45 protein-coding genes and 3 pseudogenes are annotated in these 55,098 nt (G+C 72.7%); 20 read left to right on the top strand and 28 right to left on the bottom strand.

The annotated features are described in order from the left end of the window. Positions 1-218: 218 nt before the first annotated feature. Genes ACZ4NT_RS17410 through ACZ4NT_RS17400 form a run of 3 tightly spaced genes read left to right on the top strand, consistent with a single transcriptional unit; the run spans position 219 to position 3,306 of the window. Positions 219-1,154 carry a carbohydrate ABC transporter permease gene (locus ACZ4NT_RS17410; protein ID WP_467726116.1) on the top strand — a complete coding sequence of 312 codons (936 nt, stop codon included), beginning with the start codon at positions 219-221 and terminating at the stop codon, positions 1,152-1,154. A gap of 32 nt (positions 1,155-1,186) precedes the next feature. Continuing rightward, a complete protein-coding gene (locus tag ACZ4NT_RS17405; RefSeq protein ID WP_121407539.1) occupies positions 1,187-2,020 on the top strand; it encodes a carbohydrate ABC transporter permease in 834 nt (277 codons plus the stop codon). Next, the gene (locus ACZ4NT_RS17400) at positions 2,020-3,306 is read left to right on the top strand and encodes an ABC transporter substrate-binding protein (RefSeq protein WP_121406708.1); all 1,287 of its coding nucleotides are present in this window, start codon (positions 2,020-2,022) and stop codon (positions 3,304-3,306) included. The genes ACZ4NT_RS17405 and ACZ4NT_RS17400 overlap by 1 nt, the downstream gene beginning before the upstream one ends. Before the next feature lie 2 nt (positions 3,307-3,308). On the opposite strand, the gene ACZ4NT_RS17395 is transcribed toward ACZ4NT_RS17400, so the two are convergent. Further along, on the bottom strand, positions 3,309-4,097 hold the full coding sequence (locus tag ACZ4NT_RS17395; protein ID WP_121406709.1) for an oxygen-binding di-iron domain-containing protein: 789 nt from the start codon (positions 4,095-4,097) through the stop codon (positions 3,309-3,311). 449 nt (positions 4,098-4,546) lie between these two features. On the opposite strand from ACZ4NT_RS17395, the gene ACZ4NT_RS17390 reads away from it, so the two are divergent. Beyond that, on the top strand, positions 4,547-5,590 hold the full coding sequence (locus tag ACZ4NT_RS17390; protein ID WP_121406710.1) for a CDP-alcohol phosphatidyltransferase family protein: 1,044 nt from the start codon (positions 4,547-4,549) through the stop codon (positions 5,588-5,590). A gap of 58 nt (positions 5,591-5,648) precedes the next feature. Here ACZ4NT_RS17390 and ACZ4NT_RS17385 read toward each other — a convergent pair whose 3' ends face one another. Then, entirely contained in the window at positions 5,649-7,931 is a 2,283-nt protein-coding gene (locus ACZ4NT_RS17385; RefSeq protein ID WP_121406711.1) for an MMPL family transporter, read from the bottom strand. 431 nt (positions 7,932-8,362) lie between these two features. Here ACZ4NT_RS17385 and ACZ4NT_RS17380 point away from each other — a divergent pair, with 431 nt between their 5' ends. Then, positions 8,363-9,571: a S8 family peptidase gene (locus ACZ4NT_RS17380; protein ID WP_467726113.1), complete on the top strand. Its 1,209-nt coding sequence runs from the start codon at positions 8,363-8,365 to the stop codon at positions 9,569-9,571. A gap of 72 nt (positions 9,572-9,643) precedes the next feature. Further along, positions 9,644-10,189, top strand: a complete 546-nt coding sequence (locus tag ACZ4NT_RS17375) for a DUF1697 domain-containing protein (protein WP_121406713.1) — start codon at positions 9,644-9,646, stop codon at positions 10,187-10,189. A 21-nt stretch (positions 10,190-10,210) separates the two neighbouring features. On the opposite strand, the gene ACZ4NT_RS17370 is transcribed toward ACZ4NT_RS17375, so the two are convergent. Then, positions 10,211-11,068: a transglutaminase-like domain-containing protein gene (locus ACZ4NT_RS17370; RefSeq protein WP_467726110.1), complete on the bottom strand. Its 858-nt coding sequence runs from the start codon at positions 11,066-11,068 to the stop codon at positions 10,211-10,213. 34 nt (positions 11,069-11,102) lie between these two features. Then, positions 11,103-11,942 (bottom strand): aldo/keto reductase, encoded by an 840-nt coding sequence (locus ACZ4NT_RS17365; RefSeq protein WP_467726108.1) that lies wholly within the window; start codon positions 11,940-11,942, stop codon positions 11,103-11,105. Positions 11,943-12,035: 93 nt separating this feature from the next. Between ACZ4NT_RS17365 and ACZ4NT_RS17360 the strand changes: the two genes are divergently transcribed. Beyond that, positions 12,036-12,644 carry a TIGR03086 family metal-binding protein gene (locus ACZ4NT_RS17360; RefSeq protein WP_121406716.1) on the top strand — a complete coding sequence of 203 codons (609 nt, stop codon included), beginning with the start codon at positions 12,036-12,038 and terminating at the stop codon, positions 12,642-12,644. Positions 12,645-12,892: 248 nt separating this feature from the next. Here ACZ4NT_RS17360 and ACZ4NT_RS17355 read toward each other — a convergent pair whose 3' ends face one another. From ACZ4NT_RS17355 to ACZ4NT_RS17295, 13 genes are all read right to left on the bottom strand, one after another. After that, entirely contained in the window at positions 12,893-13,642 is a 750-nt protein-coding gene (locus ACZ4NT_RS17355) for a sirohydrochlorin chelatase (protein WP_121406717.1), read from the bottom strand. A 19-nt stretch (positions 13,643-13,661) separates the two neighbouring features. Beyond that, entirely contained in the window at positions 13,662-14,570 is a 909-nt protein-coding gene (locus ACZ4NT_RS17350) for an ABC transporter permease (protein WP_121406718.1), read from the bottom strand. After that, complete coding sequence (locus ACZ4NT_RS17345) at positions 14,557-15,345, bottom strand: ABC transporter ATP-binding protein (protein WP_121406719.1); 789 nt, start codon at positions 15,343-15,345, stop codon at positions 14,557-14,559. The genes ACZ4NT_RS17350 and ACZ4NT_RS17345 overlap by 14 nt, the downstream gene beginning before the upstream one ends. Before the next feature lie 36 nt (positions 15,346-15,381). Continuing rightward, positions 15,382-16,497, bottom strand: coding sequence for an aliphatic sulfonate ABC transporter substrate-binding protein (locus ACZ4NT_RS17340; RefSeq protein ID WP_121406720.1), 1,116 nt, complete (start codon positions 16,495-16,497; stop codon positions 15,382-15,384). Positions 16,498-16,722: 225 nt separating this feature from the next. Then, a complete protein-coding gene (locus ACZ4NT_RS17335; RefSeq protein ID WP_121406722.1) occupies positions 16,723-18,078 on the bottom strand; it encodes a GTP-binding protein in 1,356 nt (451 codons plus the stop codon). Positions 18,079-18,080: 2 nt separating this feature from the next. Beyond that, complete coding sequence (gene cysD, locus ACZ4NT_RS17330; RefSeq protein WP_121406723.1) at positions 18,081-19,016, bottom strand: sulfate adenylyltransferase subunit CysD; 936 nt, start codon at positions 19,014-19,016, stop codon at positions 18,081-18,083. Beyond that, positions 19,013-19,594: an adenylyl-sulfate kinase gene (cysC, locus tag ACZ4NT_RS17325; protein WP_467726103.1), complete on the bottom strand. Its 582-nt coding sequence runs from the start codon at positions 19,592-19,594 to the stop codon at positions 19,013-19,015. Before cysC ends, cysD begins: the two co-directional genes overlap by 4 nt. Then, positions 19,591-20,301 (bottom strand): phosphoadenylyl-sulfate reductase, encoded by a 711-nt coding sequence (locus tag ACZ4NT_RS17320; RefSeq protein WP_121406725.1) that lies wholly within the window; start codon positions 20,299-20,301, stop codon positions 19,591-19,593. The genes cysC and ACZ4NT_RS17320 overlap by 4 nt, the downstream gene beginning before the upstream one ends. Then, a complete protein-coding gene (locus ACZ4NT_RS17315; RefSeq protein ID WP_121406726.1) occupies positions 20,298-20,477 on the bottom strand; it encodes a hypothetical protein in 180 nt (59 codons plus the stop codon). Before ACZ4NT_RS17315 ends, ACZ4NT_RS17320 begins: the two co-directional genes overlap by 4 nt. A 31-nt stretch (positions 20,478-20,508) precedes the next feature. Then, complete coding sequence (locus ACZ4NT_RS17310) at positions 20,509-22,200, bottom strand: nitrite/sulfite reductase (RefSeq protein WP_121406727.1); 1,692 nt, start codon at positions 22,198-22,200, stop codon at positions 20,509-20,511. A 134-nt stretch (positions 22,201-22,334) separates the two neighbouring features. Beyond that, positions 22,335-22,418 (bottom strand): putative leader peptide, encoded by an 84-nt coding sequence (locus ACZ4NT_RS17305; RefSeq protein ID WP_316944184.1) that lies wholly within the window; start codon positions 22,416-22,418, stop codon positions 22,335-22,337. Between the two features lie 152 nt (positions 22,419-22,570). Continuing rightward, complete coding sequence (locus ACZ4NT_RS17300) at positions 22,571-23,143, bottom strand: GNAT family N-acetyltransferase (RefSeq protein WP_121406728.1); 573 nt, start codon at positions 23,141-23,143, stop codon at positions 22,571-22,573. Between the two features lie 130 nt (positions 23,144-23,273). Beyond that, positions 23,274-24,677, bottom strand: coding sequence for a hypothetical protein (locus ACZ4NT_RS17295; RefSeq protein WP_467726100.1), 1,404 nt, complete (start codon positions 24,675-24,677; stop codon positions 23,274-23,276). A gap of 180 nt (positions 24,678-24,857) precedes the next feature. Here ACZ4NT_RS17295 and ACZ4NT_RS17290 point away from each other — a divergent pair, with 180 nt between their 5' ends. Then, complete coding sequence (locus tag ACZ4NT_RS17290; protein WP_121406730.1) at positions 24,858-25,910, top strand: M4 family metallopeptidase; 1,053 nt, start codon at positions 24,858-24,860, stop codon at positions 25,908-25,910. 146 nt (positions 25,911-26,056) lie between these two features. On the opposite strand, the gene ACZ4NT_RS17285 is transcribed toward ACZ4NT_RS17290, so the two are convergent. Continuing rightward, positions 26,057-27,370, bottom strand: a complete 1,314-nt coding sequence (locus tag ACZ4NT_RS17285) for a GAF domain-containing protein (RefSeq protein ID WP_121407540.1) — start codon at positions 27,368-27,370, stop codon at positions 26,057-26,059. 318 nt (positions 27,371-27,688) lie between these two features. Then, positions 27,689-29,323, bottom strand: coding sequence for an acyl-CoA dehydrogenase family protein (locus tag ACZ4NT_RS17280; RefSeq protein ID WP_121406731.1), 1,635 nt, complete (start codon positions 29,321-29,323; stop codon positions 27,689-27,691). A 17-nt stretch (positions 29,324-29,340) separates the two neighbouring features. Between ACZ4NT_RS17280 and ACZ4NT_RS17275 the strand changes: the two genes are divergently transcribed. Further along, positions 29,341-30,522 (top strand): YihY/virulence factor BrkB family protein, encoded by a 1,182-nt coding sequence (locus tag ACZ4NT_RS17275; protein ID WP_467726097.1) that lies wholly within the window; start codon positions 29,341-29,343, stop codon positions 30,520-30,522. A gap of 93 nt (positions 30,523-30,615) precedes the next feature. Here the strand turns inward: ACZ4NT_RS17275 and ACZ4NT_RS17270 are convergent. Beyond that, a pseudogene (locus ACZ4NT_RS17270) lies at positions 30,616-31,457 on the bottom strand (NmrA family NAD(P)-binding protein). A gap of 101 nt (positions 31,458-31,558) precedes the next feature. Between ACZ4NT_RS17270 and ACZ4NT_RS17265 the strand changes: the two are divergent. Together ACZ4NT_RS17265 and ACZ4NT_RS17260 are read left to right on the top strand one after the other, a co-directional pair. Next, the gene (locus tag ACZ4NT_RS17265; RefSeq protein WP_121406734.1) at positions 31,559-32,494 is read left to right on the top strand and encodes an AraC family transcriptional regulator; all 936 of its coding nucleotides are present in this window, start codon (positions 31,559-31,561) and stop codon (positions 32,492-32,494) included. 10 nt (positions 32,495-32,504) lie between these two features. Further along, positions 32,505-33,191 carry a helix-turn-helix domain-containing protein gene (locus tag ACZ4NT_RS17260; protein ID WP_121406735.1) on the top strand — a complete coding sequence of 229 codons (687 nt, stop codon included), beginning with the start codon at positions 32,505-32,507 and terminating at the stop codon, positions 33,189-33,191. Positions 33,192-33,215: 24 nt separating this feature from the next. Here ACZ4NT_RS17260 and ACZ4NT_RS17255 read toward each other — a convergent pair whose 3' ends face one another. After that, on the bottom strand, positions 33,216-33,617 hold the full coding sequence (locus tag ACZ4NT_RS17255; RefSeq protein WP_121406736.1) for a VOC family protein: 402 nt from the start codon (positions 33,615-33,617) through the stop codon (positions 33,216-33,218). 223 nt (positions 33,618-33,840) lie between these two features. Here ACZ4NT_RS17255 and ACZ4NT_RS17250 point away from each other — a divergent pair, with 223 nt between their 5' ends. After that, complete coding sequence (locus ACZ4NT_RS17250) at positions 33,841-34,500, top strand: ThuA domain-containing protein (protein WP_121406737.1); 660 nt, start codon at positions 33,841-33,843, stop codon at positions 34,498-34,500. Here ACZ4NT_RS17250 and ACZ4NT_RS17245 read toward each other — a convergent pair. After that, positions 34,492-36,099 carry an alkaline phosphatase family protein gene (locus tag ACZ4NT_RS17245; RefSeq protein ID WP_467726093.1) on the bottom strand — a complete coding sequence of 536 codons (1,608 nt, stop codon included), beginning with the start codon at positions 36,097-36,099 and terminating at the stop codon, positions 34,492-34,494. The two genes, ACZ4NT_RS17250 and ACZ4NT_RS17245, sit on opposite strands and share 9 nt — an antisense overlap. Positions 36,100-36,354: 255 nt before the next feature. Next, positions 36,355-37,491, bottom strand: a complete 1,137-nt coding sequence (locus ACZ4NT_RS17240) for a substrate-binding domain-containing protein (protein WP_121406738.1) — start codon at positions 37,489-37,491, stop codon at positions 36,355-36,357. Positions 37,492-37,851: 360 nt separating this feature from the next. Between ACZ4NT_RS17240 and ACZ4NT_RS17235 the strand changes: the two genes are divergently transcribed. After that, positions 37,852-39,441 (top strand): carboxylesterase family protein, encoded by a 1,590-nt coding sequence (locus tag ACZ4NT_RS17235; protein WP_121406739.1) that lies wholly within the window; start codon positions 37,852-37,854, stop codon positions 39,439-39,441. A gap of 195 nt (positions 39,442-39,636) precedes the next feature. Here ACZ4NT_RS17235 and mmuM read toward each other — a convergent pair whose 3' ends face one another. Further along, the gene (gene mmuM / locus ACZ4NT_RS17230; RefSeq protein ID WP_121406740.1) at positions 39,637-40,563 is read right to left on the bottom strand and encodes a homocysteine S-methyltransferase; all 927 of its coding nucleotides are present in this window, start codon (positions 40,561-40,563) and stop codon (positions 39,637-39,639) included. Between the two features lie 112 nt (positions 40,564-40,675). Here mmuM and ACZ4NT_RS17225 point away from each other — a divergent pair. From ACZ4NT_RS17225 to ACZ4NT_RS17215, 3 genes and pseudogenes are all read left to right on the top strand, one after another. Further along, a pseudogene (locus ACZ4NT_RS17225) lies at positions 40,676-40,876 on the top strand (carbohydrate esterase); the annotation flags it as partial. Between the two features lie 107 nt (positions 40,877-40,983). Beyond that, positions 40,984-41,496 (top strand): hypothetical protein, encoded by a 513-nt coding sequence (locus ACZ4NT_RS17220; RefSeq protein ID WP_467726090.1) that lies wholly within the window; start codon positions 40,984-40,986, stop codon positions 41,494-41,496. Next, a complete protein-coding gene (locus tag ACZ4NT_RS17215; RefSeq protein ID WP_121406741.1) occupies positions 41,493-42,278 on the top strand; it encodes an isocitrate lyase/PEP mutase family protein in 786 nt (261 codons plus the stop codon). The genes ACZ4NT_RS17220 and ACZ4NT_RS17215 overlap by 4 nt, the downstream gene beginning before the upstream one ends. A 5-nt stretch (positions 42,279-42,283) precedes the next feature. On the opposite strand, the gene ACZ4NT_RS17210 is transcribed toward ACZ4NT_RS17215, so the two are convergent. After that, positions 42,284-42,901 (bottom strand): TetR-like C-terminal domain-containing protein, encoded by a 618-nt coding sequence (locus ACZ4NT_RS17210; RefSeq protein ID WP_121406743.1) that lies wholly within the window; start codon positions 42,899-42,901, stop codon positions 42,284-42,286. 302 nt (positions 42,902-43,203) lie between these two features. Here ACZ4NT_RS17210 and ACZ4NT_RS17205 point away from each other — a divergent pair. Further along, positions 43,204-43,790 (top strand): annotated as a pseudogene (locus ACZ4NT_RS17205) (histidinol-phosphatase); the annotation flags it as partial. Positions 43,791-44,067: 277 nt separating this feature from the next. Here ACZ4NT_RS17205 and ACZ4NT_RS17200 read toward each other — a convergent pair. The 3 genes from ACZ4NT_RS17200 to ACZ4NT_RS17190 form a co-directional block, all read right to left on the bottom strand. Beyond that, positions 44,068-46,962: a glycoside hydrolase family 2 TIM barrel-domain containing protein gene (locus ACZ4NT_RS17200; protein WP_467726088.1), complete on the bottom strand. Its 2,895-nt coding sequence runs from the start codon at positions 46,960-46,962 to the stop codon at positions 44,068-44,070. 76 nt (positions 46,963-47,038) lie between these two features. After that, positions 47,039-48,385 (bottom strand): ROK family transcriptional regulator, encoded by a 1,347-nt coding sequence (locus ACZ4NT_RS17195; RefSeq protein WP_467726085.1) that lies wholly within the window; start codon positions 48,383-48,385, stop codon positions 47,039-47,041. A gap of 197 nt (positions 48,386-48,582) precedes the next feature. After that, a complete protein-coding gene (locus tag ACZ4NT_RS17190) occupies positions 48,583-49,827 on the bottom strand; it encodes an FAD-binding protein (protein WP_467726083.1) in 1,245 nt (414 codons plus the stop codon). Positions 49,828-50,083: 256 nt separating this feature from the next. Between ACZ4NT_RS17190 and ACZ4NT_RS17185 the strand changes: the two genes are divergently transcribed. The 3 genes from ACZ4NT_RS17185 to rsgA all read left to right on the top strand — a co-directional run bounded on the left by ACZ4NT_RS17185 (position 50,084) and on the right by rsgA (position 54,533). Next, a complete protein-coding gene (locus tag ACZ4NT_RS17185) occupies positions 50,084-51,415 on the top strand; it encodes a radical SAM protein (protein WP_121406750.1) in 1,332 nt (443 codons plus the stop codon). A gap of 268 nt (positions 51,416-51,683) precedes the next feature. Next, positions 51,684-53,159, top strand: a complete 1,476-nt coding sequence (locus ACZ4NT_RS17180) for a cellulose binding domain-containing protein (protein ID WP_467726081.1) — start codon at positions 51,684-51,686, stop codon at positions 53,157-53,159. A gap of 270 nt (positions 53,160-53,429) precedes the next feature. Beyond that, positions 53,430-54,533, top strand: a complete 1,104-nt coding sequence (rsgA, locus tag ACZ4NT_RS17175; RefSeq protein WP_467726079.1) for a ribosome small subunit-dependent GTPase A — start codon at positions 53,430-53,432, stop codon at positions 54,531-54,533. Positions 54,534-55,098 lie beyond the last annotated feature (565 nt).

Raw genomic sequence — 55,098 nt, 5'->3', positions numbered from 1 at the left:
AGAAGCCGTGTTTCCGGCGAATCACTTCGTTGAGTGATCGAGCCGGCTCCTGGATTTCATCAGGAACCACCCAATACCAGAATCAAACGCTCACTCAGAGGCTGTCTTGACCTCATGTCAGTTGGTCAGGAACATGACGGAGCCCTGTCCTTGGGCGGGGCGCTGCCGCCGCGACGACGAGACCGAGTCCCGTACGAGCCGCCAAAGGAGCCGAATCCGTGACTTCAGCGACCGCGACGAAGCGGTCCGGCAGATCGGTGGGCGGGGAGGCCGGTGCCTCCCGCGTCTCCGGCCACGGCGCCTGGTTCCTGGTGCTGCCCGCGCTGATTCCGATCCTGGTGCTCAGTGTGGGGCCGCTGCTCTACGGCGTCGCGCTCGCGTTCACCGACTCCCAGTCGGGCCGTACGGCGCCCACGCAGTGGATCGGTGCGCTCAACTTCCGTGATCTGCTGCACGACACGCTGTTCTGGGAATCGTTCCGGATCGGCCTGGTGTGGGCCGTCGGCGTGACCGTGCCGCAGTTCCTGCTCGCGCTCGGACTCGCGCTGCTGCTCGACCAGGACCTGCGGCTGCGCTGGCTCGCGCGTGCGCTGGCGATCGTCCCGTGGGCGATGCCCGAGGTGGTCGTCGGCATCATGTGGCGGCTCGTCTACAACCCGGACGCGGGCATCCTCAACGAGGCCCTGCGCGACCTGGGCCTCGGCGACGGCCGGGACTGGCTCTCCGGACTGGGCACGGCGCTGCCCGCGGTGATCGTCGTGGGGATCTGGGCGGGAATGCCGCAGACCACCGTCGCCCTGCTCGCCGGGCTGCAGAACACCCCGCGGGAATTGCACGAGGCGGCCGCCATGGACGGCGCGGGCGCCTGGCGCCGTTTCCTGACGGTCACCTGGCCCGCCCTGAGACCGGTGGCCCTCGCGATCACGGCCCTGAACTTCATCTGGAACTTCAACTCCTTCGCGCTGGTCTACGTCCTCACCAACGGCGGACCGGGCGGGCGGACCCGGCTGCCGATGCTGTTCGCGTACGAAGAGGCCTTCCGGTACGGGCAGTTCGGCTACGCGGCGGCGATGGGATGCGTGATGGTCGCGGTGATCTCGGTGATCCTCGCCTTCCATCTGGCGGGCCGGCTGCGGGGCGGTGAGGACCGGTGAGCGCCCGGCGTGCGCACCGGGGGGCGTCGGGCCTGCGGACCGGCGGGCGGGGCCGCGCCGGCCAGTACGTGGCGCTGCTCGCGTACCTCGTGTTCCTCGCGTTCCCGTTCCTCTGGCTGATCTCCACGGCCTTCAAACCGCCGCGTGAGCTGGCGAGTCTGCACCCCACGTGGATTCCGCGGAATCCGACCCTCGACAACTTCCGGCAGGCCTTCGACGAGCAGCCGCTGCTGCACGCCGCGCTCAACTCGCTGCTCGCGGCGCTCGCTGCGGCCGTCGTCGCGGTGGTGATCGCGACGCCGATGGCGTACGTGATGGCGCGGCACCGCACCCCGCTGGCGAAGGCGGCCACCGGCTGGGTGGTCGTCAGCCAGGCGTTCCCCTTCGTGCTGGTGATCATCCCGCTGTTCCTCGTCCTGAAGAACCTGCGGCTGATCAACTCCGTGCCGGGACTGGTGATGGTGTACGTGGTGTGGGCCCTGCCGTTCGCCCTGTGGATGCTGGTCGGGTACGTGCGTGCGGTGCCCGCCGAGCTGGAGGAGGCCGCGGCGGTGGACGGGGCCGGGCGGGCGCGCACGCTGGTCTCGATCACGGCCCCACTGCTGGCGCCGGGCATCGTGGCGACAGCCCTGTTCGCGTTCATCAGCGCGTGGAACGAGTTCTTCTTCGCGCTGGTGCTGCTCAAGACCCCGGAGAAGCAGACGCTGCCGGTCGTCCTCACGCACTTCATCGGGGCGGAGGGCGTCGCGGACCTCGGCCCCCTGGCGGCGGCGGCGTTCCTCGCGACGCTGCCCTCGCTCGTCGTCTTCGCGATCATTCAGAAGCGGATCACGGGCGGCATGCTCGCCGGGGCGGTGAAGAGCTGATGACACGCACGCGGTGTGCCCTGTTCCTCGCGGTGTTCGCGCTGCTCCTCACCGGCTGCACGGGCGAGGACGGGACGGACGGCGCGGGGCCGGTCGTCCTCCGCTTCCAGTCCCTGGCGTGGCAGGAGGAGTCCGTCGCCGCCAACAAGGAACTGGTGAAGGAGTGGAACGCGACGCATCCGGGCGTCCGGGTCGAGTACGTGCAGGGGAGTTGGGACAGCGTCCACGACCAGCTGCTCACCTCGTTCGAGGGCGGGGAGGCGCCGGACATCATCCACGACGCCTCGGACGACCTCGCGGACTTCGCATACGGGGGCTATCTCGCCGATCTGCGGAAGCTGCTGCCCGGGCGGCTCGCCTCCGACATCCCGCGGCGCAGCTGGGAGACCACCACCTTCGGCGACGGGATCTACGGGGTGCCGTTCCTGCAGGAGCCGCGCGTGCTCGTCGCCAACGCGACCTGGCTGCGGAAGTCCGGCGTGCGGATGCCGACGCCCGACGATCCGTGGAGCTGGGAGGAGTTCCGGTCCGTCGCGCGGCGGCTGAGCGGCAACGGCCGGTACGGCGTCGCCTGGCCGCTGAAGGAGCCGGTCTCCGCCACCCTGAACCTGTCCCTGTCGGCCGGTGGACGGCTGTTCCACCGGGACGGTGACGGCAGGGTTCGGGTCCGTTTCGAGGCGGCCGACGCGGTGGTGCCGCGGATCGTCCACGACGGGGTGAACACGGACCGCAGCGCGTCCGGCACCACGCTCGGCATGGGCGGCTCCGACACCCTGCCAGGCTTCTTCGGCGGCAAGTACGCCATGGTCCCGCTCGGGTTCTCCTATCGGCAGCAGCTCGTCCAGCAGGCCCCGAAGGGCTTCGACTGGCAGGTGCTGCCCGCTCCCGCCGGCGCCGACGGCCTCACCCAGGGGGTCAGTCCGCAGACGCTGTCCATCGCCGAGGACAGCCCGCACAAGAAGGAGGCCGCCGCCTTCGTCGACTTCCTGCTCCGGCCCGCGAACATGGTCCGGCTGGCCCTCGGGGACTGGATGCTGCCCACCGGCACCGAGGCACTGAAGGATCCGGCCCTGCACACCGCGAAGAACGACTGGGCGACCGGCACCGCACTGGCGGGGCGGCTGCGCTCCGCCCCCGCCCAGGCCGTGCGCGGGTACCCCGAGTGGAAGGACAAGGTGGCGACCCCCGCCTTCCAGGAGTACTACAGCGGGGCGATCGGTCTGTCCGAGCTGCGCAAGCGGCTGGTCGAGGACGGGAACCTGGTGCTCGCGCGCTATCAGCGGTGAGCTCAGCCGATTCCCGGATGCGGGCCCGCGAGCACGCTCGGCCGGGTGACGAACCCGGACTCGGGGGCGAAGCGGGACTCCAGACCGTCCGCCAGATCGAGCAGTGCCCGAACGCAGTCGCCGTCGAACGAGGAGCCGTGCATCACGGCCAGCGTGGCCGGCCGCAGCTCCGCCAGCGAGCGCAACGCGGCGGTGAGGGCGGTCAGGCACGAGGTCTGGCGGAACAACTCCTCGGCCTCGATGGAGAGTTCGACGAGATCGTCACCGGTGACGGCGGGACCGTTTCCGAGGTGGGTGAAGAGGTCGCCGCAGAAGAGGGTGCGGGTGTGCTCCTCGAAGAGCAGCCGCGCCTCCCAGTTGTGCGGCACGTGCGGGGTGTTCACGTTGCGGACGACGCGGCGCACCTCGCTGCCGCCGATGTCCAGGAGCTCCCCGTCGTCCATGGGGCGCGGCGGGCGGGAGACCAGGTCGTTGAGCGAGACGAGGCACCCCAGCGTGTTGTGGGCGACCTCCGCGCGCGGCGCCGCCCCGAGGAACTCGTTCATCGCGCCGCACTCGTCCGCCTCGACGTGTCCGAAGGTGATCCACCGCAGCTGTTCCACCGGGACCACCCGGGCCACGGCGTCGGAGACCGCGGGGAAGAGGGCGCGCATGCCGGTGTGGAAGAGCAGCGGGTCCTCCGCGGCGATCAGGAACTGATTGAAGGTGAAACCGGCGGGCGGGGCGATCTCCGGAACGTAGGTCGAGATGCGGTGGATGCCATCGGCTATCTCGTCGACGCGTGTCTCCACGGTGAACCGTCCTTCCGGGTCGGACCGGCCCCTGTCTTCCGTACTACCCGATCGGGGCAACCCTCGCCACCGCAGGCTGCGACCCGCCGAACGAGACGTGCCGTCTTGCCGTGCGCGGCGGCACGTCGTCGCCGGAATCACCCGGATCGGCGGTCCTTTTCGTCCCCTGTAAGTGCCCTGTATGGGCGGGAAGATCACCGTCCGCGCACCTCGTCCCTCCCGTGCGTCACGGTTGCACGGATCCGGTGAAGTCCTGGCGCACGTTGGATAACGGACAGGTCATTCGGTAACGCTCGGGTAACGCGGGTACCGCCTGGGGAAGCCACGGACTCGTCCGGAAAGTGAGACCGTTACCCCCCGTGGAAGGTTGCACGGGCCGGATCTTGTTCCTTGGCGGAACGGCTACCTAGCGTGAGGTGAACTCCAGTCGAACGCCAGGAAGTTGACCCATGCGATCCCTACGCCGAGACATCCCGCCGCTCCCAGAGGTCCGACGTGTCACCCAGAAGAAGCGCGACGCGTGGTGGACCGTGCTGCTCGTCGACCCGGTCGCCACGCCCCTGGTACGGCAGGTCGCGCTGCGCACCCGGATCACCCCCAACCAGATCACCTGGGGTGCCTTCCTGCTGGGGCTCGCGTCCGCCGTGTTCTTCGCTCTCGGCGACTGGCGCTGGCTGATCGCCGGCGCCTTCCTCTATCACCTGAGCTTCATCCTCGACTGCATGGACGGCAAGGTCGCCCGGCTCACCGGTCAGGGCTCCGTGTTCGGGGCGTGGCTCGACTTCGTCTTCGACCGCATCCGCGTCATGGTGTGCGCGGTGGCGCTGATGGCGGGGCAGTACCAGCGCACCGGCGACACCCTCTACATCTGGCTCGCCCTCGCGGTCGTGGGTCTGGACACGCTGCGTTACATCAACTCCCTGGAGATCTTCAAGATCCGGCACTCCATGCGGAAGCAGATCAAGGCCCGCCTGCGGGAGGCGCGCCGCGCGGAGAACCAGGCCGAGCTGACCTTCATGGAGGACCTGCTGCGCAACAACCCCGAGGCGGACATCGAGCAGGACCTGCGCGCGGCGGCGACGGGCGGCCCCGCGGCGGGTCCCGTGGCGGACGGCGCGGCCGCGGGTGGCGTACGGGGGACCGGGGGCGAGGCGGGCGCCGAGGGCGGCTCCGACGGCTCGGCGGGACTGCCGCCGGCCCGGGTCATCGACCTGCACCAGGAGTTCCGGCACCGCTTCCCGGCCTACCTGCGGGCCCGTTCCTTCCTGCTGCGCCACCGCATCCGCACCCACCTGATCAGCGGCATCGAGTTCCAGATGGGGGTCTTCATCCTCGGGCCGCTCTTCGACGCGGTCATCGAGGCGACGATCGTCTCCGGAGCGCTGCTCCTGGTCTTCGAACTCGCCATCATCTACAAGCTGTTGCTGTCCACCCGCGACTTCACCCGCACCATCGACTCCTTCGAGCGCGAGGACGTCGCGGCGGCGGCCTGAGCGAACGACGACGTGGCCGGGGTGCGGACACCCCGGCCACGTGCGGCGCTGTGGACGGTCAGACCCCGACCCGCTCACCCTCGACCGCCGGCGGCTGCGGCGGCCCGGACACCTGCTCCGGCGCCTCGTCGTGCGTGAGGTCGGGCAGGCGGTGCAGCCACTTCGGGAAGTACCAGTTGCGCTCCCCGAGCAGCGCCATGACCGCCGGGAGCAGCACCCCGCGGATGATCGTCGCGTCGATCAGCACGGCCGCCGCCAGGCCCACGCCCATCTGCTTCATGGACTGCATGGACAGGGTGCCGAAGATCGCGAAGACGGCGACCATGATGACGGCGGCGCTGGTGACGACACCGGCCGTGGTGACCACCCCGTGCCGGATGGCGTCCTTGGTGCCGAGTCCGCGCAGCCGCGCCTCGCGGATCCGGGAGACCACGAACACGTGGTAGTCCATCGACAGTCCGAACAGGATCACGAAGAGGAACAGCGGCAGCCAGGTGATGATGGCGCCCACCCCTTCGGCGCCGACCAGGGAGGCACCCCAGCCGTGCTGGAAGACGGCCACCAGGATGCCGTAGGCGGCCCCCACGGAGAGCAGGTTGAGGACGATCGACGTGATGGCGATGGTCAGTGAGCGGAACGACAGGAGCATCAGCAGGAAGGCGAACACCACGACGAACGCGAAGACGGGGACCACCGAGCCGACGAGCTGGTCGTTGAAGTCGCGCGACCCCGCGACCTGTCCGGTGATCGGGGCGTCGAGACCGTCGACCTTGCCCAGCGTGGCCGGTCGCACCTCGTCGCGCAGCAGGTCCAGGCTCCGCCCGGCCTTGTCCTGGTCGGAACCACCGACCAGGGGGACGTAGACGAAGGCCACGTTCTGCGCGTCGTGCACCTTGATGTCGACCGGGCCGCGCGTGGCGCCCGAACTGATCGCCCGGGCACGGAAGTCGGCCAGCGCGGACTTCACCTCGGGGGAGTTGATGTCCTCCGCCTTCACGATCACCTCGGCGGGCTCGGTGCCGCCGGGGAACGCCTCGTTGACCCGGTTGTACGTCGCCACGATGGGCAGCGAGTCGCCGAACTCCTTGTCCAGCGTGAGCTGTTCCGTCTTCATGCCGAGCGCCGGGGCGGCGATGGCCAGCAGTGCGCCCGCCGCGACCACGAGGGAGACGGCCGGCCTGGCCAGCACGACCCGCAGCACCGCACCCCAGAAGCGGCTCTCGCCCCGGTTCGCACGCGCGGCGTCCGGACGGCCCTTGCTGCGCCGCTTGTCCCGGTGCAGGAACGGCACGCGGCCCTTCTCCACCCGCTCGCCGAGGAGCGAGAGCAGCGCGGGCAGCACCGTCACGGAGCCCACCATGGCGACCGCCACGACCATCAGCGAGGCCAGCCCCATCGCCTCGAACTCGGCCAGGCCCGTGAAGAGCATGCCGGCCATGGCGACGCAGACCGTGACACCGGAGACGATGATGGCCCGGCCGCTGGTCGCGGCGGCGATCCGCAGCGCGGTCTGCGCGTCCCGGCCGGCCTCGCGCTCCTCGCGCTCACGCCGCAGGTAGAACAGGCAGTAGTCGACGCCGACCGCGAGCCCCACCAGCAGCATCACGGAGTTGGCGGTGTCGCTCATCGGCATCACGTGGCTGACGATGCCCATCAGGCCCATCGTCGCCATGATCGCGGTGACCGCGAGCGCCACCGGCAGCAGCGCCGCCACCAGCGCGCCGAACGCGATGAGCAGGATGCCGAGGGCCACCGGCACGGCGGACAGTTCGGCCTTCTGGAAGTCGTCGCCGAAGGCGTCGTCGAAGGTCTTCATCATGCTGGCGCCGCCGATCTCCTCGATCCGCAGCTCCGTGTGCTCCTTCTGCACCCCCTCGACGGCCTTCAGCACCGGCTCGATCCGCTCGCCCGCGGTGTCCGAGTCGCCGCGCACGTCGAACTGGACGAGCGCGCTGCGGCCGTCCTTCGAGATCGTCTTCGTCTCGTACGGCGAGGTGACGTCGGAGACCTTGCCGGTCGCGTCGACCGCCTCGACGACGGCGGCGACGGCGCTGCGGAAGGCGGCGTCGGTGGCCCTGGTGCCCCCGTCCTTCGCCTGGACCAGGACGCTCTCGCCGGCCGGCTCCTCGATGCCCGCGTCCTCGACGATGTGCGCGGCCGTACTGGTCTCGCCCTTGAGCTGGTCGCTGTCCTTGACGTCGATGCGGCCCGCGGCCGAGCCGAGTCCCATGGCCAGGACGACGAACAGCACCCAGATCCCGACGGCCGCCCATCGGTGCCGGGCGCTCCAGCCCCCCGCCCGGGCGGCGATCCCCCGCACTCTCGTGTCTCCGTTCCGCATGACGGGCCAGCCCCCTCGTATGCGGTGACAACCCCCTGTCGTCACCTCGCACTACGAAGGTATGGGCGGCATAAGAGCATCTCGTCGTGCTTCCCGGTGACCCGGCGGACGTTCGGATCCTCCCCTCGGCCCCCGTTTCCTCCGCACTGGGGATGATGAAAGCCCCTTACACGTAACGGGAGTTGTCGGGGATGTGGATCAGGGTGCAGGGGCCGCTGTCCGATCTGTCGGCGGGGGACCTTTTTGTTATTTCGAAAGGTTGTTGATTAAGTCACAGCTGTATGTAGGTGTTGATCCGTGCGCGTCAATCAAGCAGGGTTTCGTGCCAACCGCCGGGTAACTTCGGTCGCCCGACGGACCGTCACGGCCATCCCGTGACGGCCACAACCCCCACGCATCCCCCCACATCCACCACGAGGAGACCCCTCTTCATGGCAACTCACAAGCGTGCCCGCAGGATGAAGCTGACCGCGGCCATAGCCACCACCGCCACGGCCGTGGGCGTGACCGTCGTCGCCGTCTCCACCGCGGGCGCCGCCGCTCCGGCCGAGGGCAAGGTGTACGGCCTCGACGCCAAGGGCGCTGTCTCCGGCAGCTACATCGTGCTGCTGGACGAGAAGACGAACAAGGCGGACAAGCAGGACCTCGCCGAGGAGTACGGCGGCTCGCTCAAGCGCAACTACGCCTCCTCGGTCAACGGCTTCTCCGCTTCCGGTCTCTCCGAGACCGAGGCCAAGCGGCTGGCCGGCGACCCGTCCGTCGCCAAGGTCGTCCAGAACAAGAAGTTCCACATCGACGCCGACCAGGCCAACCCGCCGTCCTGGGGTCTGGACCGCATCGACCAGACCGGCACCGCGGGCGACGGAAAGTACACCTACCCCGACGCCGCGGGAGAGGGAGTCACCGCCTACGTCGTCGACACCGGAGTCCGCGTCAGCCACGGCGACTTCGGCGGCCGTGCCTCGTCCGGCTTCGACGCCGTCGACAACGACGGCAACGCCGACGACGGCAACGGCCACGGCACGCACGTCGCCGGCACCATCGCGGGCGAGGCGCACGGCGTCGCCAAGAAGGCGAAGATCGTCGCGGTTCGCGTGCTCGACGACTCCGGCTCCGGCACCACCGAGCAGGTCGTCGCCGGCATCGACTGGGTCACCCGCAACCACTCGGGTCCCTCCGTCGCCAACATGAGCCTCGGCGGCGGCGTGGACGAGGCCCTCGACACGGCCGTGCAGAAGGCCATCGCCTCCGGCGTCACCTTCGCCGTCGCCGCCGGCAACGAGTCCGCCGACGCGAGCACCAGCTCCCCGGCCCGCGTCCCGGAGGCCATCACGGTCGCCTCCTCCACCAAGGACGACCAGCAGTCCGACTTCTCCAACTTCGGTGCGGGCGTGGACATCTACGCCCCCGGCTCGGACATCACGTCCGACTGGAACACCGGTGACGACGCCACCAAGACGATCTCCGGAACGTCGATGGCCACGCCGCACGTGACGGGCGCCGCCGCCGTCTACCTCGCCGGACACGCCGACGCGACCCCCGCCCAGGTCGCGCAGGCCCTCACCGGCGGAGCCACCGCGGACAAGATCTCCAACGCGTCCGACGGCACACCGAACAAGCTCCTCAAGATCGTCGAGTAACCGGGCCGCCCCACCGGCAGCGGCCGTCGCGCCCACCCCCACGGGGAGCGACGGCCGCTTTATGGTGAGCGGATGACGATGTATGCGGCGCTGCTGCGCGGGATCAACGTGGGCGGCAGCAAGAAGGTGCCGATGGCCGAGCTGCGGGCACTGATGCAGGAACTCGGGTACACGGACGTGGCCACCTATCTGCAGAGCGGCAACGCCGTCTTCGGCAGCGAGCACGGTGACGAGCGGTCGCTCGCCGCCGAGCTGGCCCAGGCCCTGGAGAAGCACTTCGGCTTCACCGTCGGCGTGCTGGTGCGCGACCACGCCTATCTCAAGGCGGTGCGCGAGGCCTGCCCCTTCCCGGCCGCCGAGCTGGAGGGCAGGCAGCTGCACGCCACGTACTTCTCGGAGCCGGTGGAAGCGGAACGCTTCGCCGCCGTCGACCCGGCGGCCTTCCTGCCGGAGGAGTTCCGGCTGGGCGACCGCGTCCTGTACCTGTACGCACCCGACGGTCTCGGCCGGTCCAAGCTGGCGGAGGCCCTCGCCAAGCCCCGTCTGCTGAAGGGGCTCACCGCCACCACCCGGAACTGGAACACGGTCGTCAAACTGGACGAGCTGACCGGCTCCTGAGGGGCGGTTGCCGGTCCCGCCTCACCCCCGGCCGCGCAGGGTCACCCGGCGCACCCCGGTGTAGGTGGTGTACGAGGTGACCTCGCCCGGGACCGCGAGGCGCGGATCCCGGTACAGCCGCCGCCGCTCGTCGTCGGAGCGGGCCGCTGCGACGGCGTCGGCCAGGGCGAGGTCGTCCTCGGTGAGCGCCGCGTCGTCGAGGATCTCGCGACCCCAGCCGTCCCAGGGCAGCACCTCGACGCCGTTGAGGGCGGCCAGGTCGTGGAGCACGTTGCTGCGCACGAACCACAGACCGCGGACGCCCTCCAGCCACCCGACCCCGAAGGTGTGGGGATCGGCGCGCCCGGCCCGGCACTCCCGCCAGGCCCGTCCGGCCGTGAGGAACCGGTCCCGCGGCACGTCCAGCGGATCGAACGGCACGTCGTACGGGCCGTGCGCGACCTGCGCGTCCACCAGTCGCCAACCGCCGTCCGGGAGGCGGTACTCGGTGACCCAGTGGTCCTCGTGGAAGCCGTCGACGAAATACGTGGCGAAACCGCAGCGCACGCGGGCCGGGGTGCCCGTCGCCCGCAGCAGCGCGCACAGCAGCAGGGAGAAGTCGCGGCACGTTCCGACGAACCGCTGGGCCGGCTCCCGCCGTTCGGTGAGCGGCAGGTCCGAGCGTTCCCGCAGGATGCGCAGCATCTCGGTCGCATACCGGGCCTCGGCGTCCTCGTGCAGTCGCGGCGCGGCGAGGACATGGCCGAAGCGGTCTCCCTCACTCCGGTGGATCATCACGTTCCTGACGATCCGGGCGAGCTCCACCGGGTCCCGGGGGAGCGGTCCGAGGTCGAGGTCGCCGAGGTCGCTGCAGGTGCTCTGGGTCAGGTAGGGGTCCATGCCGGCGAGCCTGTGGTCTGTCCCAGGGGCAGGGTCAACCCAGCCCGTCCAGGCGGGACATGTCCGCGCCGGTGAGCCGGACCGCGGCGGCGTCGAGGTTCTCCTCCAGGTGGGCGAGCGAGCCCGTGCCGGGCGTCGGGCAGAGCACGGGGGAGCGGTGCAGCAGCCAGGCCAGGGCGACCTGTCCCGGCGTCGCTCCGTGTGCGGCGGCGATCTCCGCGCACACCGGGTGGGACGTCAGCGAACCGTTTCCCAGCGGGAACCACGGAAGGAAGGCGATGCCGTGCGCCTCGCACAGCTCCAGCAGCGGCTCCGACGCCCGGTCGAGCAGGTGGTAGCGGTTCTGTACGGAGGCGATGGCCGTCGACTCCAGGGCGGCGGAGAGCTGTTCGGCGGTGACCGTGTCCAGGCCGATGTGCCGGATCTTGCCCTCCGCGCGCAAGGCGTCCAGGGTGCCGAGCTGTTCGGCCGCCGGTACGTCCGGGTCCAGCCGGTGCAGCTGGTACAGGCCGATCGTGTCGAGCCGCAGCCGCCGCAGGCTCGCCTCGCACATCGCCCGCAACTGCTCGGGGCGTCCCGCGACATGCCAGGTGTCGGCACTCGTCCGCACCACGCCGCCCTTGGTCGCGATCAGCAGGTTCTCGGGATAGGGGTGCAGCGCCCGCGCGATCAGTTCCTCGGCGACCGACGGCCCGTAGTTGTCGGCGGTGTCGATCAGGGTCACGCCGCGCTCCACCGCCCGGCGCAGCACCGCCACGGCGTCCCGGGCGTCCCCGCGCGGGCCCCAGTAGCCGGGACCGGTCAGCTGGGCCGTACCGTAGCCGAGCCGCCGTACCGGCAGTTCGCCGCCCAGCGCGAAACGTTCCGAGATCATCCATGCAGGGTACACATACCAGGTCGGGGTGCCCGTCCGCGGCTGTCGCGTTTGTTCAAGAAGGGCGAGCGCCGTGCTCCTAGCGTGGTGCCCATGACCGACGCCTACAAGAACGTGCACCCGTACATGGCGGAATGCGCCGCCGAGGCCGCCCGTGTCGCCCGCGGTGTCACCGCCGCGCAGCTCGACGCGCCCACGCACTGCCCCGGCTGGGACGTCCGCACCCTGGTGAACCACTGGGTGCTCTACACCTCCCACGGCCTGGAGCACCGGGCCCTGCGCAAGCCGCTGCCCGACGAGCTGACCGCGCGCGACTTCACCGCTGACCCGGACTGGGCCGCGGCGTACGCCGCCCAGCTCGACCGCGCCGTGGCCGCCTGGGACGACCCGGCGGTGTGGGAGGGCGAGGTCGATCTCGGCATGGCCACGATGCCGGCGGCCGAGCTGGCGCCGATGATCGTGAAGGAGGCGGCGGTCCACGGCTGGGACGTCGCCACCGCCACGGGCCAGGAGTTCCACGTCTCGGAGGGCGCGGCCCGGCTGGTCCTGGACGTGGTCGAGAAGCACGGCGAGCTCTACCGCCGCTACGACGGCTTCGCCGACCCGGTCGAGGTCCCCGACGACGCGCCCGCTTTCTCCCGCGCGCTGGCCGCGAGCGGACGGAACCCGTACGGCCGCCCGTCGGACGGAACGGGCGTCTGACGCGAGTGCTGCGCAGTGCTGTGGCGCGGGCGAACGCGGGCCCGGCTCCCGGGGCCGAGGGCGCCGGGGCGGCAGGCCGGCCCGTGCCCCGGGTTCGGGTGAGGTGCGAGGTCGGTCGGCTTGTGCCTCGGCTTCCGGTGGGGCGCGAGGTCGGTCGGCTCGTGCCCCGGCTTGCGCTGAGACGGACGGCAGCGGGCACCCGGCTTCGGGCGGCGCGGAGCTCGGCGGACGCCGGGGCCGGGGGAAAGCTACGCGCCCAGGGCCGCCAGGGCCGGGCGCCGGGCCTCGTCGTAGCGGTCCAGCAGGACCCGGACCACCTCCGGCGCCGGCCCGAGCACGTCGGCCAGGACGTCCGCCTCGGCCGCGCCCCGCGCGATGCGGTCGGGCAGGAAACCGGGGGCCAGGACGTACGGCGCCACCGCCACGCGGGCACATCCGAGCGCCCGCAGCTCGCGCACGGCGTCCTGCGTGCGCGGCAGAGATGCGGAGGCGAACGCAGGTCGCACAGCGCACCAACCGGTACGCCGCCACTCCCGCGCGATATCAGCGATCACTGCGATCGCCTCCGGGTCCGAGGACCCCGCCGAGGCCAGCACGACCCCGGTCGAGGACTTGTCGGCGGGGCCGAGCCCCGCCTCGTACAGCCGTCGTTCGAGCGCCGCCGTCAGCAGCGGTGACGGGCCGAGCACCTCCGCCTGGCGGATGCGCAACCGCGAGGGCGCATCCCGCAGCACCGCGGGGATGTCCGCCTTGGCGTGGAAGGCGCGGGTCAGCAGCAGCGGCAGCGCCACCACGTCCCGCACGCCCTCCGCCGCCAGCGACTCCAGCACCCCGTTGACGGACGGGATGTTGAAGTCCAGGAAGCCGGTCTCCACGCGCAGTCCGGGGCGCGCCGACCGCAGCCGTCGTACGAGGGCGTGGACCGTCGCCGCATGGCGCGGGTCACGGCTGCCGTGGGCGACGACCAGCAGGACGGGATGTGCGGACCGAGGGCGCATGGGAGTTCAGCCCTTCGTTTCAGCTCTTGACGAGGAGACCGCGGCTGCGCAGCACCCACCGCTCCAGCGGACTGAAGATCAGCAGGTCGATGGCGATACCGACGATCAGGATGAGCAGGATGGCAAGGAACACCATGGACATGGAGCTGGCGTTGCGGCCGTTCTCCAGCAGCTGGCCGAGACCCACCCCGAGGTCGGGGTAGGACGCGATGATCTCGGCGGCCATCAGCGAACGCCACGAGAACGCCCAGCCCTGCTTCAGGCCCGCCAGATAACCGGGCAGCGCCGCGGGCATGATGATGTGCCAGGTACCGCGCAGACCCGTGGCACCCAGCGTGCGGCCGGCGCGCAGGAACAGCGGCGGCACCTGGTCGACACCGGACACCAGGCCGTTGGCGATGGACGGCACGGCCCCGAGCAGGATCACCGCGTACATCATCCTGTTGTCCAGGCCCAGCCAGATCACGGCCGGCGGCACCCAGGCCACCGACGGCAGGGACTGCAGGCCCGAGAGGATCGGGCCGATGGCCGCGCGCACGAACTTCACCCGGGCCACCACCAGTCCCAGCGGCGTGCCGATCAACAGCGCCAGCAGAAAGCCGAACAGGCCGCGCGAGACGCTGGTCCAGATGTAGCCGAGGAGCTTGCCCTCCAGCCAGGCGTCCTGGACCTCCGCCCACACCGCGGACGGCGAGGGCAGCTTCGTCGGGTCGGTGACGACGTCGAAGGTGATCAGCGCCTGCCACACCACCAGTACCAGCGCGATGGCGACGACCGGCGGCAGGATCTTCTGCACGAACGTCTGCCGGAACGGGGTCCGCCCCGTCTGGACGGTGTCCAGGGCGTCCAGGCCCGCCTCCAGACCGGCCAGGTCGTGGCTGTCCCGGTCCTTGGCGGACGCGTCGGCCTTGGTCTCAGTGCTGGCCATGGCGGCGGATCTCCCCACGCAGTTGTTCGGTGATCTCGACGGACAGCTCCGCCACGGCGGTGTCCTCGATACGACGCGGATGCGGAATGTCCACGGTCCACTGGTGCGCGATCCGCCCCGGGCGGGACGAGAGGAGCACGACGCGCTGGGCGAGCCGCACCGCCTCGCGCACGTTGTGCGTGACGAAGAGGACGGACAGCTGCGTCTCGCGCCAGATCCGGGTCAGTTCGTCGTGCAGGACGTCCCGCGTGATGGCGTCGAGGGCGGCGAACGGCTCGTCCATCAGCAGGATCTGGCTGTCCTGGGCGAGCGCGCGGGCCATCGCGACCCGCTGCCGCATACCGCCCGACAGCTCGTGCACACGCTTGCCGTAGGCGCCCTTCAGCCGGACCAGTTCGAGCAGTTCCTCGGCCTTGTCGCGGCGGTCCGTCTTGGCCACACCCCGCAGTTTCAGGGCGAGTTCGATGTTCTTGCCCGCGGTCAGCCACGGGAAGAGGGCGTGCTCCTGGAACATCAGGGCGGGGCGCCCGTTCGTCGTGATGGTGCCGGCGGTCGGGGCGTCGAGACCCGCGACCAGGTTGAGCAAGGTCGACTTGCCGCAGCCCGAGGCACCCAGGAGGGTGACGAACTCGCCCGGCGCGACATCGAGAGTGATGTCGTCGAGGACGAGCTGCTGCCCGGCGGGTCCGGCGAAGGACTTCGAGACGTGCTCGATCCGCGCGGCCTGCTCCACCGACGCCTCGGCGTCGGCGGCCTTGGCGAGAGCCGTTGCCATGGTCGTCACCTCCTGGGAACTCATCGGTGTGCGGGGTTACTTGACGCCGAGACCGGCGTCGTCGACCGTGCTCTCGCCCTCGGCCTTCAGCACCTTGTTCAGGAGCGTCAGGTCGTAGATGCCGTTCAGATCGGGCTTCTCCAGCAGACCGGCCTTGACCGCGTGGTCCGCCTCCGTGTTCAGGGTGGCGGCCAGCGGGTCGTTGGTGATCTGGATGGACTTCCAGGCGGGGTCGAGCACGTCCGCCGGGAGTTCCTTGCCGGAGTCCACCTTCAGCTGCGCGTTCGCCGCCGCCTTGGCCTTGTCCGGGTTCGCCGTGATCCACGCGTTGGTCTTCACCGAGCCCTTGAGGACGGCCTCGACGACCTTCGGGTGCTCCTTGAGGAACTTCTGCGACACGATGATGTTCGTGATCACGAACTTCTTGTCGGGCCACAGGTCGGCCTCGTCGAGCAGCACCTTGCCGCCCTCGGCGACCAGCTTGGACGCGGTCGGCTCCGGCACCCAGGCGCCGTCGATGGAGCCGGACTTGTAGGCGTCCGGGGTGATCTTGTTGTCCGTGCGGACGACCGAGACGTCACCCTTGCCGCTGTCCGCGTCGACCTTCCAGCCCTGCTCGGCCGCCCAGTTGAGGAAGGCGACGTCCTGCGTGTTGCCGAGCTGCGGGGTCGCGATCTTCTTGCCCTTGACGTCCTCGAGGGACTTGATCTTCTTGGGGTTCACCACGAGCTTCACGCCGCCCGCCGCCGAACCGCCGATGATGCGCAGGCTCTTGCCGTTGGACTTGGTGTAGCCGTTGATCGACGGGGAGGGGCCGATCCAGCCGATGTCGATGGAGCCCGAGTTCAGCGCCTCGATCTCGGAGGGGCCGGCGTTGAAGGTCGCGTACTCGGCCTTCGTGGCGCCCAGTTCCTTCTGCAGCAGGCCTTCCTGACGACCCACCAGCGCGGTGGCGTGGGTCAGGTTGCCGAAGTAGCCGATCTTCACGGAGTCGAGGCCGTCGATCTTCTTGGCACCGGCGGCGACGTTCTCCTTGGAGGAGGAGTCGTCCTTGGCCTCGGAGCCGTAGCTGCACGCGGCGAGCGCCAGCAGCGGCAGTGACACGGCGGCGGCGATGCCGCGGCGGACGAGCTTCGAGCGGTTGGCAGGCACGGGAGGTGTTCCTCTCGTTGGCCCGGCGGTCACGGCTTCTCAGGCCGTGGCCGGGAGGTCGGCAGGTCTTCGTTTTCGCGTGCTGTGGGGGGACGGGGCGCGCAGGCAGTGCGCGTACGTCATCGCGCACATCGCGCGACTCCGCCCTGCCCGCTGCCGAGGGCGCCGCTGCCGACGCGGCCGCCCTCCTTCGCGAACGTGGAGTAGAAGTCGGTGGAGTTCATCTCAGAAGTCCCACCCGTCGTCGTCCGTCTCGTCCCTGACCGGCTCGGGCGAGGCGAAGGACTCGCCGACCATGCCCGCGGTCAGGGTCGTGCCGTCGGCCGGGTCGATCAGGATGAACGAGCCGGTGCGGCGGGAGTCGGCGTACGAGTCGAGCGGCAGCGGCTCGGCGGTACGGATCTTGACGCGGCCGATGTCGTTGGCGACCAGCCGGCCCGGGTGCGGGTGCAGGGAGAGGTCGTCGAGCGTCAGCCGGGACGGGATGTCCTTGACGATCGCCTTGACCGTGCGCGTGCCGTGCTTGAGCAGCACCCGGTGGCCCACGGTCAGCGGCTCGTCGGCGACGTGGCAGACGGTCGCCTCGACGTCCTGCGTGGTCGGGGGCGCGTCCTTGCTCGGCACGATCAGGTCGCCGCGCGAGATGTCGATGTCGTCCTCCAGCAGGAGGGTCACCGACTGCGGGGTCCAGGCGACGTCGACCGGGGTGCCCAGCAGGTCGATCCCGGCGAGCCGCGTCGTGCGGCCGGACGGCAGCACGGTCACGCTCTCGCCGACGCGGAACGTGCCGGCCGCGATCTGGCCCGCGTAGCCGCGGTAGTCGGGGTGCTCGGCGGTCTGCGGGCGGATCACGTACTGCACGGGCAGCCGGGCGTGGCAGTGGGCCAGGTCGTGGCTGACCGGCACGGTCTCCAGGTGCTCCAGCACCGTCGGACCTCCGTACCAGGCCATGTTCGCGGAGGGCTCCACCACGTTGTCGCCCGCGAGCGCCGAGATCGGGATCGCGGTGATCTCGGGGACGCCCAGTTCGGACGCGTACGCCGTGAACTCCTCGGCGATCGCGGCGAAGACGGACTCCTCGTACGCCACCAGGTCCATCTTGTTGACGGCGAGGACGACGTGGGGGACGCGGAGGAGCGCGGCGACCGCGGCGTGCCGGCGCGTCTGCTCGATGACTCCGTTGCGGGCGTCGACGAGGACGACGGCGAGGTCGGCGGTGGAGGCACCGGTGACCATGTTGCGGGTGTACTGCACATGGCCGGGGGTGTCGGCGAGGATGAAGCGGCGGCGCGCCGTGGCGAAGTAGCGGTAGGCGACGTCGATGGTGATGCCCTGTTCGCGTTCGGCGCGCAGGCCGTCGGTGAGCAGGGCGAGGTCCGGGGTGTCCTGACCGCGGCCGGCGGACACCCGCTCGACAGCCTCCAACTGGTCGGTGAGAACCGACTTGGAGTCGTGCAGGAGGCGGCCGACGAGGGTGGACTTGCCGTCGTCGACGGAACCGGCGGTGGCGAAGCGCAGCAGGGTGGTGGCGGAGAGCTGCTCGACCGACAGCGGCTGGGCGGGTTCGGTGGTGCTGGTCATGTCTAGAAGTACCCCTCGCGCTTGCGGTCTTCCATGGCGGCCTCGGACATCTTGTCGTCGGCTCGCGTGGCGCCGCGTTCGGTGAGCCGGGAGGCGGCGATCTCGGCGATCACGGCGTCCAGGGTGGTGGCGTCGGAGTCGACGGCGCCGGTGCAGGACATGTCGCCGACGGTGCGGTAGCGCACGAGCCGCTTCTCGACCGTCTCGCCGTCCTTGGGGCCGCCCCACTCGCCGGGGGTCAGCCACATGCCGGACCGCGGGAACACCTCGCGCTCGTGGGCGAAGTAGATCTCGGGCAGTTCGATGCCCTCGCGGGCGATGTACTGCCAGACGTCGAGCTCGGTCCAGTTGGACAGCGGGAAGACGCGGACGTGCTCGCCGGGCGCGTGGCGGCCGTTGTAGAGCTGCCACAGTTCGGGGCGCTGGCGGCGGGGGTCCCACTGGGAGAACTCGTCGCGCAGGGAGAAGACGCGCTCCTTGGCGCGGGCCTTCTCCTCGTCGCGGCGTCCGCCGCCGAAGACGGCGTCGAAGCGCTCGGCCTGGATCTTCTCCGTCAGCGGCACCGTCTGCAGCGGGTTGCGGGTGCCGTCGGGGCGCTCCCGGAGCTTGCCGGCGTCGATGTACTCCTGCACGGAGGCGATGTGCAGGCGCAGGCCGTGCCGGGCGACGGTGCGGTCGCGGTACTCCAGGACCTCGGGGAAGTTGTGCCCGGTGTCCACGTGCAGCAGCGAGAACGGCACCGGCGCGGGCGCGAAGGCCTTGAGCGCCAGGTGCAGCATGACGATGGAGTCCTTGCCGCCGGAGAAGAGGATCACCGGCCGCTCGAACTCGCCCGCCACCTCGCGGAAGATGTGGACGGCCTCCGACTCCAGCGCATCCAGGTGCGAGAGCGCGTACGGGCTGTCCGTCTCCTCGGAGACAGTGGCTGCGGTCGTCATGCGAGACCCCTTTCGGTGAGCAGCGAGTGCAGCGCGGCTGCGGACTCCTGCACGGTCTGGGTGTAGGACTCGATGCGCAGATCGGGGGAGGCGGGCTCCTCGTAGGGGTCGTCGACCCCGGTGAGCCCCGATATCTCGCCCGCGGCCTGCTTCGCGTACAGCCCCTTCACGTCGCGTACGGAGCACACCTCGACCGGAGTCGCGACGTGCACCTCCAGATACGCGGCGCCGCTCGCCCGGTGGCGTTCGCGCACCGCCTCGCGGCTGTCCGCGAACGGCGCGATCACCGGCACCAGCGCCTTGACGCCGTTGCGCGCGAGCAGATCGGCGAGGAAGCCGATGCGCTGCACGTTGGTGTGGCGGTCCTCGCGGGAGAAACCGAGGCCCGACGAGAGGAACTCGCGGATCTCGTCCCCGTCGAGCACCTCGACGCGGTGGCCCTCCGCGCGGAGCCGGCCGGCCAGCTCGTTGGCGATGGTGGTCTTGCCGGCACTCGGCAGACCCGTGAGCCAGATGGTGGCTCCGGTCGTCACTTGCTTCTCCTGCGATTCCTGGGAGTTGTGCGTGGTCGTCGTCATCCGTGCAGCCCGCACTCGGTCTTGTTGCGGCCCGCCCAGCGGCCGGCGCGTGCGTCCTCGCCCTCCAGCACCCGGCGGGTGCACGGCGCGCAGCCCACGGACGGGTAGCCGTCCATGAGCAGCGGGTTGGTGAGGACCCCGTGCTCGGCGACGTACGCGTCCACGTCGTCCTGCGTCCAGCGGGCGATCGGCGACACCTTGACCTTGCGGCGCTTCTCGTCCCAGCCGACGACCGGGGTGTTCGCCCGGGTCGGGGACTCGTCGCGGCGCAGGCCGGTCGCCCACGCGTCGTACGCCGTCAGGCCCTGCTCCAGCGGCTGCACCTTGCGCAGCTTGCAGCACAGGTCCGGGTCGCGGTCGTGCAGCTTCGGGCCGTACTCGGCGTCCTGCTCGGCGACCGTCTGCCGCGGGGTGAGCGTGATGACGTCGACGTCCATCACGGCCTCGACCGCGTCCCGGGTGCCGATGGTCTCCGGGAAGTGGTAGCCGGTGTCCAGGAACACGACGTCGACCCCGGGACGGGCGCGCGACGCGAGGTGCGCGACCACGGCGTCCTCCATGGAGGAGGTCACGCAGAACTTCCCGCCGAAGGTGTCCGAGGCCCAGCGGAGGATCTCCAGCGCGGAGGCGTCCTCCAGATCGCGTCCCGCCTGCTCGGCGAGGCTCTTGAGGTCCTCGCCCGTGCGCTCGTCCTGAAGCGTCGTCATATCTCGTCCCCTCCACCGTCGTTGCGCCGAACTCCCCGGGACAGCAGCCCGAGGAACTTCAACTGGAAGGCTCGACTGCAGGCCGCGCATTCCCACGCCCCGTGGCCCTGCTCGCCGGGCCGCAGGTCCTCGTCGCCGCAGTAGGGGCAGTAGAAGGGCGCCGCACGCTCACTCATGCGGTGTCCTTCGCGACGCCGGTCGCCGGGCTCACGACAGGGCCTCCTCGGAGGCGCGCGCGGCCCAGGTGGCGAACCGCTCGCCGTCCTCGCGCTCCGCCTGGAAGCGCTTGAGGACCCGCTCGACGTAGTCGGGCAGTTCGTCCGAGGTGACCTTCAGACCGCGGACCTTGCGGCCGAACCCGGCCTCCAGGCCGAGCGCGCCACCCAGGTGCACCTGGAAGCCCTCGACCTGCTCGCCCCGGTCGTTGAGGACCAGCTGGCCCTTGAGACCGATGTCCGCGACCTGGATACGGGCGCAGGCGTTCGGGCAGCCGTTGACGTTGATGGTGATGGGCTCGTCGAAGCCGGGGATGCGGCGTTCGAGCTCGTCGATCAGGGCGGCACCGCGCGCCTTGGTCTCGACGATGGCCAGCTTGCAGTACTCGATGCCCGTGCAGGCCATGGTGCCGCGCCGGAACGCCGAGGGCCGGACCGTGAGGTCGAGCGCCTCCAGGCCCGCCGTGAGGGACTCGACCTGGTCCTGCTCGACGTCGAGCACGATCATCTTCTGCTCGACGGTGGTGCGCAGGCGGCCGGAACCGTGTGCGTCGGCCAACTCGGCGATCTTCGTGAGGGTGGTGCCGTCCACCCGGCCGACGCGCGGTGCGAAGCCGACGTAGAAGCGGCCGTCCTGCTGCCGGTGCACACCGATGTGGTCGCGCCAGCGGGCGACCGGCTCGGCCGGCGCCGGGCCGTCGACGAGCTTGCGCTTCAGGTACTCGTCCTCCAGGACCTGGCGGAACTTCTCGACGCCCCAGTCGGCGAGCAGGAACTTCAGCCGGGCGCGGTTGCGCAGCCGCCGGTAGCCGTAGTCGCGGAAGATCGAGACGACGCCCTCCCAGGCGTCGGCGACCTCGTCCAGCGGGACCCAGGCGCCGAGACGCTGGCCGATCTTCGGGTTGGTGGAGAGGCCGCCGCCGACCCAGAGGTCGAAGCCGGGGCCGTGCTCGGGGTGGTGCACACCGACGAAGGCGACGTCGTTGATCTCGTGGGCGACGTCCAGCAGCGGGGAGCCCGAGATCGCCGTCTTGAACTTGCGGGGCAGGTTGGAGAAGGCCTTGTCGCCGATGAAGCGGCGGTGGATCTCCTCGACGGCCGGGGTGCCGTCGATGATCTCGTCCTCCGCGATGCCCGCGACCGGCGAGCCGAGGATGGTGCGGGGCGTGTCACCGCAGGCCTCGGTCGTCGACAGCCCGACGGCCTCCAGGCGGTTCCAGATCTCGGGGACGTCCTCGATGCGGATCCAGTGCAGCTGGATGTTCTGCCGGTCGGTGATGTCGGCGCTGCCGCGCGCGAACTCCTGGGAGATCTCACCGATGACCCGCAGCTGCTCGGTGGTCAGCCGGCCGCCGTCGATCCGCACGCGCAGCATGAAGAACTTGTCGTCCAGCTCCTCGGGCTCCAGGATCGCGGTCTTGCCGCCGTCGATCCCGGGCTTGCGCTGGGTGTACAGACCCCACCAGCGCATCCGGCCCCGCAGGTCGTTGGGGTCGATCGAGTCGAAGCCCCGCTTGGAGTAGATCGTCTCAATGCGTGTCCGCACATTGAGACCGTCGTCGTCCTTCTTGAACTGTTCGTTGCCGTTGAGCGGGGTGAAGTGACCCACGGCCCACTGACCCTCGCCACGGTGACGGCTCACCTTGCGGCGGGGCGCGGCGGGATTCTGCGGGGTGGCGGCCATGGCTGATACGTCCTTCGGGACTACGGGACAGGCAGGAGAGCGGCTCTGACCTGCACATATGGGCACATACCGAAGTATGGGCGCGTCATTGCGCTAGGTTCACAAAAGGGGAGATCTCGGCGTCGCTGGACTGATCAGCTCGCCGGACAGATGGCGCTGGACATGCGGCAGAGATCGACGTGTCGCCGACTCACCAAGGCAATCCCAGTTCCAGACATGACGGAAGCGTGTCACGGGGATCTCGGGGGAGTCCACCATCATCCATCATGTGGACACCCTGGTCCCGAATCGCGAGACAAGGGTGTCGTCGATCACATGCCGGGCCGCTCACGCCCCCCGGTCGAGGTCGGGCGCCCCGGGTATCGGCAGGTCACGGGGTCCCGGCGCCGGGCCAGGGGCCGGGTGCGGGCACCTCGGGCTCGTCCTCGACCTTGGTGTCGAAGAGCGTGAAGCCGCGCCGCAGGTAGTTGTCCATGGCGTGCTCGCCGTCCTTGCTGCAGGTGTGCAGCCAGACCCGCTTGGTCTCGGCCCGTCCGGGCCAGCGCTCGGCCAGGTCCCAGGCCCGCGCGGTCCCGTAGGAGAGCAGGTGTCCGCCGATCCGGCGGCCCCGGAAGGCGGGGATCAGCCCGAAGTAGACGATCTCCACGGCTCCGTCGTCCTGCGGCTCCAGTTCCACGTATCCGGCGGGCGTCCCCCGGTCGTAGGCGACCCAGGTCTCCACGCCCGGCCGGTCCAGGGCCTCCTGCCACCGCGCGTACGTCCAGCCGAGGCGGTCGGTCCAGCGGATGTCCCCGCCGACCGAGGCGTAGAGGAAGCGGCTGAACTCGGGCGAGGGCACCTCGGCGCGGACGATCCGGACGTCCGCGCCGGGCACGACCGCGGGAAGCAGGTCGGCGGGGGCCGTCTGCTCCAGGGACCAGGTGGTCACGGTGACGTTGCTCATGCCGGCCAGGGAACCACGGGCCCCGCCCCGCCGCCAAAGGCGGGCCCCGGTCCGCGGCCTCGCCCCGATGCCGGGAGACGGACCCGCTCCGGGGTTGCCGAGCCCCGGGGGGTGGTCCGCACGCCACCCCCTAGTCGACGGCGTTGTCCACCGACGACAGCGGGACGGCGTACAGGACCCGCTCCGGGATCGCGTCGGGCTCCCAGGCGTTGTCCTTGTTCGCGGCCCATTCGGTGAGCGTCCACAGCTCACCTGTCTCCGTCCAGTACGACAGGGACTCCGTGTGCCGGCCCCAGCAGGCGAGCGACCGGTCGGCGGTGCACCGGGCGGAGGCGGCGCCGCTGCCGTCCTGCCGCCAGAGCGTGCCGTGCCTGCCGCGGGCGCCCGGCGCCTGACCGAGGTACCAGTCCGCGCTGCTCGCGCCGGCCGCCCGGTGGGAGAGGACGCCCTGCACGCCGACGGCCTTGGTCTCGTGGGCCTCGTCCGCGTTCACCAGGTCGCCGGAGCCGCTGGCGAGCAGGCCGGTGCGGTCGGCGGCGGTGCTGTAGTGGTAGCGCCAGACACGGGCCGGTTCGGTGCCGCCCGAGCTGAACCACTCGTTGGCCACCAGGCTGTCCGGGGTGGAGGTGCGGTCCAGCGAGACGGACGCGAAGCAGGGAACCGCGTTGTCGTCGGCCGCCGTACAGGCGCCGCCGGTCAGGTTGTAGGAGCCGATGGCGGGCAGCACGTACTGGTAACCGTGCGCCGAGTATCCGCCGCTCACCCTGCCCACCGCACTGCTGTTGACGCTCGCCTGCAGGATGCGGTGCATGTCGAACACGAACAGCGCGTTGTCGTGGTCCGCGCCGTTCTTCGCGGTGACGATCAGCTTGTCCTGGTACCAGGCCATGCCGCCCACGTGGGAGCGCACCGCCCCGAAGTCCTTGCCGCCGCTCAGCGGGGCGACCAGCAGGACCCAGCGGTACTTGAGGTTCTGCGGGTCGTTCGCGTCGATGAACGCGATCCGGGCCAGTCCGGTGTCCTCCGCCGGCTCGCCCGCCTTGTGGTCGTTGTGCGTCCACCCGGCCAGGATGACGCGGTCCTCGCCCCACTTGCCGTCGTCGTCGGCGTCACCGGAGGTGGTGACGGACTGCGGGAGCCACTTCTGGGTGACGGCGTCCCCGCCGTCCCAGCAGTACGCGCGGGTGGCCGTCGGCTCCACCGGCAGGGCGGCCGCCTCGGTACCGGCGCACTGCGCCTTGTTGCGCATCGGGTGGTTGGCGCTCTGCAGCACGCCGTGCACCCCGACGTTGCCGCCCATGTTCGTGGTGAGCGTGTCCAGGGTGCTCTCGGCGACCAGGTTCTCGTGCAGCTGGAGCTTGCCGATCTCGGCGGACGAGGTGAGCGGGGTGAGCGCGCCGGGGTCGGCCCCGTCCGTGGCCTGCGAGGTGCTGATCAGGGTGGCCGCGGCGGTCAGGGCGAGTGCGGTCCCGGTCAGGGTGGCGCGCAGCGCCTGACCCCTTCTCTTGCGACGGTGCCTGCCGCGCTGCTTCATGCGTCCTCCCGGATGGGCCAACTGCCCCCCGAGGTCGTGACGTTGGGCGAGGGCATGCGGGTGGCCCGTGAGAGGGATGCTACGGCAGAGAGCACCGAGCCTGGTCAAAGACCGCCAAATACGAGAAGATCCGCAGCGCGAAGCCACCCCCCCGCACCACTCCTGACCCGGAGGATGTGCATGACTCGCCGGCTGTCCCGCCGCACACCCCGCGGCCTGCTCGCCGCCACCACGGCCGCGCTGGCCCTGACCAGCGTCACCGCTCTCGCCCAGGCTCCCGCCTCGGCGTCCGCCGGTCCCCAGGCCCGTGTCTTCATGGTCAACCCGGTCCAGTCGTCGGGCGACGAGACGCTCACCGACGCGAAGGACGCGGCGTCGGCGGTGCCCGCCTCCGCGTACGCGGCGGCCGCCCTGCGCAACCTGGACTCGTCCGGCGGCCTGTCCGGGCGTTGGGCCTACGTCCGGTCCGACACCGGCTCCTCGGCGAAGGCCGCCGACGCCGGTTCCTACACCCGCAAGGACGACCAGTTCGAACAGGTCATGGCGTACTTCTGGGTCAACGAGGCCCAGGAGTACCTGCAGAGCCTCGGTTTCGGCAGCGAACTCCCCGGTGCCAACGACCGCGCGCAGCCGGTCCGCATCAACCAGTGGGGCGCCGACAACTCCTTCTTCACCGACAAGAAGGCGGAGATCCGCTTCGGCAAGGGCGGGGTCGACGACGCCGAGGACGCCGAGGTCGTCGTGCACGAGTACGGCCACGCCGTGCACCACGCCCAGGTCCCCGGCTTCGGTGCCTCGGAGGAGGCCGGCTCCATCGGCGAGGCCTTCGGCGACTACCTGGCCGTCGCGGTGGGCGAGCACGCCGACGCACGGTACGGCTGGCCCCGCAGGACCGACCTCGCCTGCGTCGCCGACTGGGATTCCGTCTCGTACACCTCGGCCGCACCGCACTGTCTGCGCCGCATCGACGGCGACAAGGTGTACGGAGACAAGGTCGGCGAGGTCCATGCGGACGGCGAGATCTGGTCCCGGGCGCTCCTCGACATCCGCAAGGCCCTCGGGGCCCGGACGGCCGACCGGATCATCGTGAACGCGCAGTTCGGGTTCGCCCCCGACACCAGCTTCCGCGACGCGGCCCTGACGACGGTCGCCACGGCGCAGAAGATGTACGGGAGCACGGCCGCGGACGCGGTACGGGCCGCGTTCCGGGCGCGGGAGATCCCGGGAGTCTGACCGAGGGGCACGGCGGCCGCCCGTCCGCGGCCGCCGTGGCCCGTCCGGGACGCCCAAGGCCCCGCTGCCGTCCCGCCCCGTTCCGGCCCGCCGTGGGTCCGGCCCGTCCGGCTGTCAGCCCGTCCCGGTCCCGGACCGTCCGGGATTCAGTCCGACCGGCTTTCCGCCGGGTACGGGTGGCGGGCCGTCCGCGCCGCGGCGATCGCGGGGGCCGTCGAGTGCGGCAGCAGGTCGACGGGGTCCTCGGGGAGCAGCAGTTCGACACCGGCCGAGTCGCAGAAACGATACGGCCGATGCTCCAGGAAGGCCCCCAGAAAGCGCCGGACGCGGGACATCTCGGCGCGCACCGTCACCGTCCGGGCCGGATCGCCGAAGATGTCGCCGGCCAGCCCCGCCGCACTGCGGCCGGCGCGGTGCAGCGCCAGGAGGTAGAGCAGCTCGGCGTGCCGGGGGCTGAGTTCGTGGGTCCAGGAACCCGCCTCGCCCGAGACGGTCACCGTCCCACGGCGCGGATGCGACAGGTCCAGCACGATCCGGGTGACCTCCCGCGGCGCGGGCTCACCCGCCACCCGGATCAGCCAGCCGCCCGGCAGCGACTCCACCGAGCACGGGCCGAGGGCCGGCAGCCTGCTGCGGTCGTCCCGGCCGAAGGAGGCCGGCAGCGCCACCCGTTTCGTGTACGGCATCCCGGTCACCGCCGCGGTCCAGCCGTCCCGGTCCACCACCAGGGCCCGGCCGTCCAGCCGCGCCAGGATCGGCGCCGCCACCGCGCGCAGCCGCTCCAGCGAGACCTGGTGCAGCTCCCGCAGCCGGGCCTGCGCCAGTTTCGCCACCGCGTCCACCAGGGCCAGCGTGGCCGGATGCATCGTCTCCAGGGGCCCGCTCACGTCCACCGCACCGATGAGACGCCCGTCGCGCGGATCGGTGATCGGAGCGCCGGTGCACGTCCAGGAGTGGTGGGTGCGCACGAAGTGCTCGGCCGCGAAGACCTGTACGGGGCGCCGGGCGACCAGCGGGGTCCCCACGCCGTTCGTGCCGACGACGTCTTCGCGCCAGTCGGCGCCGACCTCGAACCCGTGCCCGTCGGCCTTGCGCAGCACCGGTGGGCTGCCCTCGCGCCACAGCACCCGGCCCTCCTCGTCGGCGACGACCATGATGTGGTGCGCCGTGTCCGCGACGGAGAGCAGACCCTCGCGCAGGACCGGCAGCACGTGCCGCAGCGGTGAGGCGAGCCGCCTCCGCTCGATCTCCCCGGCGCCGAGCAGTCCGGCCCGGAAGTCGTGATCGGGGTCGACCCCGCTGCGCAGCATCCGCTCCCAGGACGCCCCGATGACCGGCCGCGGCGCCCCCCGCGTGCGCTGACCGGACAGGGCCGCGCTGTGCACCTCGCTCACCGCGCGTGCCGCCCGCGCGGCGTCCAGGGCGGCGAGCCGCGTCACGTCCGTCGTCGAGTGCGCCACCGGATCCTCCTGCACAGTCGTCCCGCGACCGGTGTCCGGGTCCTTCCTCCGTCAGGGCTGCGGAGGGCGGCCGGCCGCCGCATTCATAGTGCAGCCCGGCCGGGCCGGAGGGACACGATCCGCCCACAAGGCACCCGGGAGTTGCAACCCCCTGCAACCCTGGCGAACGGTCGTACGGTGTCCGAAACTTGAGCGACGCCGCCCGTGCGGCGCCCCCGCTCCTCGAACGGGGCCCGCGGGCGGGGGTGGTGCCGTGTCGGCGCAGCACCACCCCCGCCTCGTGCGGCGGCGAGGAGCACCCCGGGCGGCCGGACCGGGTCAGCTCACCGGCCGCGCCCGCTCCACCACCGAGGCAAGGTCGAGGCTGTGCGGCAGGGTGCCGAAGGCCGAGCCCCAGTCGCCGCCCAGCCGCGAGGCGCAGAACGCGTCGGCGACCTCCGGCGGCGCGTACCGGACCAGCAGTGATCCCTGGAGCACCAGCGCGATGCGCTCCACGAGCCGGCGGGCGCGCGCCTCGATGCCCTCCAGGTCGGCCAGTTCGGTCAGCAGGTTCTTGATGGCGCCGTCCAGCCGGTGGTCGGCGCCCCGGGCCTGCCCCACCTCCCGCAGATAGGCGTCGAGCGCCCCGGGCTCGCGCTGCAGCGCGCGCAGCACGTCCAGTGCCTGCACGTTGCCCGCGCCCTCCCAGATGGAGTTCAGCGGCGACTCGCGCAGCAGCCGGGGCATGCCGGACTCCTCGACGTAGCCGTTCCCGCCCAGGCACTCCAGTGCCTCGACCGCAACCGGCGTACAGCGTTTGGTCACCCAGTACTTGGCGGCCGGCACCGCGAGCCGCAGGAAGGCCCGCTCCTGCTCGCTGCCGTCGTCGTACGCGGCGGCCAGCCGCAGTGCGAGCGTCGTCGCCGCCTCCGACTCCAGCGCCAGATCGGCCAGCACGTTGCGCATCAGCGGCTTGTCGACGAGCGTGCCGCCGAAGGCCTCCCGGTAGGTGCTGTGGTGCACGGCCTGCGCCACCGCCTGCCGCATCAGCGAGGCGGAACCGAGCACACAGTCCAGGCGGGTCGCGGCGACCATCTCGATGATGGTGCGCACCCCGCGGCCCTCGTCCCCGACCCGGCGCGCCCAGGTCCCGTCGAACTCGACCTCGCTCGACGCGTTCGACCGGTTGCCCAGCTTGTCCTTGAGGCGCTGGAGGCGGAACACGTTGCGGGTGCCGTCCTGCAGCACCCGCGGCACGAGGAAGCAGGTCAGGCCGCCCGGTGCCTGCGCCAGGACCAGGAAACCGTCCGACATCGGGGCCGAGCAGAACCATTTGTGGCCCGTCAGCTCGTAGGTCCCGTCCTCGGCGAGCGGCCGGGCCGCCGTCGTGTTGGCGCGGACGTCGCTGCCGCCCTGCTTCTCCGTCATGCCCATCCCGAAGAGGACGCCGGCCTTCTGCTCGGCGGGCCGCAGGCCCTCGTCGTAGATGGTGGACGTCAGCCGGGGCTCCCATTCGGCGGCCAGCGCGGGATCGGTGCGCAGCGCGGGCACCGCGGCGTGCGTCATCGACAGCGGGCAGCCGTTGCCCGCCTCGACCTGCGTCCAGATCACGAACCCGGCCGCCCTCCTCACATGCCCCCCGGGGCGGGTCCAGGCGGCGGTCAGGCCGGCCGAGACGCCCTTGCCGAGGAGCCGGTGCCAGGACGGATGGAACTCGACCTCGTCGATGCGGTGGCCGTAGCGGTCGTGGGTGCGCAGCCGGGGCGGGTTCTCGTTGGCCAGCGCCCCCCACTCCAGTACCTGGGCGGATCCGGAGGAGCGGCCGAGGCCCGACAGCTCCTCGCGCGCCTCGTCGAGGAGCCGGGGGTCGAGATGCCGTTCGACCGCCTCCACGAGGGCCCGGTCGGCGGCAAAAACGTCATATCCGACCAGGGGCGGAGCCTGGTTGGTCACGGTGTGGGTGGTGGCTGCCATACGGATACGGTAAGGACGTGCACCAGGCAAAAGAAACACCTGAACGGCCACCCTCCGGCCGTCTTCACCGCGCCAAGGCGCTGTACCGGAACGTGTCGAAGCGCAGGACCGCCTGGCTGCTGCTCAAGGACACCGTCAACTCGTGCATGGAGTACCGGATCCTGGGACTGGCGGCGGAGGCGGCGTTCTTCACGCTGCTGTCCGTGCCGCCGCTGCTGCTGAGCATGATCGGACTGCTCGGCTACGTGGACGACTGGACCGGTGCCGACAGCATCGCCAGCCTGGAGAACAACCTGCTGGAGGCGTCCCGCACGGTCCTGTCCGACAAAGGCGTCACCCAGATCGCCCAGCCGATCCTCGACGACGTGATGAAGGGCGGCCGTCCCGACGTCATCTCCCTCGGCTTCCTGTTCGCCCTCTGGTCGGGTTCCCGGGCGGTGAACGTCTTCATCGACACCATCACCGTCATGTACGGGCTCGACGGCACCCGCGGCATCGTGGCGACCCGCGTGATGTCGTTCCTGCTCTTCATCGTGGCGCTGCTGATCGGCTCGATCGCGCTGCCGCTGATGGTCGCGGGCCCGGACGCGGTGGTGCAGATCGTGCCGTGGTCGACGACCGTCGTACAGGTCCTGTACTGGCCCGTCGTCATCGTGCTCTCCATCGTCTTCCTGACGACGCTCTACCACGTGTCCGTGCCGGTCCGCTCGCCCTGGATCGAGGACGTGCCGGGTGCCCTGGTGGCGCTCGCGATGTGGGTGCTCGGCAGCTTCCTGCTCCGCATCTACCTGACCAACACCGTCGAGGGCCCCACGATCTACGGCTCGCTCGCGGCGCCCGTCGCCGTCCTGCTGTGGATCGGGGTGTCCGCGTTCGCCGTCCTGGTCGGCGCCGCGATGAACGCCGCCATCGACCGGGTCTGGCCGGCCGCCGCCACGGCCGCCGCCCGTGCCGCCAACGAACGGCTGCGCGAGGCCCAGGCCGCCGAGTACGTCGCCCGGGCCTCCGCCGCCCGCTCGGGCGACGCCGACCCCGACGACCCGGACATGCCCTCGGAGTTCCCCGAGCGCTGGTCCCGCTTCCTGCCGCCGGAGGACGTGACCTCCCGGCTGCGGACCCACGCCAGGAGCACGCACCACCATCCGCATCCGCATCCGCATCCGCACAAGCACGAGGACGAGACGCCGCCCGAGGAGTGAGCCCGCGGCACCGGCACCCGGTGCGGGCGACCGGGACGGGGCAGGCCCGGGACCGTGTGGAGCCGGGCGTCGGGACCCGGGTGAAGCCGGGCGTCAGGCCTTCCAGACGGCCGCCGCCGCCCCCTCCCGCGCGAAGTCCGCGAAGTCGCGCGGCTCGCGGCCCAGCACCCGGCGGACGCCGTCCGAGAGGTAGGCGTTGCGGCCGTCGAGCAGGCTCCCGAACAGCTCGACGAGGAACTCCGCCTCCTCCGGCGGTACACCGAACCCGGCCAGCCGGTCGCCGTACGCCCGAGCCGTGACCGGCGTGTACGCCAGTCGGGCGCCCGTCGCCTCGGCGATCTCCGCCACCGCCTCGCGGAAGCTCAGCAGGCGGGGTCCCGACACCTCGATCGTCCGGCCCGCGTACCGCTCGCCCGCCGTCAGCGCGGCCACCACCACCTCCGCGATGTCCCGGACGTCGACGAAGGGCTCCCGCACCTCGCCCGCCGGGAAGACCAGCCCTCCGTGCTGCAGCTCGGCCACGAGCGGACCCTCACTGAAGTTCTGCGCGAACCAGGCCGCCCGGACGACCGTCCACGCGGCCCCCGACTCCCGCACCGCCTCCTCGGCCGGCAGCGCCCGCTCCTCGCCGCGCGAGGACAGCAGCACCAGCCGGCGTACGCCGAGCCGGCCGCCTCCCGCGCGAAGGCGCCGAGCACCTCCGCCGCGGACGGGGCGCCGATGTCCGAGGGATGGACGAGATAGGCCGCGTCGGCCCCCCGCAGCACCTCGGCCCAGCCCGCCGGGTCCTCCCAGTCGAAGCCCCGGGCCCGGGACGCCGCCCGCACCGTCAGACCCGCGGCCCGCGCCGCCTCGGCGACCCGGCGGCCGGTGCGCCCCGAGGCCCCGGTGACGACCACCGTCATGTCCTGCGCATGTGCCCTGTTCTGCGTCATGCCGTCAGTCAACTGCCGTGCCGCACGGCGGGCCATCGTCGAACGACTCGTCCGCATAAGCGGGCGTCCACGAACGTCCGGCGGGCCTCTACGCTGACCGCATGGACGCACTCGCAGGCCTGCTCGAAGGTCCCCGGGCGCGTGGCGCCTTCCTGATCCGTGCGTGCTTCGACCCGCCCTGGAGCGTGCGCATCGAGGACGGCGCCCCGCTCACGATCATGCTCGTGGTCCAGGGCGAGGCCCGGGTCGTGCCCGACGGCGGAGAGGGAGTGCTGCTGCGCCCCGGCGACCTCGCCATCGCCCGCGGCCCCGACCCGTACGTCTGCGCCGACCACCCGGACACCCCCACGCAGGCCGTGATCCTGCCGGGCGGCGTCTGCAGCTACCCCGACGGGCGCTCCCTGCGCGGGCACTGGGACCTCGGGGTGCGCAGCTGGGGCGCCCGGCCCGACGGCTCCACGGTGCTGCTGATCGGCACCTACACGATGCGCGGCGAGATCAGCGGCCGGCTGCTGGACGCCCTGCCGCCGCTGCTGTCGCTCACCTCCGACGTCTGGGAGTGCCCGCTGACGCCGATCCTCGCCGCGGAGATCGTGCGCGACGAACCCGGCCAGGAGGTCGTCCTCGACCGGCTGCTCGACCTGCTCGTGATCGCCGCGCTGCGCGCCTGGTTCTCCCGTCCCGAGGCCGGCACCCCCGCCTGGTACCGGGCGCTCGCCGATCCGGTCGTGGGCCCGGTGCTGCGGCGGGTCCAGGACGACCCCGCCCACCCGTGGACGGTGGCGTCGCTGGCCGCCGAGGCCGGGGTGTCGCGGGCCGCGCTGGCCCGCCGCTTCAGCGATCTCGTCGGCGAGCCCCCGATGACGTACCTGACCGGCTGGCGGCTGGCGCTCGCCGCCGACCTGCTGCGCGACGGCGAGGAGACCATCGGCGCGATCGCCCGGCAGGTCGGCTACGGCAGCGCGTTCGCCCTGTCCAGCGCCTTCAAGCGGGTCTACGGGGTCAGTCCCCAGGAGCACCGGACGCGGGCGGCGTAGCCTGGCGTACGTGTACGTGGAGCGGGCGTCACGGCTGGCGGGCGCCGTCATGTGGTCGCACGGCGGGGCCGGCGACCCGGCGCGGCCGGTGCTGCCCGACGGGTGCATGGACCTGCTGTGGAACGAGGGGCGGCTGCTGGTCGCCGGACCCGACACCCGCGCGTACCTCCCCCAGGGCGCGGCCGGCCGTTGGGCGGGCGTGCGCTTCTTCCCCGGCACGGCTCCCGCCTATCTGGGGGTTCCCGCCCACGAACTGCGCGACCGCCGCGTGGAGTTGGCCGATCTGTGGCCCGCCGGCCAGGTCCGACGCCTCGCCGCCCGGATCGACGCCGCCGGCGATCCCGTGACGGCGCTGGAGGAGGTGGCGCTGGAGCGGGCGGCCGGGGCGCCTCCCCCCGATCCGCAGGTCGCGGAGGTCGTGGCGGCGCTGCGGGCCGGGCGGTCGGTCGCCGCGGCGGCCGGTGAACTCGGACTCGGCGCACGCCAGTTGCACCGCCGCTCGCTGGCCGCCTTCGGCTACGGCCCCAAGACCCTGGCCCGTGTGCTGCGACTGCAGAGGGCCCTCGCGCTGGCCCGGGACGGTGTGCCGAACGCGGAGACGGCGGCCCGCTCCGGCTTCGCCGACCAGGCGCATCTGTGCCGTGACGTCAGGGAGTTGACGGGCCTGCCGCTGGGGAAGCTGCTGGCCGACGGCTGAGGGGCGGCAGCCTCCGGGTCCGTACTAATCCGTCGCGGGCAGCTGCGCGAAGAGGTCGACGCCGTTGCCGTCCGGGTCGTGCACGACGGCGTACCGCATGCCCCAGAAGGCGTCCCAGGGCTTGAGCTCCCCGTGGTGCCCGGCGCCGGTCAGCTCCTCGTAGCGGGAGTCGACCTCCGCCGGGCTGTCGCAGAGGAAGGCGAGCGAGACGCGGCCCCCGCCGGCCGGTGGCCGCCAGCCGGCGTGGAACGACCGGATGGTCTCCTCGGTGTCGAGCGCCAGCCTGAGGCCGCCGGGCAGTTCGGCCTCGGCGTGCGGCAGGCTCTCGGCGCCCTCGGGGAAGGTGAGTCCCAGCCGGCGGTAGAAGGCGAGCGCGGCGGTCATGTCGGAGACGACGATGCCGATCACGGCGAAACGTGGAGTCATGCGTTCACGGTAGGCGGGCCCGAGCCGTCCGGTCTTGAAGGAATCGGACGCGGGCCCGCCGTGTCGGGGTTCCCACGGGCACGGGCGCCGACGCGTCGGCAGAGGGGTGCGTGTCCCGCCCGCACCGGGGGGGCGACACGTGACCTCGACGCGTCATGGATGTCTGCGACAGGGCATGCGGAGCCCCTGGGGTGCGGGCCGGTCCGGACCATAGGGTCGGGCCATGGTCTTCCGCGTTCTCGTGTACTCGCGCACCGACGACTACCGGCACGACTCGATCCCCGCCGCCGTCGCCGCCGTGCGCGAGCTCGGCGCGGCACACGGGTTCGGTGTCGACGCGACCGAGGACCCCGCCGCCTTCGCGGCGCCCCTCGACGGATACGCGGCGGTTGTCTTCCTGTCGACGAGCGGGGAGGTGCTCACTCCGGAGGGGCGCACCCGCCTGCGGGCGTACGTGGAGTCGGGCGGCGGGTTCGCCGGCGTGCACGCGGCGGCCTGCACCGAGTACGGCTGGCCCTACTACGGGCAGCTCCTCGGCACGCGGTTCGCCCGGCACCCCGCGCACCAGGCGGGCCGGGCCGTCGTCGAGGACCGCGCGCACCCGGCCACCGGGCACCTGCCGCCCGTCTGGGAGTTCACCGACGAGTGGTACGACTTCCGGGAGAATCCCCGCGGCTCGGTGCGCGTCCTCGTCCGGGCCGACGAGTCCTCCTACGACGGCGGCGGGATGGGCGCGGACCACCCGCTCGCGTGGTGCCGGGAGCAGGGGGCGGGCCGGGTCTTCTACACCGCGCTCGGCCATGCCTCCGAGGCCTACGCGGATCCCGCCTTCCGCGCCCATCTGCTGGGCGGGATCCGCTGGGCCGCCGGCGTCTCAGGATGACGGGACCGACCCGTACGCCGTGAGGAAGCGGTCGCGGAACGAGCTCATCTTCCAGACGGGTGCGTCGTGTTCGGGCCGCAGGCCGTCCGACCAGCCCCAGCCGTCGATCCGGTCCAGCACCGCGGGGTCGCGCGCGACGATCGCGCACGGCACGTCACGGCTCGCGTGGGCGCCGCTGACCCGGGCCATCGGCTGATGGTCGCCGAGGAAGACGAGGACGGTGTTCCGGTCGCCGTACCCGATCACGTAGTCGACGAGGCTGCGCACCGAGTACCGGATCGACCTGCCGTACTCCCGCTTGACCTCGGTGGAGTCGTAGAAGACGTCCTCGGGCTTCTTGCCGGCCCGTTGGACGGCCCCGTAGACCGAGCCGTCCCCCACCCGGTCCTGGGGGATCGTCCTCGGGATCGGGGCCCAGGGCTGGTGGCTGGAGGTGAGGATGATCTCCGACATCAACGGCTTGTCGTGCCTTCTGCCGTGCTCCAGGCGCTCGAAAGCGGTCAGGGTGTACTGGTCCGGCATGGTCGACCAGCTGAACTTCGGGCCGCGGTAGCCGAGGTGCCGGGAGTCGTAGACGTGGTCGAGGCCGTAGAACTCGGCCTCGGGCCAGGCCTTCCGGACACCCGGCATGATCCCGACCGTCCGCCAGGCGCCGGTCTTCCGGAAGGCGCCGGTCAGGGTGAGGTGGTCCCCGGCGGTGACGGTGCGGTAGCGCTGCTGGTTGTCGATCCACAGCCCCGACAGGAAGGTGGAGTGGCCGAGCCAGCTGCTGCCGCCGTACGTCGCCGAGGTGAGCCAGCCGCTCCTGGCCGCGTACCCGGCCCTGGCGAGCCGCTCGGTGGCGGAGTCGAGGGTGGCGCCGACGCCGGGCGCCGTGACCGGGTCCTCGATCGCGCTGCGGCCGTAGCTCTCGATGAAGGTGAAGATCATGTCCTTGCCCCGCAGCCCCGTCAGCAGCTGGTCCGGCGGGGTGTCGCCGAACGCGTCCTGCCGGGCCACCTCCGCGAACGCCGCCTCGTCCCGGAGGGTCGCCCGCACCCGCTGCGCCCGGTCGTGGACGCCGGCGGCCGCGTGCTCGGCGGCGACGGGCACCCCCGCGAACCGCACGCCGGTCGCCGTGCACAGGATCCAGACGGTCCCGAGCGCCAGCGTGGAGCGGGTCGCCGCGGAGCTGTGCCGGGCCAGCAGCCGGGACAGCCGCAGGACCGCGAGCGCCATGAGGACCACGACGGCGAGGACGAGGACGGCCGCCGCGACCACGGCGCCGGTCGCGCCCGCCGTGCCGACCGAGTCGTTCAGGTACGCGCGGGCGTCGCCGAGGAGCGTCCAGTCGAGTACGAGATTGAAGCCGCGCCCGAGGAACTCCTCGAAACCGAGGTCGAGGAGGTTCAGGACGGTCAGTACGCCGAGGCCGGTCCCGGCGGCCACGGCCACGACGGCGCGCGGCCGGCGCGGCAGGACGATCAGCACGGCGGCACCCAGGATCGCCTCCACGGGGAGGCGCAGGAACCCGGCGGCCCGGAAGCCGCCGAGCGTGTTCGGCAGCAGCAGCGCGGTCACGACGCACACGAACGCCAGCACGTCGAGACCCCGTCCCACGCCCCGCGCCACCCGGGGACGCCACCCGCGGAGGGCGCCGCCGGGGACGGCGTCGCGGGGACCGTCGGCAGGGTCGCCCGGGGCGGCGCACGCGTCGTCCCGGGCGTCGGCCGCCCGGCCGGGGGAAGCCTCCGCGCGCCCGTTTCCGGAGCGAGGCCGTGGTGACTGCCTGAAGAGGGACAACCCGGATTTCCTTCCGTGCAGAGCCCACGGCGCCGCGGGCCGTCCGGCGGAACGCGACCGCTGGGCCCGCCCCTACTCCGTACGGCCGTTCGGCGGCGTGCGTTCAACCGCCCGGACGCCGTCCCGGGGAGTCCCGAGGCCGGCGCCGCCGCTCGGCACGGACCGGCCCGGCCCGCCGTGGGGAGGCGCCGTGCTGGCCCTCTCCACCAGCCGGGCGGAGAGCTCGGTACGGGTCCCCTCGGGCCGGTCGCCGGCCATCATGCGCGCGAGCAGACGCAGTGCCGTGGCGCCCATCTCGGAGAGCGGCCGGCGCACGGTGGTCAGAGCGGGTGCCACCCAGCGCGCCTCGGGCAGGTCCTCGAAGCCGACCACGGCGATGTCGTCCGGCACCCGCAGCCCCCGCTCGGCCAGGGCCCGGTAGACGCCGAGGGCCATCGTGTCGGAACACGCGAAGACCGCGGTGGGCGGTTCCGGCAGGTCGAGCAGCCGGTGCGTGCGGCGATGCGCGGCGGCCTCGTCGAAGTTGCCGTGGCGGACGTACTCCGGGCGGTGGCGCACGCCCGCCGCGGCGAGCGCGGAGCGGTACCCGGCGACCCGTGCGCCGCTGCGGGCCGTGCGCCGGTGGCCCCCGATGGCGGCGACGCGCTCATGGCCGAGGGCGAGCAGATGCCCGGTCGCCAGCAGCCCGCCCTGCCAGTCGGCCGCCCCGACCGAGACCACTCCCGGCGGGGTCTCGTGCGCCGGGTCGATCAGCACGAAGGGGATGCGGTGCCGCTCCAGCCAGCCGTACTGGGCGGCGGAGAGCCCGCTCGTGCAGAACAGCACTCCGGCCGAGCCCCTGGCGGTGATCTTCTCCTGCCAGCCCCGCTCCGCCCGCCCGCCCCGTGCCCCGCCGGGACCGGCCGTCACCACCACCTCCAGACCCGCGTCGTGGGCGGCCTCCTCGACCCCGTGCAGCACCGCTCCCGACCGGGAACTGTCCAGCGCGTCCACGACGAGGTCCACCATCCGGGGCGTCCGCGCCGGGTCGAACCGGGGTCTGCGCACATAGCCGAGCCGGTCCAGGGCCTCCGTGACCCTCTTGCGGGTCCCCGGCGCCACGTCCTCCCGGCCGTTGACGACCTTCGAGGCCGTCGGCACGGACACGCCCGCCTCGCGTGCGACGACGGCGAGGGTCGGCCCGGCCGTCCCGCTCCCTCTCCGGACCATCGAGAACCGCCTCTCCGCCCCGTCCCGAGGGCCGACGACATGGTCGAACAGCGTTGGTCGCGCGCCGAGGGCGGAGACCCCGTAGAAAGCGCTTCCTACGATAGGGCCGCCGCCCCGCGCCCCGGAAGTCCCGGGGAGATCAGCCGTGTCGGCGACCGCCGAGACCTTCGCTCCCTCGAACGGGCCTCCCGGCGGCCCGGCACGCGCCCCCCTCACGACTCCGGCCCGACCGCCACGACAGTGGCGCGCAACCGGGACGGGACACGCTGGAGTCCGGTTTCCACCCGTCCGGGCTGCGGGGTGCCGGGGGATGTGATGCGGTACTGCTGCGGCCCCGCACCGCGGTGAGGAGAGGGATGCATGGGACGTCTGACCGGCATGTCCGAGGACCCGGTGGTCATCACCCCGTACGGAGCAGTGCGCGGCCGGTACGAGAAGGGGGCCGCCGTCTTCCGCGGCATCCCCTTCGCCGCGCCGCCGTTCGGCCCGCACCGCTTCCGTCCTCCCGTCCCGCCCGAGCCCTGGTCCGGGGTGCGCGACGCCGGCTCGTTCGGGCCGACCCCGCCGAAGCCGCCGTATTCCGAGGCGTTCGCGCGGCTCCTGTCCGACCCCGTGGTGCCCGGCGACGACTGCCTCAACCTCAACGTGTGGACTCCCGACCCCGATCCGGGGGCCCGCCTGCCGGTCATGGTGTGGATCCACGGCGGCGCCCTCACCCGCGGCTCGTCCGCCGTGCCCGTGTACGACGGCAGTGCCTTCGCCCGTGACGGCGTCGTCTTCGTCTCACTCAACTACCGCCTGGGCGTCGAGGGGTACGGCCTCTTCCCGGACGCGCTGCCGAACCTGGGCCTGCGCGACCAGCTCGCCGCCCTGGAGTGGGTGCGCGAGTCGATCGCCCGCTTCGGCGGCGACCCCGACCGGGTCACCGTCTTCGGCGAGTCGGCGGGCGCGATCAGCATCGGCGCGCTGCTGGCGTCGCCGTACGCCGAGGGACTGTTCCGGCGGGCGGTCCTGCAGAGCGGGCCGCCGGAGGCCACCGAGCGGGAGAAGGTGCGGCGCCTGGTCCGGCGGATGGCGGCGCGACTGAAGATCCCGGCGACCGCCGCCGCCTTCGCCGCCGTCGACCGGACCGTCCTCGCCGAGGCCCAGGCCGAGGTCGGCCGCCGCGCCAGCCCGGTCCTCGGCGGCCCGGCCTTCGGCATCGTCGTCGACGGCGACCTGGTGCCGCGCGACCCGCTGGACGCCCTGCTCGACGGCGCCGCCCGCGACGTCGGCCTGCTGCTCGGCTGGACCAGCGACGAGTACCGGCTGTGGCTCGCGCCCTCGGGCCTGCTGGAACGCATCGACCGGCTCGGCCCCGTCGCCGTGGCCGGCGCGATGGCCCGCTGCCACTGCGGTCCCGAGGTGCCCCGCGGCTACCGAGCCGCCCACCCGGACGCGGGCACCGCCGAACTGGTCGGCCAGCTCGTCACCGACCACCTCCTGCGGGTGCCGCTGCACCGGCTGGCCGACGCGCGCGCCCAGCACTGCCCGTCCTACGTCTACGAGTTCGCCTGGCCCTCCGGGGTGCCGGGCCTCGGCGCCTGCCACGCCCTGGAGCTGGGCTTCGTCTTCGACACCGCCCACGTACCGGAGTCCGCGAAGCTCGCCGGTCCCGGCGCGCCGCAGGAGCTCGCCGACGTGATGCACGCGGCCTGGGTCCGTTTCGCGGTGGAGGGCGACCCGGGGTGGCCCGCCTGGGACGCCTCGCACCCGGTGCGGATGTTCGGTTCCGGGCCCGAGCTGCTGTACGGGCCGCGGGACCACGAGATGGAGCTGTGGCAGGCGGAGGCCGGCCGTGCGGCAGCCGCATCCGCAGCGGACCCTCGGCCCGGTTCGCCCATGCGCGGTAAGGCACCGCTGTCGGCCGTACGGCGCCTGCGCCGCTCCGGCGGTGTCCGTCGGCCGTGACCACGGTGACCGCGCCGAGCGGTCCGCCCGGTGGGTGGCCGGACGCGGGACGGACGGGGCCCGAAGGCCACGACTCGGTCCGCACCCTGGCGAGCGCGGATGCTCCGTGGGCCCCCTGCTCCAGGGGGCCCGGGGGACACGGGCCGAAGCCGCCGTTCGCGTCCGGCGGGGGAGGCGGCCGGGTGGTCGGCTCCGTCACTCGCTCCGCAGTGCCTGCGCGATCCCGGCGACGGCGTCCGGTCCCACCCGGCAGCACCCCCCGATCAGCCGGGCCCCCGCGCGGCGCCAGTCCGTGACCTGCGCGGCGCCGAACGTGGCGCGGCCGTCCCAGGCGCGCTTCACCGCGTTCCAGGTCTCGCCGCTGTTCGGGTACGCCACCACCGGTCTGCCGGTGACCCGGGCCGCGGTGGCGACGGCGCGGCCCACGTCCTCGGGGGCGCAGCAGTTCACGCCGACGGCCACGACCTCGTCCGCCTCGGCGGCCAGGGCGAAGGCCTCCTCCAGGGGTTGCCCGGCCCGGGTCCGGTCACCCTCCACGGAGTACGACAGCCACGCCGGTACGCCCAGCCCGCGCACCGCCCGCAGCAGTGCCTCGGCCTCCTCGGTGTCCGGCACGGTCTCCAGGGCAAGAATGTCGGGCGCGGCGGCGGCCAGCACCTCCAGGCGCGGGCGGTGGAAGCGCTCCAGTTCGGTGACGCTCAGCCCGTACCGGCCCCGGTATTCGGAGCCGTCCGCGAGCATCGCCCCGTACGGGCCGGCCGACGCGGCCACCCAGAGCGGCCGGCCGATCCCCCCGGCGTGTGCCCGCCGGGCCGCCTCGCGGGCCGCCTCGACGCTCACGCGCAGCAGTTCCGCGGCGCGCTCCGGTCCGACACCGCGCCGGGCGAAGCCATCGAAGGTGGCCTGGTAGCTCGCGGTGATCGCGACGTCCGCGCCCGCCTCGAAGTAGGCGAGGTGGGCCTCGGTGAGCGCCTCCGGCCGGTCGGTGAGCAGCCGCGCCGACCACAGCTCGTCACTCAGGTCGTGCCCGGCCGAGGCGAGCTGGTTGGACAGGCCGCCGTCCAGGACGACCGGGCCGGCGGCGAGGGCGTCGGCGAGGGTGCGGGGGGTGTCGCGCGTCATGTCCCGACGCTAGCGGACGTCCCGCGCGACGCCGCGCGGCGCGGGACGGGCGACCGGTCTTCGTCCCGTCCGACCCGTTGACCTCGTCGTGGCACGCCCTTGCCTTTTCGGCGGTGTCCCGCTGACCGACCTGAGGGCCAGGACCGAGGCCGGGGCCGCGTTGGTCGGCGTCGAGGGCTCCAAGGCGCTCTACCCGTACGACGAGAAGCGCGACGACACGCACGCCTCCGCCCCGGGCGCCGCGGTGTACGCGGGCCTGGTCCGCGACGCACTGGTGACCCCGGGACCGGTCCCGGAGGACCGCGTGAGGTGAGACGAATTCCGATGCGCCCCGGCCGGAAACAGGGACTCCCCCGAGCACCCGCGGACGACCGGCACGCTTCGGCGGGCACCGAAGCGTCGGAGCTCTAGCGTCCTCCCATGAACGACAACCCGCAGACCTCCGCGGCCGGGCCCGGCCCGCAGCGGACACCGGACGGCCATCGGCCCGGACCCACCCCGGCGCACGCGGTCGTCGCCACGGTCGACCACGTGCTCGCCCTCGCCGCCACCTGGACCGCCTGGGACGGGACGGCCGTGCGGAGGGACGGCCGCACCCACACCCCGCACAAGGCGGTCCGCCGGGTGGCCGACCATCTCGTCGACCACCTGGCCGAGTTCGAGGCCCGGCTGGCCGGCGAGGCACCGATACCCGACCGCTGGCACGCGTCCGCGATCACCACCGCGGCCGACCTCGCGCCGTTCACCCCCGAGGACCTGGACGAGGCCCGCAGCCGCCTGACCCGGCTGGCCCGGATCTGGGCCAACCGCCTGGACGCGCTGACCGAGGAGCAGCTCGACGACTCCCCGGGCGAGGGCTGGTCCTTCCGCGAACTGGCCACGCACCTGACCGAGTCGGCCTACTACGCCGACGCGGTGGGCCGACTCGCATGACCGCCTTCGCCCGCCTGCACCACGGCGACGCCCCGCTGCTGCTGCCCAACGCCTGGGACCACGCCTCCGCCGCGGCGCTCGCCGCCCGGGGCTTCGCGGCCATCGGCACCACGAGCCTCGGGGTCGCCGCGGCGGCCGGACTGCCGGACGGTGCCGCCGCCACCCGGGAACCGACCGTGCTGCTCGCCCGGCAGCTCGGCGGGGGCCCGTTCCTGCTGACCGTCGACGCCGAGGACGGCTTCTCCCGGAGCCCCGACGACGTCGCCGCGCTGGCCAGCCGGCTGGCCGACGCCGGTGCCGTCGGCATCAACCTGGAGGACGGTCTCGGCTCCGCGCGGCTGCACGCGGCGAAGATCGCCGCCGTCAAGGAGGCGGTGCCCGACCTCTTCGTGAACGCCCGCACCGACACGTACTGGCTCGGTGACGGCGACCCCACCGAGACGCACCGCCGCCTCGACGCCTACCGAGGGGCGGGCGCGGACGGGGTGTTCGTGCCCGGCCTGAGCGACCCGGCCCGCATCGCCGGGCTGGTGCGCACGCTCGACGTGCCGCTCAACATCCTCTACTCGTCCGAGGGCCCCACCCTCGCCCGGCTGGGCGACCTCGGCGTGCGACGGGTCAGCCTCGGCTCCCTGCTGTACCGGCGGGCGCTGGGTGCCGCCCTGGAGACCGCCGAGGCCGTCCGGGCGGGACGGCCGCCGCAGGGCCCCACGCCGGCGTACCCCGAGGTGCAGGCGCTGAGCAGGACCGGTGTACGGAGCCGGGACCGCCGCGCGGAGTGAGCGGGTCACGCCTCCGGTGCGGCGGAGCCCCCGGCGGGGCGGCCGTCGGCGGCGCCCTCCTTGGGCCAGTGCTCCAACAGGACGTGCAGGGCGTCGACGGCGCGGTCCCAGGACGTCTGCACGTCGCGGGGCGCTCCGAAGCCGCCGGCGGCCTCGATGCCGCAGAAGCCGTGGAAGGAACTGCGCAGCAGGCGCACCGCGTCCGTCAGGTCGGGCTCGTCGAGTCCGTAGGCGCGGAGCATGCCGTAGGTGATCTCCGCGGTGCGCCGCAGCGCGCGGGAACCGGCGACGGCGTCCTGGTCCAGGCGGATCTGCGTGGCCGCGTACCGTCCGGGCCGTTGCAGGGCGAACTCCCGGTAGGCGCCCGCGAAGGCGGCCAGGGCGTCCTTCCCGGCCCGTCCGGCGACGGCGTCGGCGATCCGCTCGATCATCTCCTCGCCGGCCAGCAGCGCGACGCGGGTCCGCAGGTCCCGCAGACTCCTGACATGCGAGTACAGGCTCGCGTCCTTCACGCCGAACCGGCGCGCCAGGGCGGAGACGGTGACGTTGTCGAAGCCGACCTCGTCCGCGAGATCGGCGGCGGCCGCCACGAGCCGATCGACCGTGAGCCCGGCACGGGCCATGCCCCGACCATCCCTCCGCGTGTCGAAAAACCTGGGGAATCTAGGCAATTGCCTAATATACACAGCCCGTTGCGGGCCGACCGGACCGCCGGAGCGAACGCGTGGCCGCAACCGTGTTCCCGGGCCGTCCGGGGATCACGCCGCGGCCGTGCGGCGTTCATGTGCCACGCCGACCTTCCTGGTCGCGCGGCCGTCCGACGCCGCCGGACGCAGGAGGCCACCACGGGGCACGGGCACGGACACCACTCCCATGACGACGCCGACCGGGCGCTGCCCCCGGCGTTCGGCTCCGCCGGGCCCGCATCACCGACCAGGGCAGCGAGACGCACGCCGGGATCGGCGTCGAGAAGGTGAACCCGGACATCAGGGAGGCCCGTGCCGCGTACGGGGACACGCTGGTCTTCCAGGGGCTGGAGTGGAACATCCGGCCGCCGAGCACGGCACGGTCTTCGTCCATCCCGGCAGGAACGAGGTCGCCGTCCCCAAACAGTTCGAGACCTGCGACGGCAGCCTGACCGGCTCCTCGGACTCGACGCCCGCCAACGAGGCGCCGGCCGTCGCGGGCCTGAACTTCCCTGGCGAGCGGGTGCGGTGGCGCGAGGTCCGGGACGCCCTGATGGGGCTCGCCAAGCACCCGGCCCGGCGCGGTGTCGACTCGCCGCACGAGATCCGCGGCCGGCGCGACGCGACCCCGGCGGGCCACCGGATCGCGGTCGGCTTCGAGGGGGCGCCCGGCCACCAGGCGGCCGGGCATCGCCGCGCCCGCGGCATCTACGACAACAGCCCGAGCGCGAACTCCTTCGCCGGATACCCGTCGCAGAGCTACCGCACCTGGGGCGGCTTCGACTGGATGACCGCCACCGTCGGCGGCCTCCGGGACAGCCTGCTCCGCGCCCCGGGGACGGCGCACCTCCGGGGCACCGTGACGATCGCGGAGGTCCTCGCGGCCTCCGCGATCGGCCGCGTCACCGTCCTCGGCGCCGCGGAGCGCCCCCGCCGGGCCTGCGGATGGTGACACGGGACCACGTACGCCCCGCATGGCGCGACGGAGTGCTCGTCCTGACGGCGATGCCCGCCGCCGGCTGCACCCTCGTCCCCTTCCCCTTCGAGGTCCCGGAACCTACACCGTGCTGCGCGGACCACCGGCGCCCGCGTGCCCGCCCCGTTCACTCACCCCGCTCCGCGAAGACGAACGAGAACTCGGCCGGTTCCGGTGTCAGTTGGTACCGGGGCAGCGGACCGGGCCCGCAGGACTGCGAGCCGATGCCCTGCTGGCCGTGGTCCAGGTTCACCCAGACCGTGTCGCCGGGCTCCAGATCCGTGAGGTGGTCCGCCGCGTCGAGCTGCTCGGTGGTCCAGCGCCGGGCCGTGAACCAGAACTCAGGGTCGCCCTCGATGCGCAGCCCGCCCAGCTCCGCCCAGCGCACGTCGGTCCGCGCGCCGTTCTCCTGCGGACGGACGTAGGGCGTCTGGAGCGCGTCCACCGACGCCTCCCAGCGGGCCGACCGCGAGGCCGATCGGGTGTCCGGATAGCCCTCGCCGGGGCCGCCGCCGAACCACCTCACCCGGTCCGCGGAGGCGCTCAGCCCGAACCGGACGCCGAGCCGGGGCAGCGGAACCGGCCAGTCGCCCTCGGGGGCCACGGACACCGTCAGCCGCAGCCGCGCCCCGTCGGACGTCCACCGGTACACCGTGCGCAGACCCAGGTCCCGGCCCGCGGGCGCCACCCGGGTCCTTACGGTCAGCGCGTCCCCGGAAAGCTCCACACCGTCCGTGCGGTGCCGCATCCGGTGCAGGCCGAGCCCGCGCCACACCGGGCCGAGACGCACGCCGGGCTGCCAGGGGGCACCGCCGTCGTTGTCGGTCGGGGCTCGCCACACGTCCAGACGCAGGCCGGTGACGTCGGTCCCGCCGATCGTGCGCAGCGCGCCGGTTCGTGCGTCGAAGGATGCCGGACCGAGGGTGAGGGTGCGCCCGTCGCGCACCGGAGCGGCGGACGGGACCACGCGCGGCACGGCCCGCGGGGCGACGGGGAGCTGGGTCCAGGCCACCGGGTGGCCCTTCGGCCCCCAGGCGGACTCCTCGGCCAGCACCGCGTGGACGGTCCACCCCGTCTCGGCGCCGTTCCCGTCGACGGGCGGCGCCGGCAGCTTCAGGTCCGCCGTCTCACCGGGAGCGAGCGCGGGCACCGGGAGCGAGCCCGCCCCGACGGTCTCGCCGTCCACCTGGAACGACCACTCGAAGGCCAGCGCGGAGAGGTCCGCGAAGTCGTACCCGTTGGTGATCCGGAGCGCTCCGCGGGTCCCGTCACCGGTCATGCGCACCGGCTCGATCACCTTCTTGTACTCCAGCAGGCCGGGCGACGGCGTCCGGTCCGGGAAGAGCAGCCCGTCGCAGACGAAGTTCCCGTCGTGCAGCTCCTCCCCGAAGTCGCCGCCGTACGCGAAGCCGTACCGCTCGTCCTTGACGCCGTGGTCGATCCACTCCCACACGAAGCCGCCCTGGAGACGGTCGTGGGTCTCGAACAACCGCTGGTAGTCGGCGAGTCCGCCGGGTCCGTTGCCCATCGCGTGGCCGTACTCGCACAGCAGGAACGGCAGGGAGCGCCGTCGGTGCGTGCCGCCGTCCAGGTTCCGGCCGATCCGCTTGACCTCGGCATGGGACGCGTACATCCGTGAGTACACGTCGGTGTCGCGGCAGTCGGCGTCGCCCTCGTAGTGCAGCAGTCGTGAACCGTCCCGGCCGCGGATCCACTCGGCCATCGCCGTGAGACCACGCCCGGTGCCCGCCTCGTTGCCGAGCGACCAGACGACGACCGAGGGGTGGTTCTTGTCGCGTTCGACCGTGCGGGCCGCCCGGTCCAGCAGGGCCGCGGTCCAGCGGTCGTCGTCCACCGGATTGTCGCGCCAGGCCTGTTCGGTGAAGCCGTGCGTCTCCAGGTCGCACTCGTCGATCACCCACAGGCCGTACTCGTCGCACAGGTCGAGGAAGGCGGGATGCGGCGGATAGTGCGACGTGCGCACCGCGTTGACGTTGTGCCGCTTCATGAGCAGCACGTCCTCGCGCAAGGTCTCCGGGTCCAGGGCGCGGCCCCGCTCCGGGTGCCACTCGTGCCGGTTGACGCCCTTGAAGAGGACCGCACGGCCGTTGACCTTGATCAGTCCGTCTTCGAGGGCGACCGTGCGGAAACCGATCCGCAGGGGTATGCGCTCGCCCTCCGTCACCAGCTCGCCGTCGTAGAGGCGGGGTGTCTCCGCGGTCCACGCCGCGACCGGCAGGGTCACGGCCTCGCCGGTGGGGACGTCGACGCCCAGTTCGGGCACGGTGACCCTGCCGTCGACGTCGGAGTCGACCCGCAGGGTGCCCTCGCCGCTCACATGGTCGTATCCGGCGTGCACGAAGAAGTCGAGGGCGCTGCCGGCCGGGCGGTGGAGCAGGGTGACGTCCCGGAAGATGCCGGGCAGCCACCACTGGTCCTGGTCCTCAAGGTACGAGCCCGACGACCACTGGTGGACCCGGACCGCGAGGACGTTGCCGCCCGGCCTGAGCAGATGGCCCACCGCGAACTCGTGCGGCAGCCGCGAGCCCTTGAACTCGCCCAGCTCCGTGCCGTTCAGCCAGACCCGGGCGCAGGACTCCACGCCGTCGAACCGCAGCACGCTGCCGCCGTCCGCGGGCCACCGCTCGGGCAGGTCGAAGTGGCGCAGATGGTCACCGGTCGGGTTCTCGGCCGGCACACGCGGCGGGTCGACCGGGAAGGGGTAGAGGTGGTTGGTGTAGATCGGCGCACCGAACGCGCCGTCGCCCTGGAGCACCCAGTGGCCGGGGACGGAGACCTCCGCCCAGTCCCCGCAGTCGTAGCCCTCCGCGGCGAAGGAGTCGTCCTCGGTGCCGGCGGCCGGAGAGAGACGCAGCCGCCAAGTGCCGTTCAGTGAAAGGGAGTCGGCGTCCGAGGAGGCGTACCAGGCACGCGGGGGCAGGGCCCCGTCGCCGGGGGAGGCGTCCTCGACGTAGTCGGTGGCGGACTGGGATTCCCCCGGGGGGGAGGTGCGGAACGACATCGGTCTCCTAGATCGGCCCGTCGTGCGATCGCGGGGCGGGGTGCCGGACGCGTCCGTGGAAAGGGACGCGGTCCGTTCACGCAGGTGGTGCGGCGGTACGGATCTCGGCGGAGGAGGCGGAGGAGGCGGAGGCGGGTTCCGCCGGGGCGGTGCCTCCTCGTGCGGCGGCGGCACTGGCCCCGGCCGGGGTGGCACTGGTCCCGGACGGGGCGGTACCGCCCGCCGAGGGCCGTCGGCCCGCCGCCGACAGGGCGCCCTCCAGCGCGAAGGTGGCGGCCCCGAGGCACACCGGGTCGGTGGGGACGGGGGAGAGGACGATCTCGGTCGCCGCCAGCGGCCGCTTCAGCGCGTGCCGGGCGACGGCGGCGCGCACCTCCCGCAGCAGCGGCTCACCCAGCGTGGCCGCGACCCAGCTGCTCAGCACGACCACCTCCGGATTGAGGAGGTTCACCAGGTCGGAGATCGCGGCGCCGAGATAGCGGGCGGTGTCGCCCACCACCTTGAGCGCCACGGGGTCCTGCGCGGCGGCGGCACGGGCCAGCGCCTCGATCGTGGCGGTCTGGTCGCCGGGATGCAGCAGGCCGCTGCCGGGGCTCAGCTCCCGGAGGTTCAGCATGATTCCAGGCGCCCCGACGTACGTCTCCACGCAGCCCCGTCCGCCGCAGTGGCACAGGCGTCCGTCCAGCACCAGCGTCGTGTGCCCCCACTCGCCCGCGCTGTTGCTGACGCCGCGGTGCACTCGCCCGCCGAGCACGAGACCGGCGCCGACCCCGGTGCCGAGATTGACGACCACCGCGTCCTCGCGACCGCGGGCCGCCCCGAACCAGAGCTCGGCCACCGCACAGGCACGCAGCGGGTTGTCCAGGTACAGCGGATGCGCGACGTGCTCGGCGAGCAGGCCGACCAGCGGCACGTCGTGCCAGTCCCAGTTCGCGGCGTACTGGCAGACGCCGCGCTCGCGGTCGACCTGACCCGGGACGCTGACCCCCACGCCCAGGACCCGGTCCTCCGCGACCCCGGCCCGCGCCACCACCGAGCCGACGGCGGCGGCGACCTGCCGGACCACGTCCTCCGGGCGGTTCTCCCCGGGGCGCAGCCCCGACTCGGCACGGGCGAGGACGTCCAGGGACAGGTCGAACAGCTCGACGTGCACGTACGTCTCGGCGATGTCGACGCCGATCAGCGCGCCGCCCGCGGCGTCCACCGCCACCAGGCCGCGCGGACGACCGCCGGCCGACTCCTCGAAGCCGACCTCCGTCAGCAGACCCAGGTCGAGCAGCTCGCCGACCAGCGTGGCGACGGTGGCCAGGCTCAGCCCGGTCGCCGCGGCCAGCTCCTGCCGGGACGTGGGCGACGCGGCGATGATCTGCCGCAGCACCTCGTAGCGGTTGGCGGTACGGATGTCGCGTGACGTGCGCTTCACCGGACTGGCCCCCTCGACCGTGCGGCCCCCGACGGGTCACCGGACCCGCCCGCGGCGCCAGGCTACGACCGGGAAGGAGCTTTCGACAAGGGGTTAGGAAAGGGGCTGGAGGAAGTCCCCGCACCAGGACGGGCACGCGGCGGGTCACCGCACCCCGGGCGCGGGCGGCCTCCTCGCCTCACCGCATTCGACCCCGCTCAGGCGCCGAGCACCTCCCGCACGAAGGCGTTGCGGAACTTGCCCGCCGGGTCCAGCGCCGCGGCGAGCCTCGTGAAGTCGGCGAGCCGCGGGTACCTCCCCCGCACCACGGAGGACGGCATCGCGTACACCTTTCCCCAGTGGGGCCGCGGGTCGAAGGCGTCGAGCGCCTCCTCCACCCGCCGCACCACGGGCAGCACGGCCGCCGTGTCCTGCACCCAGGTGAAGTGCAGCGCCACGGTGTCCCGCCCGTGGGCGGGGCTCAGCCACTGCCGGTCCGCCGCGACCGTCCGCACCTCGCAGACCTGCAGCACGGGCGAGAGCGCGTCCCGGATCGCGTCGAGGGCGTGCAGCGCCGCCGACGCGTCGGAGCGCGGCAGCAGGTACTCCGACTGCAGCTCGGCCCCGCTGCTCGGGGTGAACTCCGCGCGGAAGTGGGGCAGCCGCTCGTGCCACGGACCGGGGACGCCGAACTGCTCGGTGCAGTTCACCGCCGGCATGCCCGGCACCGGATGCATCGCCACGGTGGCGGGCGCCGCCCACCGGAAATCGTGCGGCGCCCGGTCGGTGTGCCGCTTGAGCCACACCTGCCGGAAACCCGGCCGGCCCCAGTCGGTGAAGAGGCTCACGCTGTACGCCGCCGCCGACACCGCCTCGAAGTCGAGTCCCTCCAGCGGGAGTTCGGTGAAGACGTGCTGGCTCACCTGGTAGGACGGTTCCAGGTCCAGGGTGAGGGCGGTGACCACGCCGAGTGCGCCCAGCGAGGTCACCGCGCCGTCGAAGCGCTCGTCGCCCCGCCCGATCGTCACGGCCGAGCCGTCGGCCGTGATCAGCTCCACCTCGCGCACGGCCGAGGCGAGCGAACCGTTCCCCACCCCCGAGCCGTGGGTGCCGGTCGCCACCGAGCCCGCCACGGAGATGTGCGGGAGCGACGCCATGTTCGGCAGCGCGAACCCCTCCTGGTGCACCCGGCGAGCCAGCTCGGCGTACCGGACCCCGCCCGCGACCCGGACGGTCCGGGCGTCCGCATCGACGTCCACGGCCGGGGGCAACCCGGTCAGCGAGAGCAGGACCCCGCGATCGCCGGGCTCGGCGATCGTGTTGAACGAGTGCCCGCTGCCCAGCACCCGCACCTTCGGGCGGGCGGCGACCAGGGCCGCCAGCGCGTCGAGCGAGGACGGGCGGTGCAGCTCCGTCGCGGAGTAGGTGATGTTGCCCGCCCAATTGGTCAGGGTCTCGGTCATGTGCGGCGTCCCTCCCCGGGAGTCCCGGGGGCCGTGTGCCGGCCGGGACGTCGTGGTCCGTACGAGGGAATCCCGGGCTCGCGGGCGCCTCGCGTGCAAGACCGTACGCGCAGGTGGGGGAGGGCGGGGATGCGGAGCGCCGTACCCGGGCCCCGGACGCGGGCCGCGCCGCCCGGGGGGACCCGGCACGGCCGCGCCGGCGGCGGGGGCATACCGTGAGGAGTCGAGCACGAACGCCGGGAGCGAGGAGAACGGGATGGGCAGCCGCACCGCGCTGGTCGAGGATCTGATGGAACGGTTCCCGCACGTGCCGCGGGAAGCCGTCTTCAAGGAGGACCTGCTCCGCGGGGGCGTCGCCTTCGACGACTCGGCCCTCTCGGACAACGAGGACGGCGACGTCAAGCCGAAGTCGTACTTCATCTTCTCCTTCGACCACGGCACCCTGCCGGAACTGGGCGAGGCCGCGCTGCGCCGCCCCCCGGAGGAGATCATCCTCACCGGGGGCCCGTACGACCTGCGGCGCACGGTCGTCTCGGTCCGGGTGAACCCGGCGTCCCCCTACCGTGTCGCGTCCGACGCGGAGGGCATGCTCGGCCTCTACCTGGACGGCAGGCGGATCTCCGACGTCGGCGTCCCGCCGATGCCGGACTACTACCGGCACAAGCTGTCCAACGGGAAGTCCGTGATGGAGGTGGCCCCCACCATCCAGTGGGGCTACCTGATCTACCTCACGGTCTTCCGGGTGTGCCAGTACTTCGGCGCCAAGGAGGAGTGCCAGTACTGCGACATCAACCACAACTGGCGCCAGCACAAGGCGGCGGGCCGGCCCTACACCGGTGTGAAGGACGTCGAGGAGGTCCTCGAAGCGCTGGAGATCATCGACCGCTACGACACGGCCAGGACCTCCACCGCCTACACCCTCACCGGCGGCGCGATCACCAGGACGGTGGCCGGGCGCGACGAGGCCGACTTCTACGGCCACTACGCCAAGGCCATCGAGGAGCGCTTCCCCGGCCGCTGGATCGGCAAGGTCGTCGCGCAGGCGCTCCCGCGCGACGACGTGCAGCGCTTCAAGGACTACGGGGTGCAGATCTACCACCCCAACTACGAGGTGTGGGACCGCCGCCTCTTCGAGCTGTACTGCCCCGGCAAGGAGCGCTACGTCGGCCGCGACGAGTGGCACAAGCGCATCCTGGACTCGGCGGAGATCTTCGGCGCGCGCAACGTGATCCCCAACTTCGTGGCGGGCGTCGAGATGGCCGAGCCGTTCGGTTTCACCACGGTCGACGAGGCCATCGCCTCCACCACCGAGGGGCTGCGCTTCTTCATGTCGCACGGCATCACGCCCCGCTTCACCACGTGGTGCCCGGAGCCGACCACACCGCTCGGCAAGGCCAACCCGCAGGGCGCGCCGCTGGAGTACCACATCCGCCTGCTGGAGGCGTACCGCTCCACGATGGAGGACTTCGGCCTCTCCTCACCCCCCGGCTACGGCCCGCCCGGCCCCGGCCAGGCGGTCTTCTCGGTGAGCTCGTTCATGGACAGCCTGCCGGCGCAGGAGCCGGTGGCCGAGCCCTCCGGGCGGTAGTCCGCACGCCCCCTCGCGCCACGCTCCTGCGCGAGTCCGACGGACCATCGAGGTGTCCCGGCCCCGGCCGGGACGTCCACCCGCCTCTCGCGCGGCGGCCGGTTTCCCCATGGCCGCCGCGCTTCCGCGCGCAGATGAATATGCTGCTTGTCAGTTGTGCGGGAACCGTGAAAGGGTCGCGGCGTCTGTCGCGAAAGCAATCGCCAACTCCCCTGTAGCGACAGTGAGTTGACGTATCACGTGGACGTACTCTTCGCAGGAGCCCCCATTGCCCGACCTGCCGACCCCCCAGAACGCCACCGAGGCCGCGTGGTTCTCGGAGTGCTGGGACGCGGTTCTGTCGTACGCCGATCTGTGCACGTCCGGCTCGGGTGCGGCCGCGCAGCTGGCCGGCGAGGCGTTCGCGCGCGGGATACGCGAGGCACGTGACGAGGACACGGGGGCCCGGCGCCGGTCGCCCCGGCTGCCGCGTATCGCCCTGCTGCTCACCTCGGTCCGGACCACCGCCGCCGCCTGGGAGGCACAGGGGCTCGGGCACCGCCTCGATCCCGGCCTGCGGCTGTGGCTCAACTCCGAGAGCGCCGCCCGCTACACGGGCCCCCCGCTGCACCGCCCGCTCGCGCTGCGCGGTCTCCGGGATCTGCAGGAACCGGACGCCGCGCTGCTCTGGCAGGCCGAGGTCGAGGCGTTGCCGCTGCCCGCGGTGGCCCGCCGGCTGGGACTCGACCCGGCGACCGCGACCACCGAACTGGCCCAGGTACGGGCGCTGTTCCGGGACCGCTGCCACCGCAACCACCTCGACACACCGATGGACGCGCAGTGCCGCAGCTTCGCGCGGCTCCTCGACGCCGTCACCCGCTCACCCGCGGCCGACACACCCGAGGACCTCTCCCGCCACCTCGCGCGGTGCGTGCGGTGCGCGGAGGCCGCCGCCTGCCTGCGCCCGCACGACGGCGGGCTGCCCGGGGCGCTGGCGGGCGGGGTCATCGGCTGGGGCGGCCTCGCCTACCTGGAGCGCCGGCGCCGGGCGGCGGAAGCCGGCCTGGTCGGCGGGCGCGCCGACGCGGCCACCGACACGGGCCTCGCCGAGGGAGCGGTGGCCGCACCCCGGATCGGCCGCGCGGGCACGCTCGTCACCGCCGTCCTCGTCTCCGCCCTGGCGCTCGCCGTCTCGCTGATGCCCTTCGACGGGACCGAGGGCAGCACGTCGGTGCGCGGCGAGGCCGCCGACCGGCAGCCGGTGGCGGACCCGGATCCGTCCTTCCCCTCGGTCGGCTCCGCCGCCACCGCGAGCCCGACGGCGTCACCGCGGCCCTCGCGCTCCCGGACCCGTTCCGCGGCACACCCCGGCCCCGGGACCCGGGGCGGGACCTCCTCGCCCGCCCGCACCCCGAGCCGCAGCGCGAAACCCACCTGGACCGCGGCGGCGACCTGCCGGGTGACGTACGAGATCGTCGGCGAGTGGCCCGACGGCTTCGAAGGCAGTGTCACCGTCACCTCCACCAAGGCCCTCGACACCTGGCGCCTCGGCTGGACCTTCCCCGACGGCCAGCGGGTCGGCCAGATGTGGGACGGCAGCTACACCCAGAGCGGCTCCCGCGTCACCGCGACGGCCGCCGACTACAACAGGACCGTCCGCGCGGGCGGAACCTTCGGCCTCGGCTTCATCGGCTCCTGGCACGACGGCAACTCGCCCGCGCACGACTTCACCCTGAACGGGCAGAGCTGCACGACCCGTTCGTGAGCCCGCCGCACGGGGCGGGCGCGGCCGTGAATATTCGGTGGCGAGTCCCACGGCGTGACCCTAGGGTGGGCTTCGTTGCCGCGCGGCCGACGCCGTGCGGACCCGATCGAGCCGGAAACCAGGAGGTGTTGACCGATGGCTGTCACTGCGATGGGCGTTGCCCGCATCCAGAAGTCCATCAAGTCCACCTCCGTGGCCGCCGGCTGACCTTTCTCCTCACCATCCGCGCCCGAGTGCGCGTGCCGGGGCCGCCCCTGTGAAGGGTCCCCCTTGACTTCCACCGCTTCTCTCTTTCCCCTCGCCCACCCTCTCGCGCCCTACGGCTGGGACGCGGCATGGGCGGACGAGTTCGCCCCGTACGACGCCGAAGGGCTGCTCGCCGGACGGGTGATCCGGGTCGACCGCGGCCAGTGCGACGTGGTCACCGCCGACGGGGTCCTGCGTGCGGACACCGCGTTCGTGACGCCGAACGACCCGCTGCGCGTGGTCTGCACCGGCGACTGGGTCGCCGTCGAACCCGCGGGCAATCCCCGCTACGTACGCGCGTATCTGCCGCGCCGTACCGCCTTCGTGCGCTCCACCTCCTCCAAGCGTTCCGAGGGGCAGATCCTCGCGGCCAACGTCGACCACGCGGTCGTGGCCGTGTCGCTCGCCCTGGAGCTCGACCTCGGCCGCGTCGAACGCTTCCTCGCGCTCGCCTGGGAATCGGGCGCCCAGCCCCTGGTCGTCCTGACCAAGGCCGACCTGGTGCCCGACCCCGTGACGCTCGCGCACCTCGTGCAGGACGTGGAGACGACGGCGCCCGGAGTGCCGGTGCTGCCCGTCAGCTCCAGCGCCGGGCAGGGTCTCGACGTTCTCGCGGCCGTCGTGTCGGGGGGCACCTCGGTCCTGCTCGGGCAGTCCGGCGCCGGCAAGTCCACCCTCGCCAACGCGCTGCTCGGGGAGGACGTGATGGACGTGCAGGCCACGCGTGACATGGACGGCAAGGGCCGCCACACCACGACGACCCGCAACCTCCTCGCCCTGCCCGGCGGGGGTGTCCTCATCGACACCCCCGGCCTGCGGGGCGTCGGCCTCTGGGACGCCGGGACCGGGGTCGGCCAGGTCTTCGCCGAGATCGAGGAACTGGCCGGCGGCTGCCGCTTCCACGACTGCGCGCACGTCGCGGAGCCGGGCTGCGCCGTCCTCGCCGCCGTCGAGTCGGGCACCCTGCCCGAGCGCCGCCTCGACAGCTACCGCAAGCTCCTGCGCGAGAACCAGCGCATCGTCGCCAAGACGGACGCCCGGCTGCGGGCCGAGATCCGCCGCGACTGGAAGCGGAAGGGAGCCGAGGGGCGCGCCGCGATGGAGGCCAAGCGGGGGCGCCGACCGTAGCCCCGGCCGCCGCCACGGGGTCCGGCTGCCGCGGGTCCGGCCGTCCGTGGCCGGCACCTGCGGTGGCCACTGCTGGTACGTGTCCGTGTTGGCCGCCACGGGGCCGGCCGCCATGGGGTCCGGCCGCCACGGGGCCGGCCGCCATGGGGTCCGGCCGCCACGCGTCCGGCCGCCATGGGGTCCGGCCGCCACGCGTCCGGCCGCCATGGGGTCCGGCCGCCACGCGTCCGGCCGCCATGGGGTCGGCTGCCGCGGGGTCCGGCCGTTCGTGGCCGGTACCTGCGGTGGCCACTGCTGGTACGTGTCCGTGTTGGCCGCTACGGGTCCGGCCGCGCCATTGCGACGGCCCCGGGGCGGCGACGTGTGCCGGGGCGGCGGGTGCCGGGAGCCGCCCGTTGCGCCGGGGGAGGCGCCGCGACCGCGGCGGAGGCGGGTGCCTGGCCCCGTCCGGTCCGCCCGGCAGGGCGCGGTGGCGACGGGTGACCGAAGGGGGGCGGGGGGGGGGGGGGGGGGGGGGGGGGGGGGAGTCGTTTGCCTTGTCTTGTTTTTTTTTTTTTTCCGTGCG

The sequence above is a fragment of the Streptomyces sp. NPDC026417 genome (genome assembly GCF_055567695.1).
Note: the sequence above shows the minus strand (reverse complement) of the source record. Positions and strands in the feature narration are given on the sequence as shown.

What these genes read in the sequence shown, in the direction of transcription:
- ACZ4NT_RS17400 (WP_121406708.1), top strand. Translation starts at nt 2,020, where the DNA reads ATGACACGCACGCGGTGTGCCCTGTTCCTCGCGGTGTTCGCGCTGCTC.
- ACZ4NT_RS17390 (WP_121406710.1), top strand. Translation starts at nt 4,547, where the DNA reads ATGCGATCCCTACGCCGAGACATCCCGCCGCTCCCAGAGGTCCGACGT.
- ACZ4NT_RS17385 (WP_121406711.1), bottom strand. Translation starts at nt 7,931, where the DNA reads ATGCGGAACGGAGACACGAGAGTGCGGGGGATCGCCGCCCGGGCGGGG.
- ACZ4NT_RS17380 (WP_467726113.1), top strand. Translation starts at nt 8,363, where the DNA reads ATGGCAACTCACAAGCGTGCCCGCAGGATGAAGCTGACCGCGGCCATA.
- ACZ4NT_RS17375 (WP_121406713.1), top strand. Translation starts at nt 9,644, where the DNA reads ATGACGATGTATGCGGCGCTGCTGCGCGGGATCAACGTGGGCGGCAGC.
- ACZ4NT_RS17370 (WP_467726110.1), bottom strand. Translation starts at nt 11,068, where the DNA reads ATGGACCCCTACCTGACCCAGAGCACCTGCAGCGACCTCGGCGACCTC.
- ACZ4NT_RS17365 (WP_467726108.1), bottom strand. Translation starts at nt 11,942, where the DNA reads ATGATCTCGGAACGTTTCGCGCTGGGCGGCGAACTGCCGGTACGGCGG.
- ACZ4NT_RS17360 (WP_121406716.1), top strand. Translation starts at nt 12,036, where the DNA reads ATGACCGACGCCTACAAGAACGTGCACCCGTACATGGCGGAATGCGCC.
- ACZ4NT_RS17355 (WP_121406717.1), bottom strand. Translation starts at nt 13,642, where the DNA reads ATGCGCCCTCGGTCCGCACATCCCGTCCTGCTGGTCGTCGCCCACGGC.
- ACZ4NT_RS17350 (WP_121406718.1), bottom strand. Translation starts at nt 14,570, where the DNA reads ATGGCCAGCACTGAGACCAAGGCCGACGCGTCCGCCAAGGACCGGGAC.
- ACZ4NT_RS17345 (WP_121406719.1), bottom strand. Translation starts at nt 15,345, where the DNA reads ATGGCAACGGCTCTCGCCAAGGCCGCCGACGCCGAGGCGTCGGTGGAG.
- ACZ4NT_RS17335 (WP_121406722.1), bottom strand. Translation starts at nt 18,078, where the DNA reads ATGACCAGCACCACCGAACCCGCCCAGCCGCTGTCGGTCGAGCAGCTC.
- cysD (WP_121406723.1), bottom strand. Translation starts at nt 19,016, where the DNA reads ATGACGACCGCAGCCACTGTCTCCGAGGAGACGGACAGCCCGTACGCG.
- cysC (WP_467726103.1), bottom strand. Translation starts at nt 19,594, where the DNA reads ATGACGACGACCACGCACAACTCCCAGGAATCGCAGGAGAAGCAAGTG.
- ACZ4NT_RS17320 (WP_121406725.1), bottom strand. Translation starts at nt 20,301, where the DNA reads ATGACGACGCTTCAGGACGAGCGCACGGGCGAGGACCTCAAGAGCCTC.
- ACZ4NT_RS17315 (WP_121406726.1), bottom strand. Translation starts at nt 20,477, where the DNA reads ATGAGTGAGCGTGCGGCGCCCTTCTACTGCCCCTACTGCGGCGACGAG.
- ACZ4NT_RS17310 (WP_121406727.1), bottom strand. Translation starts at nt 22,200, where the DNA reads ATGGCCGCCACCCCGCAGAATCCCGCCGCGCCCCGCCGCAAGGTGAGC.
- ACZ4NT_RS17305 (WP_316944184.1), bottom strand. Translation starts at nt 22,418, where the DNA reads ATGTCTGGAACTGGGATTGCCTTGGTGAGTCGGCGACACGTCGATCTC.
- ACZ4NT_RS17300 (WP_121406728.1), bottom strand. Translation starts at nt 23,143, where the DNA reads ATGAGCAACGTCACCGTGACCACCTGGTCCCTGGAGCAGACGGCCCCC.
- ACZ4NT_RS17295 (WP_467726100.1), bottom strand. Translation starts at nt 24,677, where the DNA reads ATGAAGCAGCGCGGCAGGCACCGTCGCAAGAGAAGGGGTCAGGCGCTG.
- ACZ4NT_RS17290 (WP_121406730.1), top strand. Translation starts at nt 24,858, where the DNA reads ATGACTCGCCGGCTGTCCCGCCGCACACCCCGCGGCCTGCTCGCCGCC.
- ACZ4NT_RS17280 (WP_121406731.1), bottom strand. Translation starts at nt 29,323, where the DNA reads ATGGCAGCCACCACCCACACCGTGACCAACCAGGCTCCGCCCCTGGTC.
- ACZ4NT_RS17265 (WP_121406734.1), top strand. Translation starts at nt 31,559, where the DNA reads ATGGACGCACTCGCAGGCCTGCTCGAAGGTCCCCGGGCGCGTGGCGCC.
- ACZ4NT_RS17255 (WP_121406736.1), bottom strand. Translation starts at nt 33,617, where the DNA reads ATGACTCCACGTTTCGCCGTGATCGGCATCGTCGTCTCCGACATGACC.
- ACZ4NT_RS17250 (WP_121406737.1), top strand. Translation starts at nt 33,841, where the DNA reads ATGGTCTTCCGCGTTCTCGTGTACTCGCGCACCGACGACTACCGGCAC.
- ACZ4NT_RS17240 (WP_121406738.1), bottom strand. Translation starts at nt 37,491, where the DNA reads ATGGTCCGGAGAGGGAGCGGGACGGCCGGGCCGACCCTCGCCGTCGTC.
- ACZ4NT_RS17235 (WP_121406739.1), top strand. Translation starts at nt 37,852, where the DNA reads ATGGGACGTCTGACCGGCATGTCCGAGGACCCGGTGGTCATCACCCCG.
- mmuM (WP_121406740.1), bottom strand. Translation starts at nt 40,563, where the DNA reads ATGACGCGCGACACCCCCCGCACCCTCGCCGACGCCCTCGCCGCCGGC.
- ACZ4NT_RS17220 (WP_467726090.1), top strand. Translation starts at nt 40,984, where the DNA reads ATGAACGACAACCCGCAGACCTCCGCGGCCGGGCCCGGCCCGCAGCGG.
- ACZ4NT_RS17215 (WP_121406741.1), top strand. Translation starts at nt 41,493, where the DNA reads ATGACCGCCTTCGCCCGCCTGCACCACGGCGACGCCCCGCTGCTGCTG.
- ACZ4NT_RS17210 (WP_121406743.1), bottom strand. Translation starts at nt 42,901, where the DNA reads ATGGCCCGTGCCGGGCTCACGGTCGATCGGCTCGTGGCGGCCGCCGCC.
- ACZ4NT_RS17200 (WP_467726088.1), bottom strand. Translation starts at nt 46,962, where the DNA reads ATGTCGTTCCGCACCTCCCCCCCGGGGGAATCCCAGTCCGCCACCGAC.
- ACZ4NT_RS17190 (WP_467726083.1), bottom strand. Translation starts at nt 49,827, where the DNA reads ATGACCGAGACCCTGACCAATTGGGCGGGCAACATCACCTACTCCGCG.
- ACZ4NT_RS17185 (WP_121406750.1), top strand. Translation starts at nt 50,084, where the DNA reads ATGGGCAGCCGCACCGCGCTGGTCGAGGATCTGATGGAACGGTTCCCG.